Source organism: Paenibacillus ginsengarvi (assembly GCF_003626695.1).
GTDB lineage: Bacteria > Bacillota > Bacilli > Paenibacillales > NBRC-103111 > Paenibacillus_AB > Paenibacillus_AB ginsengarvi.
This window is the reverse complement of sequence record NZ_RBAH01000005.1, coordinates 1-57,671: the sequence shown is the minus strand read 5'-3', so window position 1 is coordinate 57,671 and position 57,671 is coordinate 1. Positions and strand designations below refer to the sequence as shown.

The window sequence follows — 57,671 nt, the reverse complement described above, 5'->3', positions numbered from 1 at the left end:
CTCAGCCTGATGCCGTTTTACATGCTTAAGGTGAAGCCGCTGGACATTAGTCCGGTTGCGTTTCCCCCGAGCGCCTTTTTCCAGCAGTTCGAGACGATCGTCATCCGCGAGATCGACGAAGCGGTCAAGGGCCGCAAATCGGTCGAAGAAACGATCCGAGCGATTCAGACCGACGCACAGGTTGTGCTGGACCGGGCTTGGCTGGAGCAGGACGCGCAAAAGAAGTAGCGGATCGACCACTAACCCTTGTTTTCGCGATTACTTGTTCCGCCTAGCGCCATATGCAGGCAGCTACAAATAAAAGCCTTTTGAGACTCCTATCTCCCCAGAAACTCGTGTTTTTGGAAAAATAAAGTGCTTTTGAGCCTCCTATAGCCAGTGTACATGGTTCCACAAGCGATTTCGTCGCGAAATAAGCGTCTTCAAAGACTGCTATGCCTGCTCACGGCCCAAGTAAAGGTAGGATAACACCTTCAAAGACTCTTAAGCTAAACCAACTCACTCCTGACGCCGACATCTGCTCCTTCAGCCCGTGTCCGCTGGTTACGCCGTCGCAAAACCGAATAGAAAGGGGCCATCCCCAAAGGGGATGCGAACGAAACAAGCCCAGACGATAGGCAAAGACGCTTCCAAAACCACTGTAAACGTGGGGATGGAAGCGTCTTTTGACATGAATATTCAGGTCCAGCATTTAGCTGCTTTCCGCTCATATCCGCTACTTGCCAGCGGCGCTAGCTTTAGGAAAGCCGGCTTACATGCCGAGCCATTTTTTGAACAGATGCTTCGTCGTTTCCGCGTTGATTGCCGCAATCGACGTCGTAAGCGGAATGCCTTTCGGACAGGAGCGGACGCAGTTCTGCGAGTTGCCGCAGCCCTCGATGCCGCCGTCCTCCATCAGCGCCTCCAGACGCTCGTGCTTGTTCATCTCCCCTGTCGGGTGCGTGTTGAACAAACGTGCTTGCGAGATCGGCGCTGGGCCGATAAAGCTGGAACGGTCGTTGACGTTCGGGCACGCTTCGAGGCAGACGCCGCACGTCATGCATTTCGACAGCTCGTACGCCCATTGCCGCTTCGACTCCGCCAAACGCGGTCCAGGACCGAGATCGTACGTACCGTCGATCGGAATCCAGGCTTTAACGCGCTTGAGCGCGTTAAACATGCGTTCGCGGTTGATGACCAGGTCGCGCACGACCGGGAACGTCCGCATCGGCGCCACGCGCACCGGCTGCTCCAACTGGTCGATCAGCGCCGAGCACGCCTGACGCGGCTTGCCGTTGATCACCATCGAGCAGGCGCCGCACACTTCCTCGAGACAGTTCGATTCCCAGCACACCGGAGTCGTTTTGTCGCCCCCGGCCGTCTTCGGATTGCGCTGAATTTCCATGAGCGCGCTAATGACGTTCATGTTCGGACGGTAAGGAATCTCGAACTCTTGCGTATACGGCTGCGAATCCGGGCCGTCCTGACGAGTGACTACCAGCTTGATTGTTTTCGTCTCAGCCATTGGATCAGTGACCTCCCGTCTTCTTGTTCGTCGTATAATCGCGCTTGCGCGGCTCGATCAAGGAAACGTCGACGTCCTCGTACGAAATTTGCGGTCCGTCCGGCGTCCATGTGGCGAGCGTCGTCTTCATGAACTGCTCGTCGTTCCGCTCCGGGAACTCCGGCTTGTAGTGCGCACCGCGGCTTTCGTCGCGCATCAGGGCGCCGAGCGTCATCGCTTCGGACAGCTCGAGCATGTTCCACAGCTGGCGGGTGAAGGCGACGCCTTGGTTGTTCCAGCGCGCCGTATCGGTCATGTTGATTTTTTGGTAGCGGCCTTTCAGTTCCTTGATCTTGTTGATCGTTTCCTTCAGCTTGGCGTTCGTGCGGACAACCGTCATGTTGTTCGTCATCCATTCGCCCAGCTCTTTATGCAGCACGTACGCGTTCTCCGTGCCGTCCATCTTCAGCAGCTTCTCGTACTTGTCCACGTTTCTTTTCGCTTCGCGGTCGAATACGCTGCTTGCTACGTCTTCCGAGGACTTCTTCAAGCCTTTAATATATTCGATCGCCTTCGGCCCGGCTACCATGCCGCCGAAAATGGCCGACAGCAGCGAGTTGGCTCCGAGACGGTTCGCGCCATGGTATTGGTAATCGCATTCGCCGGCGGCGAACAAGCCCGGAATGTTCGTCATCTGGTTGTAGTCGACCCACATGCCGCCCATCGAATAGTGAACGGCCGGGAAAATTTTCATCGGAATTTTCCGCGGGTCGTCGCCCATAAACTTCTCGTAGATTTCGATAATGCCGCCGAGCTTTACGTCCAGCTCCTTCGGATCTTTATGCGACAGATCGAGGTATACCATGTTCTCGCCGTTAATGCCGAGCTTCTCGTCTACGCAGACGTGGAAGATTTCCCGCGTCGCGATATCGCGCGGCACGAGGTTTCCGTAGGCCGGATATTTTTCTTCGAGGAAGTACCACGGCTTGCCGTCCTTGTACGTCCAGATCCGTCCGCCTTCGCCGCGCGCCGACTCGGACATGAGACGCAGCTTGTCGTCGCCCGGAATCGCCGTCGGGTGAATCTGGATGAACTCGCCGTTCGCGTAGTTGACCCCTTGCTGGTAAACGGCGCTCGCCGCCGTCCCCGTATTGATAACCGAGTTCGTCGTTTTGCCGAAAATGATGCCGGGACCGCCGGACGCCAGAATGACCGCATCGGCGCGGAACGTCTGAATTTCCATGCTGCGCAGGCTTTGCGCGCTTACGCCGCGGCATACGCCGTCGTCGTCGATCACAACTGATGTGAATTCCCAATGCTCGTACTTGGTTACGAGCCCTTCCGTTTCCCAGCGGCGTACCTGCTCGTCGAGCGCGTACAGCAGCTGCTGGCCCGTCGTCGCACCCGCGAATGCGGTGCGGTGATACTGCGTTCCGCCGAAGCGGCGGAAGTCAAGCAGGCCTTCCGGCGTCCGGCTGAACATAACGCCCATCCGGTCCATCAGGTGGATAATGCCCGGCGCCGCGTCGCACATTGCTTTGACGGGAGGCTGGTTGGCGAGGAAGTCGCCGCCGTATACCGTATCATCGAAGTGCTCCCACGGGGAATCGCCTTCGCCTTTCGTATTAACCGCCCCGTTAATGCCGCCCTGCGCGCACACGGAGTGGGAACGTTTAACCGGAACCAATGAGAAGAGGTCAACGTGAACCCCGGCTTCGGCCGCTTTTATTGTAGCCATCAGTCCGGCAAGCCCGCCGCCGACGACAATAACTTTGGAATTTGCCACTGCAGTTCACTCCTCCTTAATGTTTGCCTGCGGCATCCAGCACCGACGTATCCGAGAACGACGCGTCCGTGAAAGCTACCATCGACAGAATGAACATGATGGACATGATAACGAATACGCCCATCCAGATAACGCTCGACACGCGTTGTGCGCGAGGACCGACCGTAATACCCCAACTGACGAGGAACGACCACATGCCGTTCGTAAAGTGGAACGTTGCCGCCAGAACGCCGATCAGGTACATGGTGAAGTACGCTGGGGTTGTGAAAACCTCATGCATGAGCACGCCCAAGGAATCGTGCGTTTGGTTGCCCAAAGTGACTTGGAACCGGGTCGTGAAAAAGTGCCACGCGATGAAAATGAGCGTCACGACGCCTGTCACCCGCTGGAGCGTAAACATCAGATTGCGGTAATAGCCGTAGCGGCCTACGTTGTTGTTCGACTGGAATGCGACGTAAAGCCCGTAGACGCCGTGGTACAGGATCGGCAGCCATATGCCGAACAGCTCCAAGAAGAAGACGAGAGGCAAGCTGTTCAACCACCGTACGGAATCGATAAATCCTTGATGTCCGCCATTAAACGCTTCATAGTTCGTAATCAGATGCTCGACCAGAAAGAAGCCTACAGGTATTACCCCGAGCAAAGAATGCAGCTTTCGGTAGTAATAGGAATTACCGGTCATGGAAACGTAGTCCCCCCTAGAGAAATATGACAACGTGTGCAAAACAAACCATCTCTCATTGTACTCCCGAGCGATACAAGCGTCAACAAAATGTGAACGTTTGTGACAAAAAGCGCGTACAAACTTATTTTGCCATAGCGAAGCCTGTTTAAACCCGGGTTGTGAACAATGTTCGAACTTTTTGCTTATCTTGACAGCTATCATGTTACTCTGATTGCTCTTATAATGGAAGTGCCGTTTTTTTATATCCAGTTATTCGTTTTATGCATAAGAAGAAGTATACTTACTATGTACCCTTATTAATGACTCTTAATAATGAACTCTTATTAATGAAAGAAAAATTGGAGGAAGAGGTGACGATGGATGCTGCCCAATATGGACGTGCTTCCCTCCGTCGTGGAGCACGGCAGCTTGAACCGCGCCGCCCAGGCGCTGAACATTTCCCAGCCGGCGCTGTCCCGCAAGATCGCTCAATTGGAGGAGGGGCTCGGTATTCTGCTGTTCGAGCGGAAAGGCAAGAAGCTTGAGCTTACCCGGCTGGGCCAAATCTGCTACGAGCACGCTTTGGAGATGCGCGAGATGGAGCATAAGCTGATGCAGCGCATTACCGAGCATCATTCTTCCTATAAAAGCATAACGATCGGAGCGAGCCTGACGACACTCCAGTCGACGCTGCCGGATCTGATCACGCTGTATACCCGCGATTTTCCCGACACGGACATCAAGGCGATAACCGGCAAAACGCACGAAATTGTAAGTCTCGTCAAAGAAAATAAAATCGACCTCGGACTCGTTGCGTCCAAAATCGATAATCCCGATCTGACCTGTATTCCACTGTTCGACGATCATCTGTGCCTCCTTCTTCCCGCGAATCATCGCTGGGCGGAGAAGCCGGGCATCGAGATCGGCGAGCTTCAGGACTTGCCGATGATCTTGTTTTCCAAAGGGACGTGGTACCGCATCCTGATGGATGAGCTGTTCCACCGTTATACGGTGTATCCGGATGTGAAGATGGAGATCGATTCCTTCGAGGCGATTTTGCGCCTGGTCCCGACCTGCAATGTGGCTACGCTGCTGCCGAAATCGTATTTGCGGCAAACGGCGCTGGACAACAACGGGCTCGTGCTGCGCAACATTCCCGAGCTGCAGATGACGACCCGCACTACATCGCTTCTGTTCGGACGAGAGCTGGCGCTTAACGTCTCAACGCGGGATTGGATCTGGAAGGCGAAGGAGCATTTCTCGACGGGCGGCGCCGTGCTTCCTTAGACGGCGAAGGTTCTATCCGGAAGCGCCGCCATGACCGTCGTGTTCTCCTAGTTCCAGCCCGAGCTTGCGAGCCGCATAAGCCGTCGTGCTCGCCTGCACGACAATCGTCATCAGAATCGCCAAAAACGTCACGGCCGAGATAACGTCTGCGTGGGCAATTCCCGCACCCGCGATCATCCCGGACAGGGCGGCCGGAATGACGCCGGTTTCCCGCACCCAGGACATAAACAGCAGCTCGTTGCGCTCCCACTTCGCCCTACGGTCGGGCAAGGCGCATAGAAATACGGTTAACGGCCGGGCGACGAGCATAAAGATGGCAATAACCGCCAAGCTCGGCAGCAAATAATCGAACACGACGCGGAAGTTCACTTGACTGCCGAGCAGCATAAAAATGAGCATCCGCATGATGACCGTGATGTTATCCGAGAAATGGGCCATCTCGTGCAGCTTGTCTTCCATCTTCATGCCGAACGTTTGCGAATTGCCCCATATGAGGCCGGCCGTAAACGTCGCCATGAAGCCGCTGACGTGAAGCTGCTCCCCGAGCAAATAAGCCCCGAGCGCGGTCACTACCATGGCGATCGTCGTATACTCACGCAAAAAGCCGATGCGGAAATGCGCAACCAGAAACGTAAAGGCAAAACCGATCGCCAGCCCGACACCGATGCCTCCCGCCGCCGAGCGGGCAAAATCGGCTGCCGCCCCCGCCATCGTTACCTGTTTCGTTCCGAGAATGACAGCCAGCACCGAAAACGTCAAAATCGATCCGGTTGCATCGTTAAACGCCGATTCGCTCTCCACCGTTTCCCGCACCTTGTCGCGGATGCGCACTTGGCGGAACACCGGGATGATCGTCGCCGGGTCCGTCGAGCTGATGATCGCTCCGAGCAGCAGCGCATACATCCACGGCAGGCCGAGAATGTAGTGCGATGCGGCCGCCACGCAGCCCGCCGTCAGAAGGACGCCCGGCACGCTCAGCATCGTGAGCGTAACCCACACCTTCTTCAGTCCGGACAGCTTGATGTTGCGCCCTCCGTCAAACAGGATAAGCGCCGAACCGACGGTCAGAATAAACTGGTTGGTGAACGAAGTGCTCGCTTCGTTTACAAGGTGCAGCCCTCCGCCAACGACGATCCCGGCAACCAGGAACAAGGCGACGTCGGGAACTTTCAGCACGGAAGCCAGCTTGCCGGATACCATCCCGAGCGTAAAAATGAGAACGAGCAAAAATAGGACATGAAAAATGACGACTTCGGTTCCGTTCTCCATTTACGCGCCTCCTCCGGCAACCGATTAGAAATCGGCCAAATCTTCCTCGAACGATTCGATCTGCTTATTCGTTCCGATAATGACCATCACATCGCGCTCGTTAATTACATCGGTAGCCGCAGGCGCGATAATAACGCCATTCTTCTTGTTGATGGCGACGATGCTGCACCCGTACCTCGCGCGCGGATCAAGCTCCTTGAGCGATACGCCGTTCAGTCTGCCGGGCACCGAAATCTCAGCGACTGTGTAGTCCTTAGACAGCTCGATATAATCGAGCAGATTCGGATTCGCCAGCTGGTGGGCGACGCGGATGCCCATATCCCGCTCGGGGTAAATGACCCGGTCGACGCCGAGCCGCTCAAGCACTTTGCCGTGCAGCTCCGTGAGCGCTTTGGCGACAACGGTCTTCACGCCGAGATCTTTCAGCAGAATCGCCGTCATGATGCTGGCTTGAATGTCGTCGCCGATCGATACGATGACGCAGTCAAAATTGCGGATGCCGATCGAACGCAGCGTCTCCTCCTCCGTAGAATCGGCCACGATCGTATGCGTGAGAACGTCGACCATCTCCTGGACGGCTTCCTCGTCACGGTCGATCCCGAGCACCTCCAGATCCTGATTGACGAGCTCTTTCGCGAGACTCGAGCCGAACCGCCCCAGACCGATTACGGCAAATTGTTTCATTTTCATAGTAACCATTAACTCCTATCCGATTATGATTTTGCCTTCCGGATGCCGGTATAGTTCTTTTTCCGGTTTCGGCTGCAGCGCGTAGGCGAGCGTAATCGGCCCCAGCCTTCCCGCGAACATGGTCAGCATGATCAGGATTTTGCCGAAGACGGTCAGATCGGGCGTCAGCCCCATCGATAGCCCAACCGTGCCGAATGCCGAAGTCACCTCGAACAAAATCATCAAAAAGGGATGGTCCTCGGTCGTCGATAAAACCATCGCCACAATAACGACTAGAAAAATAGCGAACAGCGTAAGCGTAATCGCTTTGTAAATCCGGTCTTTGGCGAGCCGGCTATGAAACAGGACGATATCCTCTTTGCCCCGCATCATCGCGATCATCGCACCGATCAGCGTCGTAAACGTCGTCGTTTTGATACCGCCTCCCGTCGATCCCGGGGAAGCGCCGATAAACATCAGGATGATGATGAAAAATTGCGTCGCCTGGCGCAGTCCCCCGATATCGACCGTATTCGCCCCTGCCGTACGCGGCGTGACGGATTGAAAGAAAGCCGCCAGCACTTTGCCGCTTCCGTCAAGCTGTCCGAGCGTGCGCGGATTCGAATATTCGAACAGGAAGATGACGATCGCCCCGAATACGATCAGGAATCCGGTCATGCTGAGCACAACTTTCGAATGCAGCGACAACCGCCGCTTTACCCGGTAATCCATCACGTCGGACATAACGATAAAACCGATCCCGCCCAGCACGATCAGCATCATCGCGACGACATTGATCAGCGCATCGTCCGCATACGGCATCAGGCTGCGAAACTCTCCGGACAAGTCGAAGCCCGCATTATTAAACATCGATATGGCGTGAAACATCCCCCGGTAGATCGCCTCGCCGACCGGGAAATCGAACGACCAGCGGATGGCGAACAGCAGCGCGGCCACCAGCTCGATCGTCAGCGAATACACCAGCACCTTGCGGATAAGCCGGATGATCCCCTCCATCGAGCCTTGATTGAGCGCTTCCTGCAAAATAAGCCGCTCCCGCAGCGAGATCCGCTTGCGCAGCACAAGAGCGATCAGCGTGGACATCGTCATGAAGCCGAGGCCGCCTACCTGGATGAGCGCCATAAGGACGACTTGACCGAATGTGGTAAAATAGGTGCCCGTATCGACGACGACGAGTCCGGTCACGCAGGTGGCGGACGTAGCCGTGAACAAAGCGTCGATAAACGGCAGTCCTTGCCCGTTCGTGCTCGATACGGGAAGCGAAAGCAGAATCCCGCCGATTAGAATAATGGCGGCAAAACCGATGACGAGAATTTGCGGCGGAGTCAGCCGCTCTAGAATGGGTTTGCGTTTCAGATCGATTCACCTCGGATGGGTTAACAAGCGGCGCGTATCACGCGGTTCCAGAAGAAAACCGTTTTCGAAAACAGCAAAAAAAGGCACTGGAAATCCAATGCCGCTTTAGCGAATCTGGTTTCCTGACTGGAGCCTACGAGGTTAGCTGACGGATTCGGGTTGTTAGGCACCCTATTCGCAGACGCCTTCCGGCGCCCTCGCGAAATTCACCCCACAATACATGGTTCCCCCGTTTTCATAAAGAAATTCGGCTCGTTATGGTTGATTTTGGCTGACGAAGTGATTATAATCCCGCAAGCGAAACAGTACAAAGCCGTTTTTTGTTGAAAATCGGTTTGAAAACACGGCTTAAGTCAAAATAGAGAAGCTGTCCGGCCGTTTTCGTTGTCCACACCTTTGTTGCTTCCGATTATGAAGCTTTAACGGAATTCCGCCGATTTTCGTTAAGCATCCTAAGTGGCATTTCGAAAAAAAGTGTGTTACGGTAGAAAAAAATAGGGGGCGGTCTGCATTGGGACAACAGCACTTATTCCGGCTCGGGACTTTGGCGGTCATCGGCATCATCCTGTTCGTTGTGACCAACTGGTGGCCCCAGATGACGGAAAAAAACGAAAACCGCGTTATCGTCGAAACGCATCCCGAAATTTCGAAGCAGGCAGCCGCTGCGGCGGTCGAAGCCTATATTGGCGCGCTGAGTAGCGTTCCCGTGCAAGCGACCCAGGTGATCTATCAGTCCGATCAACTGCTTAGCGGTTATGTGCAGAAGGAGCGGCTCGTCCGTGAATACAACACGTCCTACAAAGACCGCGTGCCGGTCGATTATTATCAGGTTGAGCTCGGAAGCGGCGGCAAAACGGCGTATTTGGCCTATGTGAACATGACAAGCGGCGAAGTGATCGGCTGGCAAAAGCGCAGCGGCGCCCCGGCCCCAAACGTCCGCGATGGAAGACGGATCGCCGAGACGTATCTGGAGAAGGCGGGCAAGCCGCTGGAGCAGTATCAGATGCTGCTGCCGAACAGCGCGGCCCCTTACCAGTTTGCGTTCGAGCATCGGACCGCGCGGCTCGGGGAGGCGAAACTGAGGGAAATCGTGGAGATTCGCGGCGGCGAGGTTACGGCGTACCGGACCGAGATTCGGGTACCGGACAGCCATTCGGCCTGGGTGCAGCGGCAGGATCGAGCCTCCTCGTCGATGACCGGGCTAAACATGATTTTGTCGGCGATTATGGGCCTCACGGCCATCGTGCTAATGGTGATTCACCGCAAAAGGATTGCCTTCGTCCGTGGTCTCTGGCTGACATTTACGTTTCTCGTCATCTACTGGATCAACAACTTCAACATGGTGCCCGCATTCAAAACGCTCGGCTCGCCGGGGAACGATCCGTTCCTGGCCGCCGACTCCTCCTTCGGCATGGTTATGCTCATGAACGTCGTTGTAGCCGTCATGGGAGTCGTCGGCTACTTCTCGCTCGCCGCCGGACAGCCGCTGTGGCGCGACCTCGGCATGGGGAACTGGACACGCTGGCGCGAGCCTTCCTTCGGCGAGGACACATTTGCCGGCATGAAGCGGGGCTACCTGCTCGCCTGTTTGATGCTCGGCCTGCAATCGCTGCTCTTCTTCATTGCCGAGAACCGGTTCGATATGTGGTCGGTGAACGATCCGTCCGGATCGATGTACAATTTGCTCCGGCCCGGGCTGTTTCCGCTTATGGCCTGGACGGCGGCTATTTCCGAAGAAGCGATATACCGCTTTTTCGGCATCGCCCTATTCAAGAAGCTGCTGCGCAGCACGTTCCTTGCCGTGCTGTTCCCCAGCATGATCTGGGCGTTCAGCCATACCCAGTACCCGATCTACCCGGTATATACGCGGTTTATCGAGGTGACGCTGCTCGGGATTATTCTCGGCTATGTGTTTCTGAAGTTCGGCTTCGCTACCGTGCTATTCACCCATGCGATCATGGACAGCCTGCTTATGAGCTTCTCGCTAATGAACTTGGGCTCGCCCGCTTACATAACACTCGGCTTGTTCTACATCGTCCTGCCGGCCATCGTGGCTTGGATCATCTGGAGGCTGCACAGGGCGGCCCTGCGCAGACGGCCGGATACGGCCAGCTTAACCTAAGCGGCGGAACGCAAATGGAAACTCGACGCGAAATAACGGAACCGGTTTTAACCGGGTTCCGTTATTTTTTGCCTTATATTATTCGGCACGATCCGCTTCTTCGTCCGGACCGTGCAGCGCGGCCAGTATATCGCGGGCCAGCTTGTCGCCGATGCCTAACTGGCGAAAATCGTCGACGGACGCTTCCTTGATTTTTTTCATCGAGCCGAAATGCTTCAGCAGCAGCTTGCGCCGCTTCTCTCCGATACCCGGGATCGAATCCAGCTGCGAGACGACCATCGATTTCGCCCGCGTTTCACGGTGAAACGTGATCGCAAACCGGTGCACCTCCTCCTGAATGCGCTGGAGCAGGTAAAACTCCTGGCTGTCCCGCGGAATCGGCACGATTTCCGGCGGATCGCCCATCATGAGCTGTGCCGTTTTGTGCTTCGCGTCCTTGACGAGTCCGCAGACCGGGATGTACAGGCCCAGCTCGTTTTCCAGCACGTCGATGGCGGCCGATATTTGCCCCCTGCCTCCGTCGACGACGACCAGATCGGGCAGCGTAAGCTGCTCCTTCAGCACGCGCTCGTAACGGCGGCGTATGACCTCGCGCATCGTTTCGTAATCGTCCGGGCCGCGTACGGTCCGGATTTTGTATTTCCGGTATTCTTTCCGGTCCGGCTTGCCGTCTACGAATACGACCATGGCCGACACGGGATCGGTCCCTTGAATATTCGAGTTATCGAATGCTTCGATGCGGCGAACGGTGCCGAGTCCGATCCATTCTCCCAGCCCTTCGACGGCCTTGACCGTACGCTCCTCGTCGCGTTCGATCAGACGGAACTTTTCCTCCAGCGCCACGCGCGCATTATCGCAGGCCATGCCTACGAGCTGCTTCTTTTTGCCGCGCTGCGGCTGATGCACCTTGATCCGCAGCCAGCTCTCCAGCAGCTCGGCGACGGCCATGCCGGTTTCGCTGTCGGGGCTCGCTGCTTCCGCAGCCGGCGACACATCCGCCGCCTGCTCCTGGGACGCGGCTGCGACTTCATCCGCCTCGTCCGCCTTCGCTCCCGGCTCGCCCGGCAAAAACACTTCCTTCGGCATCGCCGGATTTTCGCTGTAATACTGAGTCACGAACGTTATAAAATCTTCGTATTCGTCTCCGTAGTATGGGAACAGCGAGACGTGCCGCTCGATCATCTTGCCCTGGCGCATGTACAAAATTTGCACGCACATCCAGCCCTTGTCGACGGCATAACCGAACACGTCGCGGTCGACGGCGTCGGCCATCGTTATCGTCTGCTTCTCCATCAGCGCGTCGATGCCCGCGATCTGATCGCGCAGCTCCTTCGCCCGCTCGAAATTGAGCTCTTCGGCGGCGGCAAGCATTTTGCGCATCAGCTCTGCCTTGATCGCCTCGTGCCCGCCGTTCAGAAACCGCGATATTTCCTGCACCATGCGCTCGTATTCCCCGGCCGGCACCTCGTACTCGCACGGCGCAATACACTGGCCCAAATGGTAGTACAGGCAGACGCGATCCGGAATCGTCCTGCATTTGCGAAGCGGATACAGCCGGTCCAGCAGCTTCTTCGTTTGCTGCGCCGCAAAAGCATTCGGATACGGGCCGAAATATTTCGCTTTATCCTTCAGCACCTTGCGCGTTACTTCAAGGCGCGGATGCGCTTCGTGCGTAATTTTGATATACGGAAACGACTTGTCGTCCTTCAGCAATACGTTATAGCGAGGATAATGCTGCTTGATCAGGTTGCACTCGAGAATGAGCGCCTCCATATTGCTCGCGGTGACGATATATTCGAAATCGTGGATTTCCGCCACGAGCCGCTGCGTTTTCCCGTCATGACTGCCGGAAAAATACGAGCGGACGCGGTTTTTGAGCACCTTGGCTTTGCCGACGTAGATGATCGTGCCATCCCGGTTTTTCATCAGGTAGCAGCCCGGCTTGTCCGGCAGCAGCGCGAGCTTCCGCTTAATCGACTCCGCGATCTTGTCGCGCCCTTTGGCCCTCTCTTCCGTCATGGTTCTACCTCTCCTTCTCCGGCCATCTATACAAAAAAAAGCTCTGCCGCCATAGCGAAACAGAACCTTCGTTCGTCTCTATTCAATTATACGACGAGCGGGACTGTTCGCACAATCCCGCTCCGCAGATATCCTGTACGGCTTACAGATGACGGCCTACGACGCTCTTCAAAGCATCCTTAGGCTGGAAACCGACGACCTTGTCGACAGGTTGTCCGTCTTTGAATACGATCAGCGTCGGAATGCTCATCACGCCGAAACGGGAAGCCGATTCCGGATTGTCGTCGACGTTCACCTTTGCGATCTTCAATTGCTCGCCAACTTCTTTATCCAAATCTTCCAGCACCGGAGCGATCATTTTGCAAGGTCCGCACCACGGAGCCCAGAAATCTACAAGAACCGTACCGCCGCTCTCGACTTCGTTCTTGAACGATTGGTCGGAAACACTAACGATAGCCATGTCGGAACATCCTCCTCATACTAACAAAAAGTTTGTATCTTGAATTATTGTAATGAAAATTGTCCAGCATGTAAAGTATACCACAACCCGCCATGCTTTCATAACTGAAAACTAATTCCGCGCATACGGTGTGTTGTCCGCGGGCAAACTGCTACCAGCGGCCGTTTTCGCAAATCGGCGAGTAAAGTTTGAAGATTTGTCACTTGTTTTCCTTTACAACCCATCTGGCGATTCGGTATACTGAACATAGCCAATTTTGCCTAGCCCGGGAGGAACCTCGCATGACTGATCCTAGAATGCACGTTAACGAAGAACCAAGAAACGACTTTATGGACGTTGCTATCGGTTTTGGCGCTACGTTCGGCTTTTTCTTTCTGGTCGCGCTTGTGGCGACGATTATCGAACTGTTCGTGTAATGATGAAACGGCATCGCCGTTTGAGATCGGAGAAAAGTCCTTACGCCCGTTTTGGGTGCAAGGGCTTTTTTGCGTCCGCTTCCAAGGAACAATATCCTCCATTACCAAAATTAAGGAAAATATAATATAATTAGAGATAAGGAAAAAACAAAAAGGAGTTTTGCCCCTGATGCCAACAAAGTTCGCTTTCCGCCAGACTTTCCCGATTGCGGCCATTCTCGCCGCTATGCTGCTGGCAGCCGGCTGCGTAAGCAAACCGCCCGATCTCCCTCCGCAGCAGTCTCCCGAACCTGCCAGGAAAACGCTCAAGATCGCCTACTTCAACGAGCAGTCGTTCACAAAAGAGTACGGTAATACCTTCAAAAAATTCAATCCGAATGTAGACATCGAAATCATCCCTATGGTCCAAACGAGCGGAGGAAAAACGGTGTTTCTTGAAAACGCCGCCATTTTGGAAAAAAAGCCCGATATCGTATACGGCCCGACACTGATAACCGATACGAACAAAGCTGGAAAACTGGTAGATCTATCCGGGCTAGTCAAGCAGGATAACTTCGATCTGGGCCAATTTGCTGAGAACGCGCTCGAGGCGATTCGCGATACGACGGACGGCAGGCTGGTCGCACTGTCCCCCAGCTTCCAAACGGCGGCGTTGTTTTATAATAAGAAAATATTCGACCGTCTCGGACTCCCGTATCCGGCCGGCGGCATGAGCTGGCAAAGCATGATGAGTCTGGCGAAAAGCATCTCCCGCGACGAAGGGGGCAAACGACTTTACGGCTTGCAGAACTATTCGACGCCGACTAGCTTTGCGAGCAGCTATATAGCAGGCATGGGCGTAAGCATGTACAGCTCCAACCAGCCTGAAGCGAAATTTACATCCGACGCCTTTCAGACGGCTTTCGGCGAAGCCGTTAACGCGTTTCGCAGCGGCGCCTTTTATTTGCCGCCGGAAGAACCGGTCAAAACGAAAGAGGATTCGCTCAGCCGCAGCAAGTTCATTATCGGAGAGGCGGCGATGATGATCTCGACCCCCAGCCTGTTCGCGGCGCTCCGGGAAGCGCCGGGAGTAAGCGGTGTTCCGGCCGTTGACTACGATATCGTCGTCGAGCCGGTCAGCCCGAGCGGATCTTCGTTTCTAGTGGCCGACTTATTCGGGATTATGAAGGACTCTCCGAATATGCAGGTGGCATGGGAGTTTCTGAAGTTCGTAACAGGACAGGAGATGGCTGCGGAACTCATCAAGACGAAGCCAGGCGTGCTGTCTATCCGCAAAGACGCCATTACCGCAATCGACGGCCACAAGCTTGACCCTTTCTATGCAAAAAAGCCGAAGCCGATCAGCATCTCGACTCTCTCCCCCGAGCTGGCGCGAAAGCTGAATGATATGGTAACCGAAGAATTCACGCATATGTTGTATGAGCGAAAATCGGTAACGGACGGTTTGAAGCAGCTTCAGCAGCGGGCTCAGATCGCGATCCATGAGGACTCCCCGGCAGCGAAATCGAAGTAATCATGCAGCCAGCCGCTCCAAAGACTGCTATTTATCAAACTTCCGTCGTGCTTCGGAATCGGCGCTGCCGAAAACGTTCCGCCAAACGCAAAAAAGCGGGGATCAGCTCCCCGCTCTTCCCCGCTTGTTCGACCCGTTCACAACGATTACGTCCACGAACGGCCGAATCCGGTCCATAATCCGCTGCCCTTTGTATTCCTCGTCCCCGTCTTTGCTCGTAAAGCTGAAATGCTTCTCCAGCTCGTCCGGCTCATGATTGGACGTGAAAAACGTCGGCTTGCGATTCATCCGGTAGTTAAGGATCGCACCCATCACATGATCGCGCACCCACGGACTCAAATTTTCCGCGCCGATGTCGTCGAAGACGAGCAGATCGGTCTCCTTCAACAGCTCGATCGTTTCCTTCATCTGCTGCGGCTCGGCAAACATCGACTTCAGATCTTCCACGAAGTCCGGCATATACACGATTACGCCGGTACGGCCGCTTTTGGCGAGCTGGTACAGCATGTAACACATCAGGAACGTTTTGCCCGTGCCGAACGGGCCTACCAGGTACAGCCCTTGCTTCTGCAAGCCCTCGTCCTGCGTCCGGCGAATATATTTGAGAATGGCACCGACGGCCTCGACCCGGTCGGGGTCGATATCGACGATCTCATCGGTCGAATAACCGTGCGTAAGCGCCGCGTTATCGATATAAAAGCTGCGAATCCGGCTGCGGATCGTGTCCTGAGCTTCCTTCGCAATCAGCTTCCGGCAAGACACCTTCCGGTCGTGAATATAGGTCCGGTCGCCGGACGTATCCACCGCCAGCATCGTATAATGGCCTTCGAAGTCGTTCGGGCACAGCTCCAGCCCCGGACAATTCGAGCAGTTGCGGTGCTCGGTTACATACTGATACAGCTTGTTCATGTGGAGCTTCACCGTCTGGTCGTCCAGCTCCGGATGAGCGGCGCGCAGCTTCTGAACGAGCGGATCTTCCAGCAGCAGCTTCGTCTTCTGCTCGGCCCTCCGGGCGAACGACAGATTGCGCCAATTGCCGAGTGCTTCGGATAACGATTCCATATGGAAAAGCACGCTCCTTTCGTTCTTCGTTCAGTTCAGATCGTTTGCCTGCCGTCCGTCAATTGCCTTTCCCGTCGATTTCCCGGGCCAGCCTGCGAATTTCCGCGAGCTTCTCCTCGCTGACCGGCTTTGTCGCCGGAATGTCGGAGATGATGGCAATTTTCGGTTTTTGCTGGCGGGTGCCGCGTCCTTTGCCGGTGAGCGGTGTCAGCTTGCCGTCCGTTTTGGCGTTTCGCTGCTTCCGCTTCAGCGTCTGTTCGCGTATGTAAGCGACTGCTTGCTCGTAGCTGCCGACGCCTTTGGCCATCATGTTGGAGGCCACGGTGTCGATATAGTTTTTCGTCCAGGACGATTCCTTGTATACGTGCAGATGATGGATCATCACATTGATGACTTCATCCGGCATTTTGTAATTGACGTCGATTTTTTCGAATATTTCGGAAACGGTTTTCGGCACCGAGCCTTTCGGGAAAAAACGCTCGAGCACCCTCGTATACGGTTCGTTACGCATGATCAGATTGTACTGATGCTGGTTGCACTGGCCTATAAACAACGTCGGCACCTCGAGATAAAATTCCATCTCGACCGGCTTCTCCTCGAGCGGTTCGACCGGGTCCGGCTTCGCCATGCCGGCGATTTTGTGAAACATTCGCTCCCGCTCCTGCTCCCGGTCCTTGTCCTGCCGGAAATACAGATTGGCCTTGTACTGCAGCATATCCGTCTCCAGCCTGCCGTCCTCGGAGAACATGCCGTCCTCGTCGAGCAGTCTGCACGTTTCCCGGAGCGATAAGTTGAACTTGCGGGCGATCTTGTTAATATCGAACATTTGGTCGGGGTTGTGACGCAAATTTTCTACGAATGGCCGATTGCGGGACGTGCCTCGGGGGAACCGCTGAATAATATCGCTATAATGGAACGCCTTCGTCGTCACGTCAAGCTGATGCTCGGTTTCCCGCGACGGCGCCGTTTCCTGCAGCGCCTGCTCCAGCTCGTGGTCGAACATCTGCGTATTAAGCCGGAATATGTCGTAGAACGGCACGGACAAATCTTCGGACAATAACCCGGGGTGCTGCATCTCCTCGGGTTCGGGCGAATAAAATTGCTCGCGCAGCGACAATACCGCGTACTTGCCTACCTTATCGTGAAGCAGCATGACCAAATGCTGGTTTTTGAAAAATTCCTGCGGCGTAAGCGGCCCGCTCAGCACATATTCGTACATGTAATCGTCGGATGCCGGCGAATATTTGCGGTTCGACTGCAGCAGCCCGATCGCCTCCAGCTTCGAGGACATCTCGATGAGCATCTTGCGCCCCCGGTCGCCGAGCTCCAGATCGAGAGCCAGAAATAGCTTCCGCTGCTGCTCCAGCTCCGAGAAGCCTGTCCGGTCTCCGGCTACCTGCTGATACAGCGTCTGATAGACGCTGATAGCGAGCCCGCCTACCATCGGCTGATAGATGCCGGACAACATCCGGTAATCGAGCCCGCTTAGCGAAAAATCCCGGTACACGCAAAACCGGTGGTTTTCCGTAAAATGCAACTGATTCGTAATACGCATGAACGTGTCTCCATTCCTTGCCATAGGCAGATCCGGACGGATGATCGAATCCGTTTCTCTATTCTATCACAAATGGACCGGACCGTGCCCAAAATCCTTGCTTGCAAAACTAGCAATTTATATCCAGCAACGCAGCGCAAAATGCCCCCGCCATTCGCCTGGCAGGGGACTGTGTAGGTCTAGCGTTTAGTATTCGGCCTGCTCCTCGGCACCGGGAGTCTCGGCGTATCGCGGCATTTCAGGCATCGTCACCCCTGGCCGCTCTCTTGCATCCGTCTCCTGCGAAGCTGAGCGGCGGCGTTCGCTGCCCCGGACCCAGCGCCGGATCGTCTCATTCATGGCCAGTGCGGATTTGGTCGGAAGCTGGTGCTTTTCGTCGTCAAATACGACCACATCGCAGGACCACAGCGCCCTTGTCAATTTGCGTCGGTATTTGCGGAAGGAGCGGTCCTTTTTGCCGTACAGCAGCAAAATGGGGGCGCGCAGCGCAGGCAGGCGGTCCGTACAGCTATAGTTCAGGCTGTACTTGTAATATTGCCGGATGTTCGCCATGCTGCCTCGGACCGCATCCTGGAGCAAATTGCGTCCCGTGAGCGGACTGTCCGCATTGCCCCGCGTTATCGCCCACATCAGCAGCCGGAACATCGGCTTGGTGCGGGACAAACCGGCTGCGAGCCGAATTCGGCTGCGAAGCGTAATATCGCTCGCTTCCGACATCGCGCTGACGAGAATGCCGCCGAGAAACCGGTCCGGATATGTCAGCATGGCCTCCATCGCAACCGACCCGCCTGTCGAGTAGCCGCAGACGTAAGCTTGCCGGATGCCCAAGTAATCGAGCAGCCGCACCAGATCGTGGGCGATCAGCTCGTAGGTGAGCAGGGGTTCGGAAGCGCGGCTGCGGCCGTGTCCGCGTATGTCGAACGTAATGACGGCAAATTCGCCGGATAGCTGCACCTGCTGGTAGCGGAAATTGGCGCTCGTCAATAGCGGCGGATGAATGAACACAATCGGCGTTCCGGTTCCGTGTATTTGGTAATAAATCTGCGTCCCGTTGATCGCCGCGATCGGCATGGGTTTTTCCCTCCCGGTGTTTACAAAACTGGTATATTTGTACGATTCCCCCGTCAGCGGTTTTTTACCCGGATAGCGCGGCGCTGCTTCCTCCCCACCCCTTCCACTTCATTCTCCTAAACTCAAAAAAGCCGCGATCTACGCGGCTTTTAATGAGAATCAAAACGTATTGTATACATTTTCGCATTCTTCCGCGGTCGGTTCATAAAAACAGTGCTTCTTGTGCCGTCCCGCGAGCGGCTGATTATACCAAGTCGGCGGACAAGGTCCGGGATTTTCGAACGATCCTGGGCGGAAATACCATAAGGAGAATTTGGCTGGCCAGCTCCGCTCCCCATTTACGGCCCGTTGGGCCAGACGGCGTTCCCTTTCTCTTGCGTTCTGATAGTACAAACCATGCTGCAGCGCTTCGAACGCATGCGGCTGGTTGATCATTTGGGGAATGGTCCGGATTCCTTTAAAATCGGAGCAGTCCGCTCTGATTCGGTTAATGCCAACATTTCCAACAAGGAGCATCCCCGTTTCGCCTTCGGTCTCAGCTTCAGCTCGAAGCAACCTTGCCAACATATCGATATCCTGTTTCCTGGCTTTTACGACTCCCATCGGCTCACCTCTTTAGCGTTCTAAACCCATCATATTGTAGGCGAAGCGGAAGTGTTACTTTCCTTTCTCCTGCTCCTTGATCACCTGTTCAATTCCCGACACAATCAGCTTCAAGCCGAATTCAAACGCCGCGTCGGTCCCCATCAGCTCGAACAGCCCGTTCTTGAACATCCTCCGAAACAGTCCCGCTTCCGTCTCGCTCATCGAGTCCAGAAGCCGAGCCATCTCCTCGCCCGGAAGCGCCTCCTGTTCCTTAAGCATAACCGAGACATTGCGCTCGTGCTGGTAATCATCCAGAACGAAGTAAAACACATAGTTCACTAGCGTAGTAACCACTTGCATTTTCTGTTCTTGCTCAAGCAGCGTCGATTCCACGCAGAGCAGCATTCGGTTGGTGAACCGGATGATATCCGGTTCGTGGGGCAACGTCATCATCATGAGCTGCGTGGAACAGGGATACCGGCTGAGCACACTCCGTACCGTTACCGCCAGCCCCAGCAGTTGCTCCTTCCAGTCCCCTTCGGTGTCGAACTCCTCCAGAATGATTTTCGATACGTGATTGGCCAGACGCTGGTAGAGATGCTGTTTGCTCTTGAAGTACCAATAAAGCGAGGGAGCTTGAATCCCAAGCCGGTCGGCCAATCGTCTCAAGCTGAACTTCTCAATGCCCTCCTCCCCCAGAAGCACCCATGAAGCTTCCAAAATCTTATCCTCCGAAATCTGAGGCTGCTGCTTTTTCATCGGTATCCGCCCTTTTATCTAACAGTGTAAGTTTTCGCTTTACAGATTCCATACGTTCATGATATCATCTTACACTGTAAGGTTCAATCTTACACTGTTAGATAACAAAATAAAGAAAGAAGTGATTCACATGGATGAACAAAACCTCCATTACTTTGAAAAAGCGCCGGTCGCCAAAGCCGTAGCTCACTTCGCTGTACCCATGATGTTAGGCACGTCCATGAATGTCATATATACCATCTTGAATGCTTATTTCCTGGGTACTCTCCATAATACGGCTATGTTAACCGCACTCGCATTAACTTTGCCGTTATTCGCGATCATTATGGCGCTAGGCAACTTGATAGGCATGGGTAGCGGCACATTCATCTCCCGTTTGCTGGGAGAGAAGAAATATGACGATGTAAAGCATGTGTCTTCGTTCGCCGTTTACAGCAGTTTGATTCTCGGTCTTATCGTAATGGCCACCGGTCTGCCGCTAATCGATCTAATCGTTCACGGCCTGGGGGCAACGCCCGACTCCTTCGGATTCACGAAGGACTATGTCACGGTTATGCTTCTTGGTTCACCATTTGTCGTATTATTTTTCACACTGGAAAATATTGTGCGCTCCGAGGGAGCAGCAATCACGTCGATGAGCGGTATGATCCTCAGTGTCGCCGTGAATATTATTCTCGATGCAGTAGCTATCTTCGTCTTCCATTGGGGCGTGATCGGCGTGGCGTCGGCTACGGTCATTTCCAACTTTATTGCGAGCGCGTTTTACGCCTACCATATGGGATTTAAGAGCCGTTTCTTAACGGTTTCCGTAAAATGGTTCAAGGCTTCCAGGGACATTTTGAGCAATGTATTTAAAATCGGCGTTCCCGTCTTCGTTATGAGTATCTTCTTGGGCGCAATGTCGCTTCTTTTAAACTATTTTCTTATCGAATATGGGGATCAGGCCGTAGCGGCTTACGGAATTTCATCACGCTTATTGCAATTTCCCGAGTTTATTCTGATGGGGTTATGTGAGGGGGTTGTGCCGCTCATTGCCTTCTCTTTTACAGCGAATAAATTACGCATGAAGCAAACTATCGGCTTTACGATCCAAGCGATTGTAGCGTTAGCGGTCGTGTTCGGCGTCATCGTTTATCTGATTTCCGACCACTTGATTGGTTTATTTACGAATGACCCCCAATTAATTGAAATGGGCAGCTACATTCTGCACGTAACCTTTTTGTCCTTGTTCATTACGGGAATGACCACCTTGTTCACGGGGATTTTCCAAGCAACAGCGCAAGGAACAGCAGCGTTTATTATGTCTATCATTCAAGGGGTTACGCTAATTTCTGTGTTGTTTATCGCCAATCGGATGAACGGTTTTCACGGAGTAGTCTGGTCGCTCGTCATTGCCGATGCCGTCGCGTTCCTTGTTGGCGCCATCATGCTGTATGTTCTGAGGGGCAGATTGCAGCCGAGTTTGGATCATTTGGCACAGTAGAAATATATAACCCAGGCCAAGTTAAAATAATAGGCTCCTGTAAAGCGGCCTTCAAAGGTTCCACCCGGCTCTGCTGTTTAAAAAGAGCCATCTCCGCCGCAGGTTTCATCCTGCAGGGAGATGGCTTTTTAATGATAAGCGCAAGCTTACGGGGTGACGAACCGCAGCGTCCTCAGCGTCCGCAGCAGCGTAACCGCCGCTTCCGCGCGCGTCGCGTCGCCGTCGGGAGCAAAGCCCGCATCGGTGCCGTTCATGATGCCACGCTTGGCAAGAGAAGCTACGTCCGCAGACGCCCAGGCCGGAATCGCGGCGCGGTCCTGGAAGATGTTCAGAGCATCCTTGCCGTTGCCGCCCGGCTCGTTTGCTTTGTCGACGAGCGTCATGGCGCGGGAGATCATCACGGCCATCTCCGCCCGCGTAATCGTGCTGTCCGGTTCAAACCGCCCCGGCGCCTTGCCGTTCACGAGTCCGGTTTTGGCCGCCTTGCCGACATATCCGGCAAACCAGGCGGTCGTCCCGACATCGTCAAACGATTGCGCCGATGCTTCCGGAGAAAGGCCAAGGCCGCTAACGAGCAAGGCCGTGAACTCGGCGCGCGTAATCGAGCGGTCCGGCGCGAACGCCGTGTCGGATACGCCTTTGACGATCAGACGGGAAGCCATCGCTTCAACGTCTTTTTTTGCCCAATGGCCGTTCAGGTCGCTGAAGCTTTTGTTCAAGGAAAGCACGGAGTACGTACTGTTTCCCGGACGTTTCGCTTCAATGGCCGTCTTGCCGTTCACCGTCGTGAAAGTCGACGGAACGAAGGCGAATTCGCTCGTGGCCGGGTCGAACAGGACGGCCGTAGCATTCGCATCCAACGACGAGGGTACATACAAGAGACGGGTGACGTACGTCGTACCAAAATCGTTCCATTCCGTCGTCTTCCCGTCCACAGTGACGAGTACCTCGAAGCTGACCGCCTGCCGACCCGCTACGTTCGCGCCAAGCTTGTCGGCTGCTGCCGAGAGTGCCTGCATTACAGCGCCCTCGACAGGTGTAATGGCGATCCGCACTTGGGCGTTTTCGAGCTTCTTGCCGGACGCCAGCGATCCCAAGTTCAAGGCTTCCAGCGGAAGCCGGTAGCTGGCCGCTTGCGTCTCGATCGCGAGCACGGCTCCGCCCGATGAAGCTGCCGCAAGCGCATCGGCCGGCAGATCTATGGCTGTCGCTCCGGCAACTTTGGACGCATCGATCACGATAACGGCCTGCGTTCCGGCCGGAGCTGCGGTTTGTGCCCCCGAGATCGCCAACGCGAGTTCTTTGGAGTCGACGGTTACTTTGCTTACCGTCTGCCCGGAAGCGTTCGTCTCTGTCGTGACGTTCAGCGCCGACGGGTTCAATACGACCGTACCCGCTTCCGCCGAAGCGCCGCCATTGCCCGTTTCGCCGCCGTTGCCGGCATTGCCGTTATTACCGCTGTTGCCATTGCTGCTGCTGCTTCCGGAATTGCCTCCGTTGCCGGTTCCATTGCCAGAGCCGTTGTCGGAGCCGCTACCGCCGTCATCGCCGCCGTCGCCCGGAACGGGTTTATCCGCCCTGACGATCCGGCCTTCCGCCATCGGCGCAATGGTGCCGCCCAGCTCCTTGATGTACTCGATAAAATTCGTGTAATCGGCGTATCCGAGATCTTCATGATACGCTCCGGCCGCAACCGCTTCGGCGAAGGAAACATAACCGTCCCCGCCCCCAGCCATAAAGCTGTTCGTGGCAATGCGGTACGTTTTGGTCAAATCAAGCGGTTCATAGGCTGTGCCATTCTGCACGAACACGTCATAGACGAAGTGACCGGCCGGCTGCTTCGGATCCCACTTGAATGTCATCCCGGCTACTTGCGGGAATTTGCCCGGCAAGTCCGTACCCGCCGCTCCGCTGACGCCGTTCTCCAGCCCTTCCAGCAGCTGCTTCCCGGTCACATCCAGAATGTAGAGCGTATTGCCGAACGGCATGACCGTCCGCAGCTCGCCCATCGTAATGTCGCCCTCGTCAATCGAAGCGCGGATGCCGCCTCCGTTCTGGATGGCGATCTGTGCCTGTTTCAAAACCTTACCCTTCGCCAGCATGGCGTCGGCGATAAAGTTGCCCAGGTTCGTCTCCTTGGAGCGAACGTTGGCCCGCTCGCCGTCCAGCACGACCGACGTTTTGCCGATCACTTCTTTTTTCAGTTCCTCCAGCTGCGCATTGTACGGCTCTAGCATGCTCTTGCCCGTCTCGTCCTCCCGTACGGAGGCGTCTACAGCCATCAAGCTGCCGGTCAGCCGCTCTTTGCCCGCGGAGTCCTTGCCCGTCAGAACGACGCCTTGGCTGTCAAACGTAATGTCGACGCGGCCGAGGAACTTGCCCCATTCGTTCGCCTGCACGATAACCGTAGGCGTCTGGTTCGCGGCATCCACGACGACTTCCGGCGCATCCAGCTTCGTATGCGTATGTCCGCCGACGATCAGATCGATGCCTTCCACCTGTTCGGCCAGCAGCTTGTCTCTTCCGTACCCGAGATGCGACAGGGCGATTATGCTGTGGATGCCGCTAGCCTGCATCGCCGCGACCGTCGCTTTGGCCGATTCGGCCGCATCCTGGAATACGACGTCCTTGCCCGGGCTGGACGTTTCCTTCGTATCCTCGGTCGTCATGCCGAATACACCGACCTTGTGTCCTTGCACGTCCAGAATGACATAAGGGTAGATGCCGGCTACGTTCTCCGCACGACCCGGACTGCCGTAAGCCGGAATCGTGCTCGGCGAGCGGAGCAGCTGGCTCATGTTCGCATCCTTCGTAAAATCGATGTTCGAGCTTACAAACGGAAACTTGGCGTCGCGGACAAACTCGGACAAAGCCTTCGTGCCTTGGTCGAATTCGTGGTTGCCGAACGTCATCGCGTCATAGCCCATGTAATTCATGAACGCCAGATCGGATTTTCCCATCCATTTCGTAAAATACAGATCGCCTGAAAACACGTCGCCCGCATCAACCAGGATGCTATCGCCGTCTTCGGCCCGCACTTGCTTCACCAGCGTGGCCCGCTTGGCCACGTCGGCGAGATGGGCGTGCGTATCGTTCGTATGCATGACGGTCAACGTCCACGTATCTGTGGAAGCGTCGGCCGGCTGAACGGTCACCGCCGTTTCCGCCACCCCGAAACCGTCGGCGCTAATCGCCGAAATGACCGCTTGACCGGCGGCAACCGGGGTTACGTTGCCGTTCGCATCCACAGCTGCGACAGACTTGTCGGAGGAGGACCAGGTTACGGTCGCCGCTCCGCTTCCGACCGGAGAGACCGTTGCCGCCAAACGGCCGGCAGCCCCGCCCGCTTTCAGCGTGAGCGCTTTTTGATCCAGCTCCACCTTGGTCACGTCCAGTTGCAGCACGGCAACCGTGCCGCTCACTTCATGGGCGACCAACAGCAGCGGCAAGCCGGTCGGGCTCGACGGAGCCGGGATAAACTCGATCCCTTCGGGGCCGGTATCGGTATCGAGCCCTGCCGAGAAGTCCCGCGTATTCACGTAAGCGGCGAATGCCGGGCGAGCCGGGTCCGTCACGTCGTAAGCCATCACGCCGCCGATCCGCTCCAGACCGACGAAGGCGAACATTTTGCTGCCGACCTTGCCGATCTTGATATCTTCCGGCTCCGGTCCTTTCTTGGCGCTGCGGTTGTCGAGCGTGTTGTTCGCATGGCTGGCGTTGAAGTAATCCTTCAGCCGCTCGGCGGTGATGCTCTCGAAATCGCTGCCGCTGTCAAACATCTGCGTCATCGTATCGGCATTCCACACCGACAACGAGCGGCCGCCGAACAAGTATATGCCGTCCGTGCCCATATCGCTTGCCACTTCGACGCTGTCGTATTCCGTTTTGCCGGCCAAAAATTGCGCAGCGGCGGAGGAAGGATTCAGACTGCCTTTCACGCTGCCGATCTTCGAGCCTGTATTCCGCCCGTTCCACTCGGTCACGTCGCCTTCGTTGGCCGTGAACAAGTAATTGACGCCGTCCCGGCTGTACGAAGCGATGCCGTCGGGCATGTACATACCGAAGAACGGCACGTTTTCCAGATGAACCCGGTTGTCTTTCAGAAGATCCAGGGTATTGCGCGGATCGTTCAGATCTTTATAGCCCAGCCCTTTGACGGCGGTCACTTTCTTGGCGGCAATATCGACGATCGCGACCGCGTTGTTTTCCTGAAGCGAGACGTAGGCCGTCCGGTTGTCGTCGGACAACGCCATGTATTCCGGCTCCAGATCGAAGACGGCGTCCTCTTTCGTCCCGCTGCCGCGAATGATGCCGCCCGCGTCGGACGCGCCACGGATATGCACAAGATCGTCGATGACGGAAGGATCATCGAATCGGACACGGGTTACCGTATCCGTGATCGTATCGGCAATCGTCACGCTGCCTTCCGGATCGATGCCGGCTGTGCGCGGCTCGCCTTCGTCGGCGGTAAGGATGTACCGGCCGTCCGCCGTCGATTTGATCATATCCGGCTGTTTGCCGGCTTCGTACGTTTTCAGCAGTTGGCCGTCGTAGTCCAGCACGAGAATTTTGCCGTTTTTGTTGGCGTCCTTCTCCTGCACGGATACGGCTACCCGCTTCGTGACCGTATTGACGTCCACGCTGGTCAGATCCCCGTATACGAAGCCGCCGGTCTCGGAAAGCGCCCGGACGTCGACCGATTTTTCCTTCGTCATCGCCTGTCCGTTCGTTTGCAAGCTGACAATATCCAGGGTGGGCGGATTCGTCGAGCCGTTGACCAAATAAAACTTGCCGTTATCCTTGTTGTACTTTACGATTTCCGCCACGCCGCCGTCCGCGTTCGACATGCCGACTGCGTAATGCCCGATTTTGCGGATCGAAAGCGGGTCTTGTTTCACGTCCAAGATCAGCGTCCGGCTCACCGATGCGCGCGGCACGGCGTTATCGTATACCGCCACCGTAACGGCCGAAGGCCCGGAGGTTGCCGCAGCGGGAATGCCGGTAATAACGCCGGTATTGCGGTTGATTGCCAGTCCCGCAGGCAAGCCGGTCGCTTCGAAGGCGTAGGGCGGTGTACCTCCGCCCGCATTCAGCTTGGCGGTGTAATAAGAGCTCACATAAGCGCTGCTTAGTGCCGGCTGATCCAGCGTCAAAGGCGCAACGCCCCAAGCTCCGTCGGCGCTGCTGCGGGGGCCTTTGTCGGTGACGGTAGGCGCATCTGCCGCGCTATAGTCCACCTGCTCGAAATCGGCCTTATTGTTATCGGTATCGAGAAGCACTTTGCGTCGAATCGCCTTTTTCTTGGACGTCCCCTCCGGGGAGCCGCTCGGATGGGCGAACTCGTAGCCGTCGATTTTGCTGTTATTGTCATTGCTGCCGGTGCCAAGCATGTCTACGTAGCCTGACGGCTTGTTCAGGAACGGATTTTTGTCGGAGTCGGACAGCGTGGTCTGATTGCTCATCAAGACGACTTTAAGTCCTTTATTATTAATAAAACGCGAGAAGGTCAGATCGCCCTTGGCCGAAATATCGACCGTCCGGTTGGCCGGAGCGGCGCCGGTATCGTTGCCTTTGATCAAATAAGAGGAGTGGGCCGGAATCGAGCCGGAAAGGTTCAACTTTTCCCATGGCCCGCTGGCGCCGGTACTCGTGCTGGTGGCATCCGCATACCAAAGAGCCCAACCGTTCAACGAAACGGCGCCCCCGGTCGGATTGTACAGCTCGATAAACCCGTTGGAGCTGTACGTATCCGCAGCGACGGACAAGCCTCCCCCATACACCTGATTGATAAAAACGTGCGGGACATTCACATCGTACATACCGTTTGCCTGATACGGAGTCCCGGCGAGCGGAACGGCTTCAGCGGCGAACGCCGGAACGGCCGATACGAGCGAACCGCTGAGCAGCTCCGCCCCGAGCAGCAGTGCAAGAAGTCTCTTCCCTTTTCTCTTCAATCCATGTTCACTCCTCTTTTCGAATCGTCCTTCCCTACTATAAGGAACGATTGTAAACAGGCAGTAAACGCTAGATGAAGGTATTATTAAGAAAAAGCCGGCAGCCTGAGACAGTGGCCTTCAGCGGTCCAGCGTGTCGAGTCCGTCGCATGCCGAAAAGCCGATCATCCCCAAGGATAAAAAATCAGACAGGTAATCGGGCTAGATATTTCTAAAGAAGAGAACCATGGACAAGCCTTTTTAGAGCGAGGAAAACCTTTTAGAGGGACATTCCATTTCGAGCATACTCGGGAAGGTCTGGCAAAACTACTTCAAGTTATGTAGTCAATCGCTATTCCCCTCTTACTTTTGACCTTATCAGCTAATCTTCAGATATAGTTGCGAGATTTGAGCTTTTCCCGGTGGTCCGAGCCGCCGAGCGAAACTGCCCCGGTGTCTTGCCCGTCAATTGCTTGAACGCTTTATTAAAATGGCTCAAGTCGTTAAAGCCGACCTCCTGCGCGATATGGATGATTTTATCGCCGGAACCACGAAGCAGCTCGCACGCCATGCCAATCCGCACCTCGTTGCGGTATTCCATGAACGTTTTCCCCGCATACTGCTTGAACTTGGCGGTAAAAGCCGCCGCGCTCATGCCGCACATCTGGTAGATTTGCTCCATCATAATCGGCTGAGCATAATGAAGCTTCATGAACTCGCACACCCATGCCATCACCGATTTTTCATCCCGCACCGCAGACAGAGGTTCGGACACCCGTTTCTCGTACCATCGGCTTAAGGAGATGAACAGCTCCATCAGCATCGCTTTGACGCACAACCGGTAACCCAGTTCTTTTTTGCCATACTCGCCCACGATCCTGTCGAGCAAAAATTTGGTCTCCAGCCCTTCGTTCACCGTCAGCTTCAAATGATACTGAAACTCCGAAGAAACGCGAAGCATCGGCTCCAAATAGAAAAAACGGATAAACGGAGTAACCTGCGACAGCTGGCGCAGCTCCGTTTCGAGCAGCTCCGGCAGAAACAGTATGTTGTATACCACCATCGGCACACTGCCCGTTACCCGGTAACCGTGTTCCGCCTGCGGCTCGATGACGAAAAAATCGCCCCTGGCGATCGGATAGGTTTCCCCCCGATAAATATGCTCACCCTCGCCTTCGGCAACAAATACGCATTCAATGAATTCATGCTTATGCGGTGCAATCGCGTTCGAGTGGAACTCGTAAGGCTCAATATGAAACGGAAAATCCGGACTTTCCAGAAATTGCTCTTTCGTATAGTAGATCATCGCAATCCCTCCGGGCAGCGAATCGTTCAAAGCATAGTATTCCTATTGTAGCACCTTGCATCGCGGAATGGCGAAGAAAATAACCCATGTTTTGCAGCAAATTCGCCAAGCCGCCCGTTTCGCCGCATGGTATGTTTGAGTAGGAAGCCAGACTCGACCTGAGGAAAGGATGCGATGGTAATGGTGGAAAAGACGGAGCAGTGGGTAACGCAGGAAAACGTGGAATTTTACAAGGAAAACGGCTTTGTGCAGATCGATAACGTACTAACGGCGGAGGAACTGGAAGAGCTGCGGGATTACGCCAACGAAGCGATGGCCTCGGAATCGAGGAATGCCGTCAAGACGGATCAGGATGGAGGCGCTTACTACAAAGTATTGAACCAAAAAGTAAACGCATGGCGAGACCACGGCGGAATGGCCAAATATTCGCTCCACCCGCGGTTTGCGTCGATCGCGATGCGCTTGACCGAGGCGAGCGGAATCCGCTTGTTCCACGATCACTTGCTTTGGAAAATGCCGGGCGATTCCAAGCCTACTCCTTGGCATCAGGATACGGTCAAATGGCCGATGAACGAAACAGGAGCGCTCTCGATATGGATCACCCTTGACGATGTTGACGAGCGAAACGGCTGCATGATGTTCGTACCGAAATCGCATACGGCCGGCAAGCTGAAAAATATAAGCCTGGTGGACCCCGTCGACATCTTCGAGTATGTCAAAGGAACGGGACTGGAGAATCAACGACCTGTCGTCGTGCCGCTCAAAGCGGGAAGCTGCACGTTTCACGACGGATTGACGTTTCACTATGCTCACTCCAATCAGACCGATAAGCCGCGCCGGGTACTGGCCATCATTTACATGAAAGACGGTACGACATACAACGGCACCGGCCATGTCATTACGAACGAGCAAGGTCTGGTTGTGGGCGAGCCCATTCGCGGATCGCTGTTTCCGCTGCTCGCCAAAGCGTAATATCGCATCTTCCAGCGCGTTCAACAAAAGGCAGGGCAGATTACGGACAAACGATCCGCAGGCTGCCCTGCCTTTTTTTTCTCGATATCTTTTTCCGTTTCGCGAATGACCCCTTATCCAAAATAATAAATCATTCAAACACTTCTCTATATGTTTCAGAGAAGAACTGGTTCATCCACTTATTTACATCCCAAACATTCGTAACGGGCTGGTTTGTAAACGGCAATGTGTGCATATAGCCCGGAGGGCCAAATTCTGGTGTAAACGTCATGACAGCATAGCCGTCCGCCGCACGCCGCTTGCATATTTCCATCCACCAATTAACGAACGCTTTGACTTCTCTGGTATATTCCGGCGCCCGCGGATCAGCGACTTGAGGGCCTTCCGCGTAGCCAACACGCCCGTGAATGTGAATAGCACGATCAAGCGCAATCGACATATGGTCTGCTTGATCCTGGAGCAGCGATTCGCATACGCAGCACCAATGACTAAAGTCGGCTGTAATCTTTAACTCAGGAAACTGGTACAGCAGCTTCGATGTTGCCCATGGCGTAAACATCGCCCTTCCTCTGTGCGTTTCATGAGCAACCGGAATTGCAAGGTCCTCCTCGACGGCAAGTGCTTTCTCAAAAAAACGCAGTTGATCCTCGTAGGACATGCTATCCTTTGCGCTGTGCGAAACAATCTTTACCGGATTAAAATCCGCTGCTTGTCTGGCAAGCGATTCAAACGACGAAATATGGTCATCCCGCGTGACGACCTGCGCAATAAAGGCGAGGTTGTATCGCTCCAGGAGCTCACGGAACTGTTTATGTTTGTCTTGGGGCGGGAGCGTGAACTCGACTCCACCGTACCCGGCCTCCGCGATTTTTTCCAAATTTTCTTCCAAGGTTCCAGTCTTCATGTCCCATAAAGATTTAAAGCTGAGCAATTGCATTTTAGTAGTCTCCTTCCTAATATAAGTTGACGAACCCATTTCCCTGATAAGCGTTTCGCATCTGCATGGGTGATTGTGCTAATCATGTATACCTCCGAATCGGATATGCAGTCTCTATTAGTATACTTGTCCCTCCATCGCTATTCTCATCTTTTCTTTCGACCTTATTAGCTTATCTTCACATCTAGTGATCCTGCACGCCAAAAAAAGAAAATAAGATAGACCGCTCAAGAGGTTCAACGGAATCATCAAGTTGAGAACAAAAAGTAAATTATAGTGAGGCTGAACATGCAAATATTCAGTACGGCACCAGAAGGAAATGAATTGGCACAATATGTTGGAGTAGATTATATTAAGTTTTCGATTTCGATCATTGAGAACGTAATGGATTGGATGGAAAAAAATGATAATATTGCTCAACCGCTTCTGGCAAATATCGATTTATTAGTAATGATTTCTCATAAATATACTACAGATGCTAATTTGTTATTAGAAAAAAGAAAAATACAAGAATGGAAACAGGTTTTTAATGACTGGTTTGCACGTTGCGAAAGCAAAATACCTGCTAAATATAGAGAGGGTATAAAAGAAAATGGTGCTGAGCTTTTCAAAGCATTAGAACAATATGGACACTAATATGGCTCATCCAACTGCCGGTACGCTATCGGCGACGATTTAGGAGCTACATTCGTATCGATAAAAATTAAAGTAGTACATCCCTCATCCATTACCTATAATGGAGTTAAATACTTCCATTCATGAGGATCGGGGGGTTTTTTATAACTAAATCGGCGAAACTGGACAGCAAACGGAATCGGACCGCCAAATCGGCGGCGTCCGCTCCGGTCAAAGACTACGGAAGCGAATGGACGACGGCTCGGCCCTTCTCCCCGCCCCATATCCGCTTCCTGCAGCGGACGGTAGGCAATCAGGCGGTCATGCGGATGATGCAGCCGGATACGCGGGAGCACAAAGCTATTGCCGCGAAGCCGCACAGGACCGCCGCCGCCGGCACTCTCGTACAGCGGACGCTGGGCGATGACGACCAAACCCGCTTGCAGCAGCGCCTCGCAAACGAAGCGAAGCCGGCGTACCAGGCGGCCTTAAACGCCGAGCGTAGGCTAAAAAACGCGCTTCCGGACGAATCATGGCTGGAAACCGAGTACAAGGACATTGACCAGACGATTAAGAAAAACCAGCCAAGCGCGGATTCGGGCAACTTGGATACGCAATTAACGCAGCTCGTTGCTGCGGCCAATACGATCACGGCAGCCGTAACGGCCCGGCAGGCCGAACTGAACAAAGTACTCGAAATATACGAGGCCTATCAAGCCGCTACCCCGGGAGCGGCTGCACAGCTCCAGGCGGTAGCCGATGCGCTGATTGGGCAGGCAGGCCCAGCTGCGAATGCCGACACCCTTCTCAGCCAATTAAAAACGACGCTCACGAATGCCGTTCCCTTAAACCAAAACCTGGACGCGCTTATGGAGAACGGTCAAAACGACGATGTGAAAAAAGCGCTCTATGCCCACTGGACGTTGGGGCAGCTCACAATCGGTTCGATCAAAGATTTGTACAAGACCGATTTCGACCAAAAACGGGGCGAATTCAGCATTTCTTGGGACATGGCCGGCAGCGGGGGATTAAACTTCTGGGTCATTCACGCTCACTGCGACGCGACCGCTTGGGACGATTCCGGCATTCCGACTGCATTTGCCATCAAAGTGGCACACTTCAAGCATAAAAAGTGGGAGACGGAAGTCGGCAAGTCGATTAACATCGACAACAATGCGATATTGGGAGCTTTGGCCTCTTTCAACCTGGGCCATTTCAACAGCAAGGCTAAAAAAGACCGGTGGATTTTTGAAAAGTTCGACCGCAAGGAGCTTACGCAGCTAAAGCCGTTTAAGGAAAAGAAGAAGCAGCAAAACATTAAGAAGTATGGCGAGTTAATGAAGAATAGAAAAAATACAGGCAAGAAGTAATGCCGTCAGGCCGGCCGATCACCAGGCGCAAACATAAATATCATACAAAAAACCTCCGCCGCGGAGGTTTTTTCAATAATTAACAGCACTACTATAGCTGCGACTCGTTTTATTTATTAAACTATTGAAAAACTCCAAATAAAATACAGGTTCTACAATTCAGTTCTTATAGAATCCCTCCATTTCTTCACATTTTCAATCGCATTATTTTCACCTTCAGTATAAACATCGCTCACCGTCATCGTCCATTCTCTTAAAACTCTTGCTCTTTCAAAAAAAGGAGTAGGATTAACAATTTTAAAAGTTTTATTTGTCGTGACTTCCCTATTCTTTTTGAGAATGTAAGAGGTTTCCCAATTGTAATCGTAAGCATCACAGAACAAACTTTTTGTTAGATCGTATCCTTCTTTTGTAAAATGTGATGGATGCTGCAACATGTAATTGGAAACCGTCCAAAAATGAAGGGCGTAGAGATTAGGTACGCTATGCTCCCAAGCCAGAAGATATTCAAATTGTTCCGAACAAGATAAACCATCCAGTTGCGCCGCCCCGCATTCTACACAGTAACCCGATTCCATAATTGAGTTTATCAAGGAGATCTAATCCTTTCTTTTATATATAAAAAGTATAAAGTATCACGTAGCGTAAACCTCAAGATATACTCCATAATAAAGGCTTCAATTCATGATTTAAAACTGAACGAACTGGAGCAGGTCGCCGCGGCGCCTGCTCCAATCATAATAATTCCGCTATTATCTTCGTTAGCATAATGATGACTATTTATATCAGCTATTTATTCTTCTAGGAATCGGGAAGTTCCCAGAACAGAAAAGCACCACACCGCTGAAAAGTAGCGATCCCAAAACCAATAAATAAAGGCGCGATCTTATACTTGTGCTTGATTAATCTTATACAAGCTGATGGCAAGTTCTAAGGACCGGTTTATCTCAGATACAGCCTGCAGGGCAGGAGCCAGTGAGTCTTCAATGCCATCCACGAAGAGATCAAGATGGAACTTCAACGTATGACCCAGCTGTCTGCCATAAGGCGTCACAGGCGGCAGCGCAAACGGCCGCAGTTGGATCTTGCGGCCGCCTCTTGCACAATCGCGGACGAACCAGCCTAGAAACTCAAGTGCATGCCAACCTTCCTGTGACGGCTGCAGCACAAGCTCAAATTGAATCAAAACCTCATTGTCCAGCCCTCCCCCGGTACGCAGCAGAGCGGCATGCGGCAGATGGGCATACTCGGTTACGGAAAGCAGCTCCGTATCCACAGAAGACAAATCATCCACACTGCTAATGGCAGAATCGACTCCGGCCAGGTTGCACAAGGTTTGGTGAAATTGTTCAATTTCAGGGGGATATCCGCTCATTGTTTTTCCTCTTTTCTATTCGTGTATAACTAATAAACTTAACAGATTATCCCTCCATGTATCGCTTTGCTTTTTTGCTTCCCCATTTTGGCAAACCTTTAATTAAAATTCCTTCTCATATCGGAATATTCCTGCCCAATAGCTTAATAAAAGAGGAGCAGCTGCCCATGGCAAAACTGCTCCATATAGTTGAACTAATGTCTCTTTTCGTTTAAAGTTTCCTATTAGCGAAATTTCCTTTACAGGAAAATTCCTTTTGTGGTATATTGAGTTTATCAAGTAGATCACGATCCCTAAGGGTCGGAAAGGAGGCAGATCCATGAATGCGGCAACATTGAGCGCGCTCGCGGAACCAAATCGGGTTAATATCGTGGAACTTTTGCGGGACGTTGGAGCCCTCACACTCGGGGAAATCGCCGAGCGGCTCGGTCTTCGGTTGCCTCAATCGTCCAAGCATCTCAAGGTGCTGACCGATGCCGGGCTGGTCGTCGTGGAGGCCGTGGCGAACCGGAGAATTTTCAAGGTGCGGAAGGAGCGATTCGCCGAGTTGGACAGGTGGGCGCAGTCGTTTCTGAATGCCAAGGAAGAACAATTTAGCCGTTTGGACGCACTTCTCAGTAAAGTGCAGGAACAGCATACTGAACCGAAGTGACAATTAAACCACCAGTAGAGGAGAATGAAACTATGTCCAAAACATCCATTGTCGCGGAACCGAACAAACAAGAGATAATCATCAGCCGGACGTTCGAAGCTCCCCGCGAGCTCGTATTCCAAATGTGGACGGATCCCGCTTATATCCCCGAATGGTGGGGTCCCAGCATCATGACTACGATCGTGGACAGCTTGAACGCGAAGAAAGGCGGCATTTGGAGATACATTCAGCGAGATCCGGCCGGAAACGAGTACGCACATAACGGCGTTTTCCACGAAGTGTCATCGCCTGAACGACTTGTCCAAACGTACGAATTCGAAGGCGTTCCAGCCGTCGGCCTGGTCACGGTAACGTTCGAAGAGCTGGGTAGAGGAAGAACGAAACTGACGGAAACTTCTTTGTACCCATCGGTAGAAATTCGTGACGGAGTACTTCAATCGGGCATGTCCGAAGGTGCAATCGAGCTCATGGATCGTTTCGCCGCCCTGCTGGCCAAACATTCCTCGTAGGAGCATGCCATGAAATGGTTCGTTCGCATCGCACAAGTACTTCTATCCGCAGTATTGCTTATGTCAGGATTAATGAAGGTGTTCGTGAGCAGCGAGGAGATCCGGACCCTCTATACCGAGACGCTCGGTTATAATGTCGGGTTCATGCGCATCGTCGGGGTAGCGGAATCGCTGGCCGCCATTGGTTTGATCGTAGGCTTTCGCTGGCCAAGGCTCACACTCCTCTCCTCAAGCGTTCTCGCGATTATCATGGCAGGTGCCACCGTTTCAACGTTGGTATCAGGACAGGGAGCCGCGACTGCGGGGGTACCTTTCGTTCTGCTGATTCTCGCGCTCGTTTTACTATTCAAAAATCGCCCCGCCGCCAACTCCAAGCATTGATTGAGCAAAGGCAGCCGATCGTTCTTGACGGCTGCCTCCGTGTTTTTATTAACCATTCGCCTTCGTTTAGCTTAGTGAGTTCATACTTTGTTTCATCAAAGTAGAGATTTTTTGCTCGTCATTATTTTGGATCTAAGAAAGCCGTGGTCTGTTAAAATCACCTGCTCTTATATCAGCGTTCTCGTCATAATAAATTCAATTCTTGGCCACAGGAAAGAGCCGTCTCTACATTGGTCGAAACAGCTCTGGTCCGTTTAAATGGCACGACGGTGGTCAATCACGCCGTGCTACATCTCGATGTACTCGATTAAGAAATAACCGTTCTTGATCTCCTTGCCGGCTCCGTTTTGTGTAATGTTGACCGTCAGGATGTCCCCTTTCGCGACCGGCACATACTTCACGTTCGCAAACGTTGACCGCGTAAAGGCGGACACAGCCGTCGTCGCCGTCGAATGCTGGCTTAACGAAGTGACCGTCGCTCCGCTCCTCTTTCGCAGGTCGAGCACAACGTAATCGGTCGCATCGGCCGCGATCCCGTTCGAAGCGATCCATGTCGCCCGGATGATCGCTCCCGGCCTCGGCATCGACAGCAGCGCGTACTCCCCGCCCGTTCCTGCCGCCAGACTGCCGATCGTCACGCCGGAGCTTTCCCCTAATAGGTCCGCATTGGTGACGACGGTCACGTCGATCGTAGAGTGACCCGTAATCCGGTTGTCCTTGACATGAATGTTTTTGGTAAGCTGGTTGACGTACAATCCCCTCTTCTGCTTCGCGTTCGGCAATATCGGATCGTTCTGGATCGTATTGCCCTGGACGAGGCAGTCCTCCACGTATGCGCTTATGTACAAGGCATGGCCCGCCCCCGCGTCCGAGCCGTTGTTGACGATCATGTTCGACTGGATCGTAACGTCTTTCGTCAGCGCGATCGGCAAATTTTTGCCGATCCGAACGGCATGGTAGCTGGCGCTGGCCAAGCAGTTTTCGAAAATATGGTTGTGGGACAGCGTGATGAACCGTCCGCTGAACGTAATCGCTTCATTTTGGCTCCGGCTGATCTGGTTGTGCGACACGTCGATCAAATAGTTGTAGTCTCCGTTATCCGCATTTTGGCTGATCGCCACCCCGGCCAAGCCGCTGTTGTCGATAATGTTGCCAGAGATCGTCAAGCGTCGGCCGTTGAAGCCGTATTTGCTCTCCGGATAATTTTGCAGGTCGCTCTTGATGTCCAGCCCTTTGACAAAGCAGTTGACCAAAATGTTGCCGGTAATGACCACCGTATCACCGGAAGCGAAAAGGTCGATCGCGTCCCGCGATTGGTCGGCGATGTAGTTGCTCGAGATGATGAGATGGCTGCAACTGCGGACGGTCTTGATCCCGTCGCCGCCGTCGCCGATCTTCTGCCCTTTGGCGATCACATTCCGGTCGATAATCACGTTCCGGATCGTTCCGCCGATCAGCTGCGTATGGTGCGAGCCGATGTACACGCCGAAGTTGAAATGCTCCATCGTATTATCGGTAATGCGGACTTCGGACAAGCTCTCTCCGTCGCGCGGGCTGAGCCAGATCGCGGTATGCCCCCCGTCCAGCATGCAGCGATGCACCGTAATGTTCTCGCCGCCGGTCATATTAATCAAAGCCGCGGCGTTCACCGTGTTCGGCGCTTGCAGCGCCAATCGATCGAAGCAGATCCGGCTCCCCACGGTGTTGAACATCGGGGCAGTCAAATTGCCGTTCGTGCGAATGAGCGATGCCCCCGACCCGCTGCCAAGCAGATGCACGTACGAGTGCACCTGGATGCCCGGTGCGCTGCCGACGAGATAAGTCCCCGCCGGGAAGTAAACGGTCCCTCCGGCCACATTGGCATAATCGACGGCCGCACGGATCGCCGCCGTGTCGTCGGTCGTCCCGTCCCCGGTCGCGCCGAAATCTTTGACGCTGACCGTCTCGCGTTGCTTGTCGCCGACCGTGCGCTCCGGAGTCGTCGACGCCAATTGGTACGCAATCTCGTCGGCATCGTGGGGAAACGTGCCCGACCCGCCGTACACGCTCTGCGTCACCGAGCCGCCCTGTCCATGGGCATACAGCACGCCCCCCGACAGCAGCGCCGCCCCGGACAGCCCCATCGAAGCGAGCAGCTTCCTTCGGCTGATCGTCCTCAGCAGCTTCGCTTCCTCCGCGTCTCCCGGCTCCGTCGCGGACGTATACTCCAAATCCTTCATCATTCCTGCCTCCCCTCCAAAGTGTCGTTCCCCTTCATCATAAAGGCTGCACCGAAAGAAAGCGTTGTCATTTTAGTCTATTGTTTTGCCATTTTAGTCATTGCGACTCGGCGGAAAGCCTCGCAACAGTGGACGATGCTTAAGCATCTGCATTCGTGATGCGAGGCCGCCGATTGATTCGCGGGCAGCCTCGTCATGATGGAATTTTCTGCTCTTGTGCTTAATCTCTTGTTCCTTACGCGGCCCGGAGGTTCAGCCGATCAGTTGTACCGTTCTCTCCGCTTCGCCGCTGTAAATTTGCTTGATAATATCCTCGATGTTCGGCTCCTTCAGGCGTATGTCCGTTACGGTATATTGCCGCGTCAGCAGGCTGACCGCTTCCCCGACCGATATCCGGTCTTGCCGGAACAAAATATGCTTCGTCTTCCCTTCCTCCCCGACGACTTGCAGCCGGTCGTCCGCGATTCGGACGTCGTCCTCCTCGAATTGCATGGATAGAAGATGGCCGGGACTGTAGCTGGTTTTGAAGTCGTGCAAAGCTCCGTCGTAGATCAGGGCTCCCTTGTCGATCAGGACAATGCGGTTGCAAATTTGCTCGATATCGTCCATATCGTGGGTCGTCAGCAGGACGGTCGTTTTCTTCTCCTTGTTCACTTCGCGAATAAACGTCCGAATCCGGCTTTTCGCCATCACATCGAGCCCGATGGTCGGTTCGTCCAGATAGACGATTTTCGGATCATGCAGCAGCGCCACGGCCAATTCGGCGCGCATTTTTTGCCCCAAGCTCAGCTGACGCACCGGGCGATCGATAAATTCCCGCATGTCCAGCAATTCGGTATAAAAGTCGACGTTTCGCTTGAATACGGCGTCCTCGATTTTGTACATTTTTTGATACAGTCCGAACGTATCCCGCATCGGCAAATCCCAATACAACTGGGAACGCTGTCCGAAGACGACGCCGATCTGTTTCGCGTTTTCTTTCCGGTCGACGTACGGAATACGTCCGTTTACGCGCACTTCCCCCGAGGTAGGGGTAAGAATGCCGGACAACATTTTGATCGTAGTCGATTTGCCTGCTCCGTTCGGTCCGATATAGCCGACCAGTTCGCCCTCGTCGATCGTAAGATTAATGTTGCTCACAGCCCGCTTCGTTACGTATTCGCGGCGGAAGAGCGACTTAACGATGCCCCAGAACCGATCCTGCCGAACCAGTACCTCGAACTGCTTCGATACGTGCTTCATTTCAATGAGCGCCATGCTTGCCATTCCCCTTATTCTACGAACCCGTGCTATGGTACTGACGGATTCCGATTTTCCAAAACGCATACGCTCCGGCAAACAGGACCATTCCCGCGATCGGAGTCAAATACTGGAATACGGGATGAAACAACCCTTCATCCGCTTTGCCCAAAAAGCGCTGCGCCGGGTAAAAATTAATAAAAGCAAAAGGAACGACGAGCGTCAGCACGATTTGCACGATCCAATGGTAAGCGGTTATCGGGTATTTGACGAAATCTTTCAGATCGAAGATCAGGCTGACCAGACTGTTGTTTTGCACCATCCAAAAAGCCGGCACGGCCGTATACACGAAGGCGGCCGCCTGAATCAACGCTCCGCCCAGCAGCACGAGTGCCAAAAAGAGCGCATCCGTCACGCCGAGAGTCAGATCCAGCCGGCGAAAACAAAAGATCATCACCGCGAGCGCAACCGTCAAATTGCTGAAGTAGCCGGTGCTGAACTCCCGGCTGAGCAAGTACAGGAACGGGTTGAGCGGCTTCGTCAACATCTCGTCGAACTCCCCCGTCTGGATGCGCCTCGGCAGGGAGGTAAACGGATGATAAAAAAAGAAACCGGCCAACGCATAGGAGCCCAAATTCAAGGCGTACAGCAGCATCAACTCGTAAGGTCCCCAGCCGGCGATGCTTTTGAAGCGGTCCACCAGCACCCAGATCAAAAAAACTTCGACTATCCATAGCGATGCTTTCGACAGCGAATTCAGCCAAAACGCGCCGCGGTATTGGGCGATTCCTTTCAACCGGATCCGGACGAACCGCCAGTATAAAGAAACGTACTCCATCGCGAATCACCCTCCGTGGATATCGAGTTGAGCCTGCGCCTTGTTCCACATCCACCGTTCGATCGCGAGCAGCAGCACGAGCCAGCCCGCCTGGGCGGCGATGACCAAGAAGGCCCCCTGTATGGACAGCTTGCCCAGAAAGATGGCGATCGGCTGAAATCCGACCAGATGAAACGGCAGCATCATGCTGATGGTGCGCAGAGCGTCCGGATAAAACCATAAGGGCACAAAAGACCCGGCAAACAGCGATATGACCGCGCCCGTAATGAAGTTGATGAAATAAGCGGTTTTGAGCCATATCGCCAGCATCCCGAACATGTAGTTGATCTGATTCATCAAAACGATGCCGCCAAGCAGACTAACGGCAAAAAGAGCGGCCCGCAGCGCACTGTCCGGCACGGAAAATCCCCAAACCAGCATGGCCGCCAAGACGGCCGGCAAGGTCGTGAATACAAAGCTGAACAAATTTTCGCCGAACTGATCGGCCAAAAAATAGCCTTTGAACGAAACGGGCCGAATGAGATCGATGCTGATGGCGCCATTCTCGACGCGTTCCCCCACCTTCTGCCCGATCCGCGACCGAATCAACGCCTGGACAAGCATATTCAAGATGACATAATGAATCATATCCTCGTAGGTAATGCCGCCTACGGACGACTTTCCGCTATAAAGCGCTTTCCACACGCTCATCATGATGATCAAACCGACGAACGAGCTCGCGACCATCATGTAAGCATTCATCCGGTAGATGAAACGCTGTTTGAACGATTGTTTGGCAAATTCGATAAGAACGGCCACTCGTCAAACCTCTTTTCTCCAGTGTCAATAAGCCGATCGAGGGTGCTTGCCGATTTCCCGAAACGTTTCCGGGCCGATCGGAGCGCGGACATGCTTCAACGCCATCACCACCGCCCCGGACACCGCGGAAAGCGCAGCGTCCGCAAGGCGATACTGCTTGTTTTGACCGTGCTCCAGCTTGGCGGCAAGCTCCGACTTCATGTACGGACTGTTGATAACGCTGCCGATGCCCGCCACCGCAACCCGGTCGCTTTGGAAGCAGGAGCCGAGCATTTCCACGCCTACGACGATTTGGTCGATCGCCCTGTCGCACACGAGCCGGGCCAGGCGACTGCCTCCCTTGGCGGCTTCCGTTACGATCGGCGCCATTAACCCGAACCGTTTGTTGCGTTCCTGCCTATCCTCCACGAAGCCTCCCGCGGCTATGCTGCGAAAATGCTCCATATCCCCAGCGTTCCAATAACGAAGAACGTCCCGCATCAGAAACTCGTCCGACTCTCGCGCATGGCCGGCCAACATCTCGAAAACCGCATCGTAGGAAAGAAATCGGGCGGCGCTGGCGGCATAATGATGGAAATCGTAATTTCGGCGCCGGGTGCCGTCTTCCGTAATGGCGAACAGGATCGAGCCGGTGCCGGACACGACTACGATGCCGGGCTCCCCAAGAAACGCTCCCGCATGAGCGATGACGGCGTCATTGACATGCCACTTCGGACTTTCCAGCCCTTCGACGTCAGTTAATGCTTCGACCCACTCCAAGTCCCGCTCGGAGTCGTAACCGGCTACCCCCGCGCAAAGCCCTTTGACTTCTCCCGGCCGGCATCCGGCGTTTGCCAAAGCGCTCCGTATGGCCGAGCGCACGTTCTCGGCGGCGTTGCTGTCTTTATGGATGGACGATGCTCCTCCTTCTGCGTAAGAAAGAATACGCCCTTGCAAATCGCTGACCATGACCCGGGTGTAAGACCCTCCTCCGTCTATTCCGAGTACCACATCTTGTTCTGGCATGAATGGAACGCCTCCGCTTCGAATGTTGAATAAGTCGATGGTTCTTGTAACCATCTTATCCCGAATGTAAGATAGAAGAAAATATATATATCGGATAACGGCTATTACGGGAGGATATAACCATCATCAATTTGGAGCTTTACCGCATTTTTTATTTTACGGCCTTAGCCGGCTCGATTTCCAAAGCGGCCAAGCAGCTGCATATGACCCAGCCGAGCGCCAGTCTGGCGATCAAACAACTCGAGGGAGCTTTGCAGTTGAATCTGTTTGTGCGAACGCCCAAAGGCGTCGAACTGACGGTCGACGGCAAGATGCTTTTTTCTTTTGTCGAACAAGCATACGGGCTTATTTCGTCGGCGGAGAAAAAGATGGGCGAGGTCGTCAATCTGAACAGCGGGGAAGTAAGAATCGGGGCAAGCGATTCTACCATCCGATTTGTACTGCTGCCGTTTCTGAAAGAATTCGGGCAGCAGTACCCGGGTGTTAAAATCAAGCTGGTCACAGGCTCGACGCTAGGTTGCTTACAGCATCTGAGAGACGGTACAGTCGATTTCTGCCTGGTCCGCACACCAGTAGACGACAACATGATGACATCCGTGAACGTGTTGACTGTGCAGGATTGTTTCGTGGCCGGCGAAAAGTATAGGAGCGTTTGCGAAAACGCCATTTCCTTGAAGCAGTTGCTTCAATATCCGTTGATCGTTTTTCCGCTCCACATGACGTCCCGAAAAACGCTTAGTCACTTTTTCGCCGCTCATGGCTTGACGCTTCAACCCGCATTCGAAATCGGCAGTCGGGATATATTGATCGATTTTGCCAAAGCCGGATTGGGCATCTCGTGCGTGGTCAAGCAATTTATCCAGGAAGAGCTGAAGGCCGGCATTCTTTATGAGGTGAAGCTGGAGCAACCGCTGCCGATGATCCACTTCGGCATCGTACGACTAAAGGAAGCCCCTCTCTCCGTCGCCGCAAACCAATTTATCGAGCTCGTCGTAAACGCCTATTCGCAGGACGCTCCCTGTTAGCTCAGCACTGCTCAAGCCTCTGAAGCCATACATGTTCCTTTCCGAATTCCTTTTCAAGGGATTCTGTTAACCATTGTTTTTGCTCTTGATCAAGAAACGGTAAAGTGAGATCGAAGTCCTGGTAATGATCTGATTTATCGGGACTATATGCTAAGTACCTTGATTTATAAAACAAAACAATTTCTGGAGCTAAATACGGCACTTCTGCGTTTGATTTTAGTAGAGCTTTATTGAGCCCCCTCTTCAGATTTGCATTTTCTGGGGGCAAGTAAAGATAGTCGCTGTCCCTCTGATTGAAAAGAAATTCGATGTAGGTAAAATCCTTTTGCTCCTTTGTTTCCAAACCAAATCTGTACCTTTCATTACCGATCGGTTCCAATGTGCAGCGATTTTCATTTGATGTAAAACAAAATAAATTTCGCTTTTCAAAAGGCTGCTGTTTATCCAATAATTCGTGGATTATGCCGCCACCGCATGCTTCAAATACCCTCCAGCCACCTACAGATAACATGAAATCGACGATTGAATTTCTATCTTCCCAAAACACCGCAATATCCAAGTCTTTATGAATTCTTGTTGGCTTACCTAGAAATACATCGATTGCCCCTCCACCGCATACATACCAATCAAAACCACAGTCGGCTAAAAATGTTCGAGCATGTAAAATAATTAATTCCACCATGAAAAACTCCTCATCACGCAACTAATAATCAGCGTATTCAAGCTGGGGAATTAGCACCTTCTCCTCTAAATGTTCTTTACCGCGAGAGGGCTCGCTATCAAATCCACTTGAAGATCAGGGAATGCTTCACGCACCATTTCCACGACTGTTAGCATCCCAGCCTCCTCGCTAATCTGATGTCCTGTAACAATCAGTGCCTTCGAAAGTCCCATATCCGCAGCATCTCTCACATATTCATTTGTCTCCCATTCATTCGTCTCGCCAACGATCAGGAGATCGATATCGGTGCGCTCAAAGTAATTGATATGGGAACGGCCCCCCGATGCACCGGGCATCAGCCCGAACCGCCTCACTGGCATTTCCAGATCTCCGGCCACCAACATGTTATCGATACCCAGTTTATTTTTCAGATGGGTGACTATCGTGCGGACGGTATGCTGCTCATCAGGAGGAAACGAAAGGAGGTTCATCTCCCCTGGCTTGGCGTAAGATTCCCATTCCAGTTTCTTCAGCATGCCTACCAGAATGCCGTCAGGCTTGTATGTATGGACATAATCGTGCAGTCGGAAGATCGAAATACCCGACTCTTCGATGAGCCTCCGTTTCCTCTCATATACCGGGTCCCCTGCCAGCCAATCCACTTCATCTTTATGGTTGTAGTAAGTCGGCTCATGTGTGAGGATCAGATCGACACCCGATTCAACCGCTTGCTTGATTACAGCATAAGTCGCCATGAAAACAACGGCTACTTTCCGGACCTCTCCATTCAAACGTCCGCTTTTCAGCGTATCGACTGTCGGTTCTAGATGCCCGACCGGTTCAATAAGGCAATTGAGCACCATCTGAACAGTAATGATCAAGTATAGGACCTCCCTATAAATGGATTATGTTGTTTGCGTACGGCATAGGCTTGATTACCTCGAAAATATTTCAAGCGAAAATCAAACATTACCAACACCTTTTACAATACCACATTCATTTAATTGCACTGGAATGGAGAGTTTAAGTTAAATTAAACTGCCGTTAGTCGAGAAACGGCAGCCGATCGTTCAGGCCGGCTGCCATCCCGTTAGTTCAAACCTGATTAAATAATTCGTTAGTTTTGTGAAGGCACTCGGAGGAAGGCCTGCACGAGCCGAATCCACAGGGTTTATTGGAACCGATGTCGAAACCATGGATATCAAGCGACACATGGGAACATCTCGAAGCTTTGTTTTGTGCCGCATCAGCATCTGAACGATAGCCGGACTAAAGTCACTACGTTCATATGACTTTTTTTTGATACGGTATAGAAAAGGAGGAATGAGTCCGTGTACGCCATAGAGCGTAACAAGGCTGCCAAAGCCTTAAAGACGAGGCATTGGTTTGATTATGCGGTTATCGGCATTCGGAGTTTAGGTTTTCTGTCGGGAATTCATTACATCCTTTCCAACTCCGACATTTTTGTAAACGGTCGTGCAATATTCGCCATTCTCGACGGTCTGTGGTTCATCTTGCTGCTCTATACTCTGGCTTACGTTGCGTCGATGGGGTTAATTCTGTACCGCAAACTGCCGCGGGCTTTTCCGGTTATGGCGGAATTGGGGCTGAGCGGAGCTTTCTTCTGCTTGCTGGAAGCGAGCTCGACGGGTCCATTCAATTTCTTCAATATTCCCTTGGTCGTGATAGGGTATATGAGTACCGGCCGGCTGGCTGTATGCTCGGCTGCGGCATCCATTGTTGCCGTTCCCGTTCTGGCCGCATGTTTATGGGGAATCGGGGGAGAAGCGGTAATCAACATGATAACCGAATTTGCGGTTCTTTATAGCATCGGCTTTTGTTTTCAGCATATGATTGTCTCCTACCGAAAAATGAACGAGATGAACGAGTTCATAACCAAACAAAACCGGACATTGGAGATTTATGCCAAGCAGATCGAGGCGCTGACGCTGACAGAGGAAAGAAACCGGCTTTCGCGGGAGCTTCACGATACGGTAGGTCATACATTTGCGACAACCGTCACCGGGATGGATGCGGTGTATTATCTCATCGACGTCGCCCCGCAAGAGGCCAAAAACAACCTGCGGGAGCTGCTTCATGTAACTAGAAACGGCTTGGACGAAGTCCGGAGGCATATTCATCGGATTGCACCGGAGCAAGAGGAGCGGCCGCTTAAGGAAGTTCTTTCGCAAATTGCCCGGGAATTTGCCCTTCATACGGGAACGAAGTTTGAGGCGCATACGGAAGGGAAGGAATATGCCGTCTCGGAAAATGTTCGGTTGACGCTGATCCGCTGCTTGCAGGAGTCCCTGACTAACGCCAACAAACACGGGAAGGCTTCAGCGATCAGAATGAAGCTCACTTACTCGGAGAATTTTGTCGAAATGAAGATTGCCGATGACGGCAAGGGCACAGGCAAACTGGTCGAAGGATTCGGGTTAAAGGCCATGTCCGAACGGATGGCGAATCTGAACGGCAAGCTGGCGGTAAGTTCACATTCTGACTGTGGGACGGTAATTGTATGTACGATTCCAATGAACAAAAACTCTCCGACAGCAGCAACATCCGAATACTGATCGCGGATGACCAGGAGATTATCCGAAAAAGTCTGAGTATCGTCCTCGGTTCGGCAGCGGATATCGAAGTTGTGGCTACGGCGGCGGACGGGAAAGAAACGGTTGATCAAGCCATAAAGTTAAAGCCTGATTTAGTGCTTATGGATATCCATATGCCCGTACTGAATGGAGTGGAAGCAACCGCAAGCATCAAATCGATTCGGCCGGAAATCAAGGTGCTTGTACTGACAACTTTTCAAGACGTGCATTATGTCGTAGGGGCTTTAAACGCGGGTGCGGAAGGATATATTTTGAAGGCCATTGATCCGCTGGATCTGGCAGCGGCCATAAGGCTGGTGAACCGCGGAGAAACGATGATTACTCAAGAGGTGGCCAAAGCTTTGTTCACTCGCTCCTTAGGTACAGCGAATTCAAAGGGGGCGGATTACGGGTTAACCGACAGGGAAATGCAAGTATTGAAATTGATTTCGGACGGTATGGCCAACCGAGCCATTGCAGAGCGAATGGGATTAACGGAAGGAACGATTAAAAATTATATTTCCAATGTATATACCAAGCTTAATGTACACAACCGGACATCCGCAGTTAAGAAAGTTTCCGATGAAGGTTTCTTTAGTTAGGCCGTACATAGCGCAATCAGGCGCGTTCATTTTAAGGAGGGAAAGAAAAAGACGCTATGTCCACTAAACTATTGTTAAATCCTCAATCTGCAGCTTTTACTATGGCGCGAAACGCGAAACGGCTGACTCACCCGATTGCAGTCGTATTGCTATCATTCGTTATCGTTGCATCCTGCATCCTGCTTGCGGAGACGGTGGCCGCAACAATCCAGCCAGCCCTTATGGATATGGAGGAGTTTCTTGCACAGCAGCCTACGATTTACTCCGCATTCGCGAAGCTTCTCAACTTGTGGATACTGAATATACCTATCTTCTTTCTTATCTGGTGCTGGTTAGCGGGGTTCGAGCGCCGTCCTTTCCGGACGTTGGGATTTGCCGGCAAAGGCGGCTTTTCCGGCTATTTAACAGGTCTCTTTATCGGTCTGCTTATGATGAGCGCCATGATAGGATTAACGGTCGTCGCGAACGTCGGGAGCTTTGTATCGGCAAGCGGCCCGATGGAAGGGATGCAGGCGCTTGGAGGAATAATATGGGTATGGTTCGGATGGATGGTTCAGGCTTCGGCAGAGGAGACGCTGTATCGCGGTTGGATGCTGCAGACGATCAGTATCCGCTCGAATCCGTGGACAGGAGTTGTTGTATCATCCGTTTGTTTTGCAGCGGTTCATTCTTTGAACAATGGATTCTCTCCTCTAGTTCTTAGCAATCTTGTTTTGTTCGGGCTGTTCCTTGCGCTCTATCGGATCGCCGACGGCACCCTATGGGGAGTTTGCGCCTGGCACACAATATGGAACTGGGCGCTAGGCAACCTGTACGGAGCGGATGTCAGCGGCAGCCCGCCTCAGGGCGGCCGGCTGTTCCATATTACGATTGCGGGACCGGATTGGCTGACGGGAGGACCGTTCGGCCTGGAGGGCAGCGTCCTTACGACTGTCGTATTTCTCATCGGGATTGCATGCGTATCCGTATGGCTCCGGAAAAAACAACGGAAGGAAAGTAGAATTCTTCGTCAATGATATCAAGGCAAACAAAGAAGCCTTATTCATCGTTTGCTACAAATAATCCGGATAAGTGGCTGCCGGACAGCACCAAGAGGCCCGAAAGGGCCTTGTGTACTGTATTTTCCTTTAATGTACGAACCGCCTTAGGGATTTCAATCGCAGACTGGTCGCCGGGACAAACAACACGCATGCCGACCAACTTCATCTCTCCAAAAGCCGTTTTCATATTTCGTTAGCACTGCGAAGCCGCCGAATGATTCGTCGGCAGCCTCGTCTTAGATGATTATTCCCCTTAGCCATAAGAGAACCTTTGATTCATTCTTCCTTAATGTACATCGCAGGAACAGCAAATCGTTTTACTGTTAAAGCTTCATTGACATTGAACTCGTGAATATCTTTTTGTTCGTATTCCATTAAAATGTGTTCAAATATCCTGCTTATTAAAACGCAATCCCCTAATGCATCATGACGTTTAATATCATTTGTTTCGATGTGGTAATGACTAACAAAATAATCGGTGCTAAACACATCAAACAGTTCCGGATGTATTTTTGCGAATAAAGCCTTAGTATCGATAACTGGATTCTCGAAAAATGATAAATTACTCATTCGGCAATGTTTTTGAAGCATTGGAAGATCGTATTCATAACCGGCCTGCGTAACCAATACCGCCGTTCCGCAAAAATCTAGAAACTGTCGATATGCATCAGCAAATGCTGGAGCATTAGTTAGGCTATCATTCGATATCCCAGTCAATTGCTGAACACCCTCCGGAATTAACTTAGGCGATTTAACTAAAGAACTGAACTTTCGTAATATTTCACCACCCTGATAAATAATGGCCCCAAACTGGATGATGTATTCCTTATCAACAAAAATCCCTGTTCCTTCTAAATCAAAAATGCAAAATGGACGATCATGTATTCGATCAACATAGATATCTTTGACTAGATACTCAGTTTCCGATAAATAATGAATATCCAAGCAATTCACATCCTTCTGTCATATCTCTCCAACGATCAAGAGCAGGTCACCGCGGCGCCTGCTCCAGTCATAATCATTTCGTTAACGTGTCCCGTTAGTGTGGGGCGTCCATACCAAACTTTGCCCATTCCTCTTTTGAAGGACCATAAATTCCTGGAACAGTTAATCCTGCCTGTCGCACAAGAACCGTCATTTGTCCTCGATGGTGGCTTTGATGTTGAATCAAAAACATTAATAGTGAACCATTGGGCATCTGTTGACCGAAAAATTCGATACGTTCTTGTAGTGTATGATCAGTCCATTCTTTTTTTAATGCCTGTATAAATGCATTACTAGCTTGATAATAACTGTCTGCTATAAACTGAGCCGTAGTAGGAACGGGATAATCTTCGGCTGGGGCATCAAACGTTAAGTTTGTATTTGAAGTAATAATGCGAATGGCAGCAACGGTATGCCAAGCAATACGTCCTAAAGTCCAATTTTGTGAAGTTATTTCCTGTTTAAGTGATTCATCCGTTAGCTTACTCAGTAGTTTTTGTGTTGCAGCAGCTTCGAACTCCCAGGATTTTATAAAATGGTCTAAGGTTTGGAACATAAAAGAAATCCTCCTAAAATTGTTTTCAGTTTCATCCCCAGTCGAAACTCCTTTGAAGCAACCTACTACTCGTTCTAACACTGCTACATACCCAACAAAGGAGTTGCCACCTTTCACCAATGAAAATGATTACAGACTACTTTATCACAAAATGCGATTGATTTGGGTTAAAATACTGTGAAATTATGGTATATCATATCCTTCTCTTTCACGGTCGTTATTCAACTCTACTGCCCGTTAGCGGGCGATGTAAAATAGTTTGTGTAACAAAATTTGGAGCCTAGGCAACAAAAAAGTAGGGTATTCTCGGGATTGCGAAGTCACCAAGAAAGGAACCCTACTCGATGACTACTATACACGGAAACATGATTCATGATCTACTTGAAAATACTGTTACTCAGCTAGTGAAGGAAAAACTGGAACTCCTTATGCGTGAAGAAATTAAAAACTTTATTCATGTTGAGCAAGCGGATCAACGCAACAACCGCAACGGTTACTACGGAAGATCCTTCGATACTCGCTATGGAAAAACTGACGATCTGCAAGTGCCGCGTGACCGTAACGGCGAGTTTCAGACGCAGCTCTTCGAGCCTTATCAGCGACGCGAAGGCTGGCTGGAGGAAGCGATCATTCACATGCACAAAGGTGGGATGAGTACACGGGATGTCGCCAAATTTATCGAAAGCATGTTTGGTTCACAGTATTCACCCACGACGATCAGTAACCGTTTCAGGCAAAATTTCCTCATTCGAATCTTCGAACTCAGATTCTGCACCTTTTTGAAAAGCCTCTTGCATGTCTTTTTTAAACTGTTTTAAATCCTCTGTACATAGAGGTAAAAGCTTAAATTCCATCATCTTGTCTTCCTATAAATTGAGATGAGTCTAATCCATCACTTTTTTAAAGTGGAAAAATTCATATTCTGTATCTGGTTTCGTTTCATCCACTTCAAAGTCTGGGCCAGGATTACCTCTATGCAAAAACTCTACAATTTTAAATCCTTGCCAAGCTTTTGTTCCGATTCCTTTACCATGTGCATTCGCGTTCGTATATAAATGTACAACTTCATTATGCTGCGTGTCTTCATCGATTTTTAATACGACCCCACCTAGTTTTTCCCCATTCATTACGAGATGATAAATAGCTGCATCCGGTTCCGTTAGTACCTGCTCAACATCCTCTTCTGGTGGAACTGATAGTAAAGGATTAAATTCACATCAATCTTCAGCTATACTGCCCGTACTTCAACGAGTAATTAAAAAAGCTGCCCTTTCGGCAGCTCCATGCTATCGTTCCCGGGACTTCTTACGTCTGGTTAACAAGAGCATAATAAAGGAAATGAAAATCATTGAACCTGTCCAAGCCTACGCCATAGGCGTGTTACCCGTGTCGACCGCAACATAAATTGCAGTTGGTAATTAGATTGGCGGTGTATATCTTCTGCAACCTGCAGCTTCGATAGATTACCCGATGCGGGACTAGGCTTTCACGAACTGTGTACCGTCCCACAAATGCTGGTGCGAACCCTGATACTTCTCCACGGTTACAAGCAGGTCGCCCGGCTGCCATGACGTTCCTGCGGCGTGCGATACACTGTACGCCTTCATGGCGCCGAGCGGCTGCGGACGAACCGATTCGGATAAATAGAACTGATAGATGTTTACATTCGGGCCTGCAAACGTCACGCTTCCCGACGAAGCTGCGGCGTACAGCTCCACAATACCGTCCACCCGGCTGCCGTCCGCATTGTGTACCCCGATCAGTTGCTCCACAGGTCCGGAATCGTACCGGATAGCCGCTCCGGCGGTAAGCTCCCAGTCGAAAAGCAGGTAATACCTTTTCCCAACCGTTAGGCCGGCAAAGCGCAAGCCCTGGTCCGGCGCTAGAAAGACGAGTCGCAGCACCTCTCTTCCAAGCTGGATGGCAGAAAGCGATGCGGGATCGAGCCCGCTGCCGCAGCCGATTCCGCCGCCGAACGCAAGTATGGGAGTTGAAGCATATTGAGAATCTGTTAGCACGCTTTTCGAATTGACGGCGCTTCTTGAGCCGCTGTTTACCGGCACGATTTTTATTTTCTCAGCCCTTCTGCCAAATATCGAGATGGTAGGCCGGACCGGGCTATTCTGGAAGATGTAAGGCTCGTTTGTATTCACGACGGGCGAGAAAATCGTCACGCTGCTCGCGGACACTTCGAAAGCGCTTCCGATCAGAATCATCCCGTTGGACGGCTTTTGTTTGTGAGTTTCGAAGTAGGGGGTATTCAGCGTCACATCGGATTGGTAAATAAACAGATTGACCCCGTAATTCTGAAATTGGGGAGCACTGAACAAAATACCGTGGCTGTTGCGCAAATCCGGGAGGGCGTTGCAATTGACGCTTTTGAACAAATCGAAATGGCAGTTCTGCATATTCGTTCGGCCAACAAGCGATACCTGGCAGTAACGGACCATCAGCGAATGGAACGTGTTGCTCCAGCCATCCACATAAACGCCGCGGTAATATTTCTCGACAATGACGTTGTCCACCCGGCAATGCTGGCCGCGAAAATCGATCCCGACCGTGCCGTCATCGGCGGTATTCGGGGCGCTGTAATCTTTAGGGCCGTTCAAGATTAAATTTTCGATAAGAAGTCGGGTTCTCGTGTTATCGACGGTTACTCCGTTACAGCGAACCGTCGGCCTGTCGCTCGATCCCCGTACCGATTTGGTAATATTAAGCACCCCGCTATAAACGTAAGGTTGAGAGGCTACCGGGATCAGCACTTCGTTCAAAACCGCGAACGCGGCATTGATCGCTGCCGTATCGGCGGCGGCGTCCCCGCCCTTGGCCCCGAACTCCCGTACGCCCGCGTGACTCGTATCGATCCGCAGCAGGCATCCCGTACCGCCTGGACTCGTCTCCCCGACGCCGGACAAATAGTCCGCTACGCTGCCGTTAAACGGTACGGTCAAGCTTAGAACAGTGCCCCCGTTATGATGCGCCTTGGGTCGGTTCGAGTCGTAGACGAATACACCTCCCCCGGCGGTAACCGGCTGCGAAGACAACGCCGAGCCGGGATGCCATCCCGTCAAGTAGTACAGCTGCCCCCGTTCCATTTGGGCCGGCTGAAGCGCCGCGATATCGGCCACACTGCCGATCATCCGCACATTGTCGCCATCGTGGGGCACCTCCGCGCTGACGGCGGGTGCTCCCAGTGTAGCGGCCATCATAGCGGCGGCTCCCGAAAGCCCAATCGAAGCAATCAGCTTTCTTCTGCTAATCGTTTTTTCCACGGATCCGTCCTCCTATTATTTCTGTTCCATCAGGATGCCCGTTTGCGGCGAGCCAGGTGATTCTGCCGGATTACTAAGTATTATTTTATCTCACCTCCTTTGCGAGAAGATGTTAAAGAAATCGAGCCGGAGTTTATCAGAGTGAAAGGCGGAACGGTGCTCGTAACGATCGACAATCACCAATTCACCGCGACCGAGCACGACATCATTTTCGTGAATAAGGGGCAGATCCATGCCGTCGAAGCGTTATCTGGAGCGGATGCCCGAATCGAAGGGGAAGTCGGGAAAATCGCCGGACGATATCATAGTGCTGAGCCCGTCCTTCCCTTTCGTGTTTCGAACCATTGTGACCGTAATATGCGGATATTTGGCATGAACCGGGCCCGCGATGAAATTGGCGAATTCCTCGTCCGTTATCGTCGCCCGTCCTGCAGCATGACTAGCTGCACCGGCTCCTGTAAGCGGTTTCAAACAACAATGCAAAACCCGCTAAAATGGCCGCGCTTTCCCTTCAATTTTTTGTTCTTTGTACTTCATCGGTGAATGACACCATCTGTGCCCTCCTCCCTATTCATCATAACAATCGCACCGCTCGCTACCAACGGATGATCTTGTCGGATACTAAGTAATTTTTTGTCTCTTTGTACAAGCCGAACGGAAAAATAGCCCTGCTCCTTGTCGATAGGCCGACAAAGGAACAAGGCTATTGTGTCCGCCGCTGCATTTCCTCCAGCATATCCACGATACGTTCATACTCTTCAATGAGGCGCTTTAAATCATGCTTTGTTTTGCTTCTTAACTACCATTTCGAAAAACAACTAACAAATCATGATACAATGTTAAAAAATGGGAGGTGTTGGATTTGAAAGAGTTTATTGAACGAAGTACCGAAATGTTAGACGCACAATTAAATGCCATTGAACTATCAATTGCTCGTTTGGAGGATAGAGTAATATGGAAGAAGGTAAAGCCTGAACTTAACTCTATTGGAAATTTGTGTTTACATCTTGCTGGAAGTGAGTTTCAACATATTGTTAGTGGAATTGGTGGCAAACCGTTTATAAGGGAAAGGTCAAATGAATTTTTAACAGATGGGGGTTATTCAGGTTTAGAACTTGTTAATCATTTAAAGAACATTCGTGAACAAAGTAAAAAAGTTTTATTTGAACTAAGTCCCGACGAGTTAAGCAGACCTATTACCATTCATTATCCCCAAGGTGCTAATGTTTCAGTTAATGATTATACTCATTCCTGCTTATCAATAATTCTATTTGTACTAGATCATTCATCTTACCACACTGGACAAATTGTATATATGACTAAAATTCACCAAGATTCAAGTGAACACATTTTAAAATGGAGACACTAACACTACAAGAAGGGATCATTCGACTGTCAAGCAGTCCGATGATCCCTTTTTAAGTAACGTATCCGTTAGCTGATCACAAAGTAATCATGAACTCCATTTCCCTTTCCATGTTCCTCGCCAAGCCTGTCTTTTTTGAATATAAGCTTTAACTTTCATGGCTAATAGTCAGCATGTTTTCGTTAGCATCCAAATAAACAACAATCAATTGATCCGTATACTCCGGGTTAAAAGTAAAATCCATGATGAAAATCTGTTCTTTTTGCTCTTTTTCAAAGTTGCTTCCTAGCCATCCTTCGCCCAAGCCGCTTCCCAAGCTCTTTAACATAAGCAGGTCAACCATCTCCAGTTTGCTTAATGTTTCAGGTTGCTCAGTCCCGAGCATTTCTTTTAAGCTTTCCTCATCCATTTCTAAAAGATGAAAATCAAAGAAGTCATGTAGTAACGTATAACCGGGGTCTTTTTTACTTTGAATAAGTTCTCTTAGATGTGCCCGAGCTTTGTTTACCAACTCATCCATGTGATCAAGCGCATGGGCAGCACGGGCGACAGCGGCCTCATTTTGTGTAATCTTTTCCGACACATGAAAATAAAACGGGATCTTATTATCAGGCATAAGATTACTTAACCAAATATCGTTGCCAGATATGTACTCTAGACCAGGAAATTTCGTGCTTGGTATTTGTTTCGTCATTTTGTTAGCTCCTTAAGCAATTCATTTGTAGTCGTGTCCCCGACTGGTAAAACGTTTCGGTCTGAATCTCTAAACACCTGGGGCAATTCACCAAAATTATTTTTAATGGTTTGTATCTCGTCATGACAAAACCGTTTCGTTTCGTAATATGAAACAGCTTTTAATCATTTAAAATCAGTCATCCGTATCACACCTTATCCTTGGTCTCCTTAACCATCAAGGGGGCATGTTATACGCTCATTTTACCATATTTTCACTCCACTATCCTGCCCGTTTACTTCAATAAACATCAAGAGGAGCTGTATAGAAGAAGGGATCCTTTCCATTATAGAAAAGGTTATATATTCAAAAATCCAAAGTGCTAATTTTAGATCGAAAGAATCAATTTCGATGCATTTTACAGGATACTTGTGGTCAAATGGCGAATTCTTCCATGCGGGATTCACCTTAACTGCGAAGAGAGGTGAAAGCTTTTGAAAGGCCTCGTCATCACACTGATTTTGCTTGCAATTCCTTTTTTGGCAGGAATCCATTCAGCTTATGCTAAGGGGATCTTAGGTTCCATTGAGCCATTGAATAAAATCGCTCAACCGATAGCGGAAGCGGTGGCGGAGCCGCTCAAACCTATCGCGGGAGCGGCAGCGGAGCTGACGGACAAGGTTGTGCAACCGGTCGCGGAAGCGGTGGCGGAACCGCTGAAGCCTATTGCGGGGGCGGCTGGGGAGCTGACGGACAAGGTTGTGCAGCCGGTCGCAGAAGCGGTGACGGAACCGCTGAAGCCTATCGCGGGGGCGGCTGGGGAGCTGACGGACAAGGTTGTGCAGCCGGTCGCGGAAGCGGTGGCGGAACCGCTGAAGCCTATCGCAGGAGCGGCAGCGGAACTGACGGACAAGGTTGTGCAGCCGGTCGCAGAAGCGGTGACGGAACCGCTGAAGCCTATCGCGGGGGCGGCTGGGGAGCTGACGGACAAGGTTGTGCAACCGGTCGCAGAAGCGGTGACGGAGCCGCTGAGGCCTATCGTGCGGGCGGCAGCGGACCTGACGGACAAGGTTACTCAGCCGGTCGCAGAAGCGGTGACGAAGCCGCTGAAGCTTATCGCGGGAGCGGCTGGGGAGCTGACGGACAAGGTTGTGCAACCGGTCGCAGAAGCGGTGACGGAGCCGCTGAGGCCTATCGTGCGGGCGGCAGCGGACCTGACGGACAAGGTTACTCAGCTGGTCGCAGAAGCGGTGGCGGAACCGCTGAAGCCTATCGCGGGAGCGGCTGAGGAGCTGACGGACAAGGTTACTCAGCCGGTCGCAGAAGCGGTGACGAAGCCGCTAAAGCTTATCACGGGAGAGGCTGGGGAGCTGACGGACAAAGTTGTTCAGCCGGTCGCAGAAGAAGTGACGGAACCGCTGAAGCCTATCGCTGGAGCGGCTGGGGAGCTGACGGACAAGGTTACTCAGCCGGTCGCAGAAGCGGTGACGAAGCCGCTGAAGCTTATCACGGGAGAGGCTGGGGAGCTGACGGATAAAGTTGTGAATCCGGTCGCGTATTCGGCAGCGGACCCGACCGACAAGGTTGTGCAACCGGTCGCAGAAGCGGTGACGGAGCCGCTGAAGCTTATCGCGGGATCGGCTGGGGAGCTGACGGACAAGGTTGTTCAGCCGGTGTTGGACCTGGTTATTTCGCCCGCTGAGAGCGCCTATGCGGATAAATCGCCGCCCCCGAAAGCCGGTCCTTCGGGCATAACACCTTCGGCCGCCCCCTCATTGCCTGTTGCGAGCCGTTTTGAGCCTGCGGGAGGTTCATATACCGCTGCAATTCAATCGATCCCGATGCCTACGCCGCCTTTATCCAAGGAAAAAGGTCACCAAGCGGCAATCGCGAATTCGTCGAATAAATTTATGTCTGCTAAAACAAGCCAATTTCCGGAAAGAGAACCGATCCCGACTATACCGTTATCGGAACCTACGCTGCCTCCGTCTGCATCAGCTGTAGGCTGGCTGACTAGTATCAAAAATGGCAAAGCGAAGCATTCGTATACCGGAAGTTATTTCAAGGCGGTGCTGATTGATAAAGCCGAAGCTATGATACAGTGTAGCCGAATGTCATGGCATTGCCGGACCCGACATTACTTAAGTTGGTCACATGCTCCGCCGCTGCGTCCTCCTGTCGCTCCTAGCTCTCGATAATTGCGTCAACCAATCGAGAACAAAGGAGTGTATCTTAGATGCGCTGCACAAAAGCCATGATCAAGCTAACGTTAAACGACAAACTGATTATTGTGAACGTTTTGGTGCAATGGTCAAAGAAGACGGAGTGTCGGTTTCAGTCCAGAATGTACCGCGAACTGGCGAAAAAACTGATATACAAGAAACTGATATACAAGAATGCGATAGACGCTTTCGACGGTCAGGAGCTAACCATGATGGCATTCGCTTTGGAACAGGCGGCAGGCAGCTGTCCGAACCCTCGGTATAAGCGAATTTACAAGCAAATGGCTCGGAAATTGATTCTTGCGAAGAAAAGGTTCCACCGGATCGCATTTCAAGAGCTATCTAAGCGTTACCTGTAAAAGTAGATTAAAAAGTACCGCTGTTGTGGGATAGCCGACCAAACACCCTTAGGTTCCAACCAGTAGTCTGAAACAAATTAAAATACTCTTCTCGATCTGTCTGCAATACTATGTACGTGATGCTTCAACAACGAAAGAAGACATGCTAACTAGCATTGAAAAACTCTTCCGATTAACGTAAACCCAAAAAACGGTCGCCACGATTGGCGACCGTTTTACGTTGAATACTGCCCTTTACTTCAAAAACATCGAACAGGAGCTGCCCTTGCGGCAGCTCCACGTTATCGTCTCCGTTAGCGTAACAAAATACTGCCGATTGCGGAGCAACAATGACACCTATGGTTCCCAACGATCTCGACTCAAGTATAAATATATTAGCGTATCTCTTGATTCGGGTTCCTTATCTTTGGAAACATGGGTTGGAGCGATAGTTGAACATGAACGTTATTTCAGAAGCGTTCAACTAGGGCGTGTATTCAAACTATCAAAAGGCCCTATAATTTGGTAAACTTCTCACATGAGAAGAAGATACGAGATACGTGACGATCAATGGGAAAAACTGAAAAACCTCTTGCCACTAGAACGGAA

50 protein-coding genes, 2 pseudogenes and 1 riboswitch (1 of these 53 running past the window's edge) are annotated in these 57,671 nt (G+C 52.3%); of the genes and pseudogenes, 20 read left to right on the top strand and 32 right to left on the bottom strand.

Annotated elements, in window-relative coordinates; all coding sequences use genetic code 11:
* Positions 1 to 228, top strand: the end of a protein-coding gene (locus tag D7M11_RS08650) for an ABC transporter substrate-binding protein (RefSeq protein ID WP_158606517.1). Its footprint begins 1,137 nt before the window's first position; only the last 228 of its 1,365 coding nucleotides appear in the window; its start codon lies off the left edge, out of view; it ends in the stop codon at positions 226 to 228.
* A 523-nt stretch (positions 229 to 751) separates the two neighbouring features.
* Here D7M11_RS08650 and sdhB read toward each other — a convergent pair.
* From sdhB to D7M11_RS08635, 3 genes are read right to left on the bottom strand one after another with little or no spacing between them, the layout of a single operon-like run.
* A complete protein-coding gene (gene sdhB, locus D7M11_RS08645; RefSeq protein ID WP_120746803.1) occupies positions 752 to 1,504 on the bottom strand; it encodes a succinate dehydrogenase iron-sulfur subunit in 753 nt (250 codons plus the stop codon).
* Between the two features lie 4 nt (positions 1,505 to 1,508).
* Positions 1,509 to 3,269, bottom strand: coding sequence for a succinate dehydrogenase flavoprotein subunit (gene sdhA / locus D7M11_RS08640; protein WP_120746802.1), 1,761 nt, complete (start codon positions 3,267 to 3,269; stop codon positions 1,509 to 1,511).
* A 16-nt stretch (positions 3,270 to 3,285) separates the two neighbouring features.
* Entirely contained in the window at positions 3,286 to 3,951 is a 666-nt protein-coding gene (locus tag D7M11_RS08635) for a succinate dehydrogenase cytochrome b558 subunit (RefSeq protein ID WP_120746801.1), read from the bottom strand.
* 366 nt (positions 3,952 to 4,317) lie between these two features.
* Between D7M11_RS08635 and D7M11_RS08630 the strand changes: the two genes are divergently transcribed.
* Entirely contained in the window at positions 4,318 to 5,220 is a 903-nt protein-coding gene (locus tag D7M11_RS08630; RefSeq protein WP_420817967.1) for a LysR family transcriptional regulator, read from the top strand.
* 12 nt (positions 5,221 to 5,232) lie between these two features.
* On the opposite strand, the gene D7M11_RS08625 is transcribed toward D7M11_RS08630, so the two are convergent.
* The 3 genes from D7M11_RS08625 to D7M11_RS08615 are packed head-to-tail and all read right to left on the bottom strand — an operon-like array spanning position 5,233 to position 8,535.
* On the bottom strand, positions 5,233 to 6,489 hold the full coding sequence (locus tag D7M11_RS08625) for a cation:proton antiporter (RefSeq protein ID WP_120746799.1): 1,257 nt from the start codon (positions 6,487 to 6,489) through the stop codon (positions 5,233 to 5,235).
* 24 nt (positions 6,490 to 6,513) lie between these two features.
* Positions 6,514 to 7,179: a potassium channel family protein gene (locus D7M11_RS08620; RefSeq protein WP_120746798.1), complete on the bottom strand. Its 666-nt coding sequence runs from the start codon at positions 7,177 to 7,179 to the stop codon at positions 6,514 to 6,516.
* A 15-nt stretch (positions 7,180 to 7,194) separates the two neighbouring features.
* Positions 7,195 to 8,535, bottom strand: coding sequence for a TrkH family potassium uptake protein (locus tag D7M11_RS08615; RefSeq protein WP_120746797.1), 1,341 nt, complete (start codon positions 8,533 to 8,535; stop codon positions 7,195 to 7,197).
* Between the two features lie 115 nt (positions 8,536 to 8,650).
* Positions 8,651 to 8,798: riboswitch (cyclic di-AMP (ydaO/yuaA leader) on the bottom strand.
* 248 nt (positions 8,799 to 9,046) lie between these two features.
* On the opposite strand from D7M11_RS08615, the gene D7M11_RS08610 reads away from it, so the two are divergent.
* Positions 9,047 to 10,657, top strand: coding sequence for a CPBP family intramembrane glutamic endopeptidase (locus tag D7M11_RS08610; protein WP_120746796.1), 1,611 nt, complete (start codon positions 9,047 to 9,049; stop codon positions 10,655 to 10,657).
* A gap of 78 nt (positions 10,658 to 10,735) precedes the next feature.
* On the opposite strand, the gene uvrC is transcribed toward D7M11_RS08610, so the two are convergent.
* The gene (gene uvrC / locus D7M11_RS08605) at positions 10,736 to 12,676 is read right to left on the bottom strand and encodes an excinuclease ABC subunit UvrC (RefSeq protein ID WP_120746795.1); all 1,941 of its coding nucleotides are present in this window, start codon (positions 12,674 to 12,676) and stop codon (positions 10,736 to 10,738) included.
* A gap of 142 nt (positions 12,677 to 12,818) precedes the next feature.
* Positions 12,819 to 13,136: a thioredoxin gene (trxA, locus tag D7M11_RS08600; protein ID WP_120746794.1), complete on the bottom strand. Its 318-nt coding sequence runs from the start codon at positions 13,134 to 13,136 to the stop codon at positions 12,819 to 12,821.
* A gap of 281 nt (positions 13,137 to 13,417) precedes the next feature.
* Between trxA and D7M11_RS08595 the strand changes: the two genes are divergently transcribed.
* Both D7M11_RS08595 and D7M11_RS08590 read left to right on the top strand, forming a co-directional pair.
* The gene (locus D7M11_RS08595; protein ID WP_120746793.1) at positions 13,418 to 13,552 is read left to right on the top strand and encodes a YqzM family protein; all 135 of its coding nucleotides are present in this window, start codon (positions 13,418 to 13,420) and stop codon (positions 13,550 to 13,552) included.
* A gap of 169 nt (positions 13,553 to 13,721) precedes the next feature.
* On the top strand, positions 13,722 to 15,065 hold the full coding sequence (locus D7M11_RS08590; protein ID WP_120746792.1) for an ABC transporter substrate-binding protein: 1,344 nt from the start codon (positions 13,722 to 13,724) through the stop codon (positions 15,063 to 15,065).
* A 102-nt stretch (positions 15,066 to 15,167) separates the two neighbouring features.
* Here D7M11_RS08590 and dnaI read toward each other — a convergent pair whose 3' ends face one another.
* The 5 genes from dnaI to D7M11_RS08565 form a co-directional block, all read right to left on the bottom strand.
* Entirely contained in the window at positions 15,168 to 16,127 is a 960-nt protein-coding gene (gene dnaI / locus D7M11_RS08585; RefSeq protein WP_120746791.1) for a primosomal protein DnaI, read from the bottom strand.
* Positions 16,128 to 16,185: 58 nt separating this feature from the next.
* Entirely contained in the window at positions 16,186 to 17,682 is a 1,497-nt protein-coding gene (locus tag D7M11_RS08580) for a DnaD domain protein (RefSeq protein ID WP_120746790.1), read from the bottom strand.
* 186 nt (positions 17,683 to 17,868) lie between these two features.
* Entirely contained in the window at positions 17,869 to 18,753 is an 885-nt protein-coding gene (locus D7M11_RS08575; RefSeq protein WP_120746789.1) for an alpha/beta fold hydrolase, read from the bottom strand.
* Positions 18,754 to 18,912: 159 nt separating this feature from the next.
* The gene (locus D7M11_RS08570) at positions 18,913 to 19,356 is read right to left on the bottom strand and encodes a cell wall hydrolase (RefSeq protein WP_120746788.1); all 444 of its coding nucleotides are present in this window, start codon (positions 19,354 to 19,356) and stop codon (positions 18,913 to 18,915) included.
* 54 nt (positions 19,357 to 19,410) lie between these two features.
* Positions 19,411 to 20,097: a TetR/AcrR family transcriptional regulator gene (locus D7M11_RS08565; protein ID WP_120746787.1), complete on the bottom strand. Its 687-nt coding sequence runs from the start codon at positions 20,095 to 20,097 to the stop codon at positions 19,411 to 19,413.
* Positions 20,098 to 20,227: 130 nt separating this feature from the next.
* Between D7M11_RS08565 and D7M11_RS08560 the strand changes: the two genes are divergently transcribed.
* Entirely contained in the window at positions 20,228 to 21,580 is a 1,353-nt protein-coding gene (locus tag D7M11_RS08560; RefSeq protein ID WP_120746786.1) for an MATE family efflux transporter, read from the top strand.
* A 146-nt stretch (positions 21,581 to 21,726) separates the two neighbouring features.
* Here D7M11_RS08560 and D7M11_RS08555 read toward each other — a convergent pair whose 3' ends face one another.
* Together D7M11_RS08555 and D7M11_RS08545 are read right to left on the bottom strand one after the other, a co-directional pair.
* On the bottom strand, positions 21,727 to 27,534 hold the full coding sequence (locus D7M11_RS08555; protein WP_120746785.1) for a choice-of-anchor I family protein: 5,808 nt from the start codon (positions 27,532 to 27,534) through the stop codon (positions 21,727 to 21,729).
* A gap of 361 nt (positions 27,535 to 27,895) precedes the next feature.
* Complete coding sequence (locus tag D7M11_RS08545; RefSeq protein WP_147433410.1) at positions 27,896 to 28,819, bottom strand: AraC family transcriptional regulator; 924 nt, start codon at positions 28,817 to 28,819, stop codon at positions 27,896 to 27,898.
* Positions 28,820 to 28,999: 180 nt separating this feature from the next.
* On the opposite strand from D7M11_RS08545, the gene D7M11_RS08540 reads away from it, so the two are divergent.
* The gene (locus D7M11_RS08540; RefSeq protein ID WP_158606516.1) at positions 29,000 to 29,791 is read left to right on the top strand and encodes a phytanoyl-CoA dioxygenase family protein; all 792 of its coding nucleotides are present in this window, start codon (positions 29,000 to 29,002) and stop codon (positions 29,789 to 29,791) included.
* Positions 29,792 to 29,921: 130 nt separating this feature from the next.
* Here the strand turns inward: D7M11_RS08540 and D7M11_RS08535 are convergent, their stop codons facing one another.
* Positions 29,922 to 30,728: a sugar phosphate isomerase/epimerase family protein gene (locus D7M11_RS08535; protein WP_120746779.1), complete on the bottom strand. Its 807-nt coding sequence runs from the start codon at positions 30,726 to 30,728 to the stop codon at positions 29,922 to 29,924.
* A gap of 288 nt (positions 30,729 to 31,016) precedes the next feature.
* Between D7M11_RS08535 and D7M11_RS08530 the strand changes: the two genes are divergently transcribed.
* Together D7M11_RS08530 and D7M11_RS08525 are read left to right on the top strand one after the other, a co-directional pair.
* Positions 31,017 to 31,364: a hypothetical protein gene (locus D7M11_RS08530; RefSeq protein WP_120746778.1), complete on the top strand. Its 348-nt coding sequence runs from the start codon at positions 31,017 to 31,019 to the stop codon at positions 31,362 to 31,364.
* Between the two features lie 122 nt (positions 31,365 to 31,486).
* Positions 31,487 to 32,713: a hypothetical protein gene (locus D7M11_RS08525; protein WP_120746776.1), complete on the top strand. Its 1,227-nt coding sequence runs from the start codon at positions 31,487 to 31,489 to the stop codon at positions 32,711 to 32,713.
* 152 nt (positions 32,714 to 32,865) lie between these two features.
* Here the strand turns inward: D7M11_RS08525 and D7M11_RS08520 are convergent, their stop codons facing one another.
* Together D7M11_RS08520 and D7M11_RS08515 are read right to left on the bottom strand one after the other, a co-directional pair.
* Positions 32,866 to 33,291: a DUF5946 family protein gene (locus tag D7M11_RS08520; protein WP_205127040.1), complete on the bottom strand. Its 426-nt coding sequence runs from the start codon at positions 33,289 to 33,291 to the stop codon at positions 32,866 to 32,868.
* 308 nt (positions 33,292 to 33,599) lie between these two features.
* Positions 33,600 to 34,088 carry a hypothetical protein gene (locus tag D7M11_RS08515; protein ID WP_120746773.1) on the bottom strand — a complete coding sequence of 163 codons (489 nt, stop codon included), beginning with the start codon at positions 34,086 to 34,088 and terminating at the stop codon, positions 33,600 to 33,602.
* A gap of 319 nt (positions 34,089 to 34,407) precedes the next feature.
* Between D7M11_RS08515 and D7M11_RS08510 the strand changes: the two genes are divergently transcribed.
* Genes D7M11_RS08510 through D7M11_RS08500 form a run of 3 tightly spaced genes read left to right on the top strand, consistent with a single transcriptional unit; the run spans position 34,408 to position 35,630 of the window.
* Positions 34,408 to 34,740 carry an ArsR/SmtB family transcription factor gene (locus D7M11_RS08510; protein ID WP_120746771.1) on the top strand — a complete coding sequence of 111 codons (333 nt, stop codon included), beginning with the start codon at positions 34,408 to 34,410 and terminating at the stop codon, positions 34,738 to 34,740.
* A 32-nt stretch (positions 34,741 to 34,772) separates the two neighbouring features.
* Positions 34,773 to 35,249, top strand: a complete 477-nt coding sequence (locus D7M11_RS08505; protein ID WP_120746770.1) for an SRPBCC family protein — start codon at positions 34,773 to 34,775, stop codon at positions 35,247 to 35,249.
* A gap of 9 nt (positions 35,250 to 35,258) precedes the next feature.
* On the top strand, positions 35,259 to 35,630 hold the full coding sequence (locus D7M11_RS08500; protein ID WP_120746769.1) for a DoxX family protein: 372 nt from the start codon (positions 35,259 to 35,261) through the stop codon (positions 35,628 to 35,630).
* 287 nt (positions 35,631 to 35,917) lie between these two features.
* Here the strand turns inward: D7M11_RS08500 and D7M11_RS08495 are convergent, their stop codons facing one another.
* From D7M11_RS08495 to D7M11_RS08475, 5 genes are all read right to left on the bottom strand, one after another.
* Complete coding sequence (locus D7M11_RS08495; protein ID WP_120746767.1) at positions 35,918 to 37,852, bottom strand: glycosyl hydrolase family 28-related protein; 1,935 nt, start codon at positions 37,850 to 37,852, stop codon at positions 35,918 to 35,920.
* Positions 37,853 to 38,101: 249 nt separating this feature from the next.
* Complete coding sequence (locus D7M11_RS08490; protein WP_120746765.1) at positions 38,102 to 39,106, bottom strand: ABC transporter ATP-binding protein; 1,005 nt, start codon at positions 39,104 to 39,106, stop codon at positions 38,102 to 38,104.
* A gap of 19 nt (positions 39,107 to 39,125) precedes the next feature.
* Complete coding sequence (locus tag D7M11_RS08485) at positions 39,126 to 39,926, bottom strand: ABC transporter permease (RefSeq protein WP_120746764.1); 801 nt, start codon at positions 39,924 to 39,926, stop codon at positions 39,126 to 39,128.
* Positions 39,927 to 39,932: 6 nt separating this feature from the next.
* Complete coding sequence (locus tag D7M11_RS08480) at positions 39,933 to 40,724, bottom strand: ABC transporter permease (protein WP_120746762.1); 792 nt, start codon at positions 40,722 to 40,724, stop codon at positions 39,933 to 39,935.
* A 24-nt stretch (positions 40,725 to 40,748) separates the two neighbouring features.
* Positions 40,749 to 41,729, bottom strand: a complete 981-nt coding sequence (locus D7M11_RS08475) for an N-acetylglucosamine kinase (RefSeq protein ID WP_120746760.1) — start codon at positions 41,727 to 41,729, stop codon at positions 40,749 to 40,751.
* Between the two features lie 131 nt (positions 41,730 to 41,860).
* Here D7M11_RS08475 and D7M11_RS08470 point away from each other — a divergent pair, with 131 nt between their 5' ends.
* Positions 41,861 to 42,754 (top strand): LysR family transcriptional regulator, encoded by an 894-nt coding sequence (locus D7M11_RS08470; protein WP_120746759.1) that lies wholly within the window; start codon positions 41,861 to 41,863, stop codon positions 42,752 to 42,754.
* A gap of 1 nt (position 42,755) precedes the next feature.
* Here the strand turns inward: D7M11_RS08470 and D7M11_RS08465 are convergent, their stop codons facing one another.
* Both D7M11_RS08465 and D7M11_RS08460 read right to left on the bottom strand, forming a co-directional pair.
* Positions 42,756 to 43,436, bottom strand: a complete 681-nt coding sequence (locus D7M11_RS08465) for a nucleotidyltransferase domain-containing protein (protein WP_120746758.1) — start codon at positions 43,434 to 43,436, stop codon at positions 42,756 to 42,758.
* 65 nt (positions 43,437 to 43,501) lie between these two features.
* The gene (locus tag D7M11_RS08460) at positions 43,502 to 44,296 is read right to left on the bottom strand and encodes a Nif3-like dinuclear metal center hexameric protein (RefSeq protein ID WP_120746756.1); all 795 of its coding nucleotides are present in this window, start codon (positions 44,294 to 44,296) and stop codon (positions 43,502 to 43,504) included.
* A gap of 450 nt (positions 44,297 to 44,746) precedes the next feature.
* On the opposite strand from D7M11_RS08460, the gene D7M11_RS08455 reads away from it, so the two are divergent.
* From D7M11_RS08455 to D7M11_RS08445, 3 genes are all read left to right on the top strand, one after another.
* Entirely contained in the window at positions 44,747 to 45,991 is a 1,245-nt protein-coding gene (locus D7M11_RS08455) for a sensor histidine kinase (RefSeq protein WP_120746755.1), read from the top strand.
* Positions 45,937 to 46,611 carry a response regulator transcription factor gene (locus D7M11_RS08450; protein ID WP_120746753.1) on the top strand — a complete coding sequence of 225 codons (675 nt, stop codon included), beginning with the start codon at positions 45,937 to 45,939 and terminating at the stop codon, positions 46,609 to 46,611. The genes D7M11_RS08455 and D7M11_RS08450 overlap by 55 nt, the downstream gene beginning before the upstream one ends.
* A 101-nt stretch (positions 46,612 to 46,712) precedes the next feature.
* Positions 46,713 to 47,627 carry a CPBP family intramembrane glutamic endopeptidase gene (locus D7M11_RS08445; protein WP_158606515.1) on the top strand — a complete coding sequence of 305 codons (915 nt, stop codon included), beginning with the start codon at positions 46,713 to 46,715 and terminating at the stop codon, positions 47,625 to 47,627.
* A 22-nt stretch (positions 47,628 to 47,649) separates the two neighbouring features.
* Here D7M11_RS08445 and D7M11_RS37275 read toward each other — a convergent pair whose 3' ends face one another.
* The 3 genes from D7M11_RS37275 to D7M11_RS08430 all read right to left on the bottom strand — a co-directional run bounded on the left by D7M11_RS37275 (position 47,650) and on the right by D7M11_RS08430 (position 49,191).
* Positions 47,650 to 47,838, bottom strand: a complete 189-nt coding sequence (locus D7M11_RS37275) for a hypothetical protein (RefSeq protein ID WP_240041013.1) — start codon at positions 47,836 to 47,838, stop codon at positions 47,650 to 47,652.
* Between the two features lie 89 nt (positions 47,839 to 47,927).
* Positions 47,928 to 48,596, bottom strand: coding sequence for a 3'-5' exonuclease (locus D7M11_RS08435; RefSeq protein ID WP_158606514.1), 669 nt, complete (start codon positions 48,594 to 48,596; stop codon positions 47,928 to 47,930).
* A gap of 94 nt (positions 48,597 to 48,690) precedes the next feature.
* A complete protein-coding gene (locus tag D7M11_RS08430; RefSeq protein ID WP_120746748.1) occupies positions 48,691 to 49,191 on the bottom strand; it encodes a DinB family protein in 501 nt (166 codons plus the stop codon).
* A gap of 344 nt (positions 49,192 to 49,535) precedes the next feature.
* Between D7M11_RS08430 and D7M11_RS08425 the strand changes: the two are divergent.
* A pseudogene (locus D7M11_RS08425) lies at positions 49,536 to 49,916 on the top strand (transposase); the annotation flags it as partial.
* 159 nt (positions 49,917 to 50,075) lie between these two features.
* Here the strand turns inward: D7M11_RS08425 and D7M11_RS08415 are convergent.
* The 3 genes and pseudogenes from D7M11_RS08415 to D7M11_RS36345 form a co-directional block, all read right to left on the bottom strand.
* Positions 50,076 to 50,357, bottom strand: a pseudogene (locus D7M11_RS08415) (GNAT family N-acetyltransferase); the annotation flags it as partial.
* Between the two features lie 312 nt (positions 50,358 to 50,669).
* Positions 50,670 to 52,463 (bottom strand): hypothetical protein, encoded by a 1,794-nt coding sequence (locus tag D7M11_RS08405; protein ID WP_120746746.1) that lies wholly within the window; start codon positions 52,461 to 52,463, stop codon positions 50,670 to 50,672.
* Positions 52,464 to 52,709: 246 nt separating this feature from the next.
* A complete protein-coding gene (locus tag D7M11_RS36345; protein ID WP_158606513.1) occupies positions 52,710 to 52,934 on the bottom strand; it encodes a hypothetical protein in 225 nt (74 codons plus the stop codon).
* Positions 52,935 to 53,325: 391 nt separating this feature from the next.
* Here D7M11_RS36345 and D7M11_RS08395 point away from each other — a divergent pair, with 391 nt between their 5' ends.
* Entirely contained in the window at positions 53,326 to 53,832 is a 507-nt protein-coding gene (locus D7M11_RS08395; RefSeq protein ID WP_120746744.1) for a DinB family protein, read from the top strand.
* 145 nt (positions 53,833 to 53,977) lie between these two features.
* Here the strand turns inward: D7M11_RS08395 and D7M11_RS08390 are convergent, their stop codons facing one another.
* On the bottom strand, positions 53,978 to 54,523 hold the full coding sequence (locus D7M11_RS08390) for a DUF2004 domain-containing protein (protein ID WP_120746742.1): 546 nt from the start codon (positions 54,521 to 54,523) through the stop codon (positions 53,978 to 53,980).
* 572 nt (positions 54,524 to 55,095) lie between these two features.
* On the opposite strand from D7M11_RS08390, the gene D7M11_RS08385 reads away from it, so the two are divergent.
* Positions 55,096 to 56,700 (top strand): hypothetical protein, encoded by a 1,605-nt coding sequence (locus tag D7M11_RS08385; protein WP_147433409.1) that lies wholly within the window; start codon positions 55,096 to 55,098, stop codon positions 56,698 to 56,700.
* Between the two features lie 56 nt (positions 56,701 to 56,756).
* Positions 56,757 to 57,083, top strand: coding sequence for a hypothetical protein (locus D7M11_RS36880; RefSeq protein ID WP_193556146.1), 327 nt, complete (start codon positions 56,757 to 56,759; stop codon positions 57,081 to 57,083).
* The last annotated feature ends 588 nt before the right edge of the window (positions 57,084 to 57,671 follow it).

Excerpts from the sequence above, each read along its gene's own strand:
- sdhB (WP_120746803.1), bottom strand. The coding sequence starts at position 1,504 with ATGGCTGAGACGAAAACAATCAAGCTGGTAGTCACTCGTCAGGACGGC.
- D7M11_RS08635 (WP_120746801.1), bottom strand. The coding sequence starts at position 3,951 with ATGACCGGTAATTCCTATTACTACCGAAAGCTGCATTCTTTGCTCGGG.
- D7M11_RS08625 (WP_120746799.1), bottom strand. The coding sequence starts at position 6,489 with ATGGAGAACGGAACCGAAGTCGTCATTTTTCATGTCCTATTTTTGCTC.
- D7M11_RS08620 (WP_120746798.1), bottom strand. The coding sequence starts at position 7,179 with ATGAAAATGAAACAATTTGCCGTAATCGGTCTGGGGCGGTTCGGCTCG.
- uvrC (WP_120746795.1), bottom strand. The coding sequence starts at position 12,676 with ATGACGGAAGAGAGGGCCAAAGGGCGCGACAAGATCGCGGAGTCGATT.
- trxA (WP_120746794.1), bottom strand. The coding sequence starts at position 13,136 with ATGGCTATCGTTAGTGTTTCCGACCAATCGTTCAAGAACGAAGTCGAG.
- D7M11_RS08595 (WP_120746793.1), top strand. The coding sequence starts at position 13,418 with ATGACTGATCCTAGAATGCACGTTAACGAAGAACCAAGAAACGACTTT.
- D7M11_RS08590 (WP_120746792.1), top strand. The coding sequence starts at position 13,722 with ATGCCAACAAAGTTCGCTTTCCGCCAGACTTTCCCGATTGCGGCCATT.
- dnaI (WP_120746791.1), bottom strand. The coding sequence starts at position 16,127 with ATGGAATCGTTATCCGAAGCACTCGGCAATTGGCGCAATCTGTCGTTC.
- D7M11_RS08580 (WP_120746790.1), bottom strand. The coding sequence starts at position 17,682 with ATGCGTATTACGAATCAGTTGCATTTTACGGAAAACCACCGGTTTTGC.
- D7M11_RS08575 (WP_120746789.1), bottom strand. The coding sequence starts at position 18,753 with ATGCCGATCGCGGCGATCAACGGGACGCAGATTTATTACCAAATACAC.
- D7M11_RS08570 (WP_120746788.1), bottom strand. The coding sequence starts at position 19,356 with ATGGGAGTCGTAAAAGCCAGGAAACAGGATATCGATATGTTGGCAAGG.
- D7M11_RS08565 (WP_120746787.1), bottom strand. The coding sequence starts at position 20,097 with ATGAAAAAGCAGCAGCCTCAGATTTCGGAGGATAAGATTTTGGAAGCT.
- D7M11_RS08560 (WP_120746786.1), top strand. The coding sequence starts at position 20,228 with ATGGATGAACAAAACCTCCATTACTTTGAAAAAGCGCCGGTCGCCAAA.
- D7M11_RS08545 (WP_147433410.1), bottom strand. The coding sequence starts at position 28,819 with ATGATCTACTATACGAAAGAGCAATTTCTGGAAAGTCCGGATTTTCCG.
- D7M11_RS08540 (WP_158606516.1), top strand. The coding sequence starts at position 29,000 with ATGGTGGAAAAGACGGAGCAGTGGGTAACGCAGGAAAACGTGGAATTT.
- D7M11_RS08535 (WP_120746779.1), bottom strand. The coding sequence starts at position 30,728 with ATGCAATTGCTCAGCTTTAAATCTTTATGGGACATGAAGACTGGAACC.
- D7M11_RS08530 (WP_120746778.1), top strand. The coding sequence starts at position 31,017 with ATGCAAATATTCAGTACGGCACCAGAAGGAAATGAATTGGCACAATAT.
- D7M11_RS08525 (WP_120746776.1), top strand. The coding sequence starts at position 31,487 with ATGAGGATCGGGGGGTTTTTTATAACTAAATCGGCGAAACTGGACAGC.
- D7M11_RS08520 (WP_205127040.1), bottom strand. The coding sequence starts at position 33,291 with ATGGAATCGGGTTACTGTGTAGAATGCGGGGCGGCGCAACTGGATGGT.
- D7M11_RS08515 (WP_120746773.1), bottom strand. The coding sequence starts at position 34,088 with ATGAGCGGATATCCCCCTGAAATTGAACAATTTCACCAAACCTTGTGC.
- D7M11_RS08510 (WP_120746771.1), top strand. The coding sequence starts at position 34,408 with ATGAATGCGGCAACATTGAGCGCGCTCGCGGAACCAAATCGGGTTAAT.
- D7M11_RS08505 (WP_120746770.1), top strand. The coding sequence starts at position 34,773 with ATGTCCAAAACATCCATTGTCGCGGAACCGAACAAACAAGAGATAATC.
- D7M11_RS08500 (WP_120746769.1), top strand. The coding sequence starts at position 35,259 with ATGAAATGGTTCGTTCGCATCGCACAAGTACTTCTATCCGCAGTATTG.
- D7M11_RS08495 (WP_120746767.1), bottom strand. The coding sequence starts at position 37,852 with ATGATGAAGGATTTGGAGTATACGTCCGCGACGGAGCCGGGAGACGCG.
- D7M11_RS08490 (WP_120746765.1), bottom strand. The coding sequence starts at position 39,106 with ATGGCGCTCATTGAAATGAAGCACGTATCGAAGCAGTTCGAGGTACTG.
- D7M11_RS08485 (WP_120746764.1), bottom strand. The coding sequence starts at position 39,926 with ATGGAGTACGTTTCTTTATACTGGCGGTTCGTCCGGATCCGGTTGAAA.
- D7M11_RS08475 (WP_120746760.1), bottom strand. The coding sequence starts at position 41,729 with ATGCCAGAACAAGATGTGGTACTCGGAATAGACGGAGGAGGGTCTTAC.
- D7M11_RS08465 (WP_120746758.1), bottom strand. The coding sequence starts at position 43,436 with ATGGTGGAATTAATTATTTTACATGCTCGAACATTTTTAGCCGACTGT.
- D7M11_RS08450 (WP_120746753.1), top strand. The coding sequence starts at position 45,937 with ATGTACGATTCCAATGAACAAAAACTCTCCGACAGCAGCAACATCCGA.
- D7M11_RS08445 (WP_158606515.1), top strand. The coding sequence starts at position 46,713 with ATGGCGCGAAACGCGAAACGGCTGACTCACCCGATTGCAGTCGTATTG.
- D7M11_RS37275 (WP_240041013.1), bottom strand. The coding sequence starts at position 47,838 with ATGAAAACGGCTTTTGGAGAGATGAAGTTGGTCGGCATGCGTGTTGTT.
- D7M11_RS08430 (WP_120746748.1), bottom strand. The coding sequence starts at position 49,191 with ATGTTCCAAACCTTAGACCATTTTATAAAATCCTGGGAGTTCGAAGCT.
- D7M11_RS08390 (WP_120746742.1), bottom strand. The coding sequence starts at position 54,523 with ATGACGAAACAAATACCAAGCACGAAATTTCCTGGTCTAGAGTACATA.
- D7M11_RS36880 (WP_193556146.1), top strand. The coding sequence starts at position 56,757 with ATGATCAAGCTAACGTTAAACGACAAACTGATTATTGTGAACGTTTTG.